The following is a 57,039-nucleotide window of genomic DNA, read 5'->3' as shown; positions in this document are numbered from 1 at the left end:
CCTTGACCTTCTGTCCGGTGCTCCCGGTCCCGGTCTGTACGGACTCACTCATGGGTGACTTCCCCTCGTCGGATGGCGACAGTCGTCCGTTACGCCCCGAGTGGCCCGTTATGTACTTTTGACACACCTATGGGCGGGGCATGTGCGAACCCCCCTGCACATCGCCCCGCCCGTGCCTCACGCCTGCCGGGACTCCGCGGCCGACTCCGCCAGCACCCTGTGCAACGGCTCCGTCGCCCGGCGCCGGTACTCCTGGATCGACCAGCCGTTCCCGTCCGGGTCCTTGAAGTACATGAACGTCGCGCCGTCGTCCGGCGCGTACTGGACCGGCTCGGAGACGTCGAGACCGCGCTCGAGGAGTTCGGCGCGGGCCGCCTTGATGTCGCTGACGCACAGCTGCAGGCCCTGGTACGAGCCGGGGGCCGGGCGCGGGCCCGGGACCATCTCCCAGATGGTGTTGCCCAGGGCGATCGAACAGCCGGAGCCGGGCGGGGTGAGCTGGACGATGCGCATGCCGGGCATGACCTCCTGGTCGATGTCGACGTGGAAGCCGACCTTGTCCCGGTAGAAGTCCCGGGCCCGGTCGATGTCGCTCACCGGCAGGGGGATCACTTCGAGCGTGTAGTCCATCGCGTGACTCCTTCGTCGACGACCGGCTCAGGCGAACCGCCAGCGGGTCTGGCTGAACGGCTCTCCCTTACCGAAGCCGAAAACGGTATGGGGCGCCACCGAATAGACGGCGGCGTGACCGCCACCGTGGCGGAAGTAGCCGTCCCGCACCTCGAAGTGCCAGAAGGCGCCGTACTTCGCCTCCCATCCGGCGGCCAGCTCGCGCAGCCGCGTCTCGTCCGTCACGCGCACGGCCTCGCCCTCGACCACCAGGTCGTAGCCCTCGTCCCAGGTGTTGGTGCCGGTGGTCAGCACGACCGAGGCATTGGCCGCGAGGTTGCGCGCCTTGCGCTCTTCGGGACCGGTGCAGAAGTGCAGCGCACCCTGTGACCAGACCGCGGGCAGCGGGGTCACGTGCGGCCGTCCGTCCGGTCGTACCGTCGAGATCCAGAACAGTCCGGCGCCGGCCAGCCGCGCCTCCACCTCCCGCCAGGGCGGCGCCGTGGCGCCCTCGCTGCTGTACCGGGGGTCCAGCTCGGCCTCGGGTTCCCGCATGGCGGCCACCTCCGCTTCGACGTACGCGCGCAGACCTGCTCGTGCAGTGCAGACCCCGGCCGGCCCCGGAACTCATCGGCGCTTGCCCGAACAGGTCTCCGGGTTAGGCTCAAGGCCGTACGACCTTGATCCGAGGGAGGCCGGGGATGACGGCGGGGCCGGGGCGCAGAAGCAGTACCTTCACGCGACTGCTACGGCACGGCTTCACTGATGCCACCGCCGCCGAACGCCTGCTGGACAGCCCCGAGCTGGCACCGATCCGCACCGACCCGGTGCTGCTCGACGCGCTCGGCGCCACCGCCGACCCCGACCTCGCCCTGCTCGGCCTGGTCCGGCTGCTGGAGGCCCAGCCCGGCCCCACCGCCCGCCGCGAACTGCTCGACACGGTCATCGCGGCCAAGCCGCTGCGCGACCGGCTGCTCGGCGTGCTCGGCGCCTCCGCCGCCCTCGCCGACCACCTCACCCGGCACCCCGGCGACTGGCACGCCCTCGTCATGTACGAGCCGCGGGACCTGCACCCCGGCGTGGAGGAGTTCGAGCGCGGCCTCGCCGAGGTGACGGACCCGGTCTCCCTCCGGGTCGCCTACCGGCGCTGCCTGCTGTCCATCGCCGCCCGTGACGTGTGCGGCACCACCGACGTCGCCCAGACCGCCGCCGAACTCGCCGACCTCGCCACCGCCACCCTGCGCGCCGCCCTCCGGCTCGCACGGGCCGCCGCGCCCGACGACGCGGCGCTGTGCCGGCTGGCCGTGATCGCGATGGGCAAGTGCGGGGGCCACGAGCTGAACTACGTCTCCGACGTGGACGTCATCTTCGTCGGGGAACCGGCGGACGGCGCCGACGAGGGCAAGGCCCTGCGCGCCGCCACCAAGATCGCCTCCCATCTGATGCGGATCTGCTCCGAGACCACCGTCGAGGGCTCGATCTGGCCGGTCGACGCCAACCTGCGCCCCGAGGGCCGCAACGGCCCGCTGGTGCGCACCCTCTCCAGCCACCTCGCCTACTACCAGCGCTGGGCCAAGACCTGGGAGTTCCAGGCCCTGCTCAAGGCCCGGCCGGTGGCCGGCGACGCCGAGCTGGGGGAGGAGTACCTCGCCGCCGTCCAGCCGCTGGTCTGGAAGGCCGCCGAGCGGGAGAACTTCGTCGCCGACGTGCAGAAGATGCGCCGCCGGGTGGTCGAGAACATCCCCGCCGCCGAGATCGACCGGCAGCTCAAACTCGGGCCGGGCGGCCTACGGGACGTGGAGTTCGCCGTCCAGCTGCTCCAGCTGGTGCACGGCCGCACCGACCCGTCGCTGCGCAGCGGCACCACGCTGGACGCGCTGAAGGCCCTCGCGGCGGGCGGCTACGTCGGGCGCGCCGACGCAGCCCAGCTCGACGAGGCGTACCGCTTCCTGCGCTCCATGGAGCACCGCATCCAGCTGTTCCGGCTGCGGCGCACCCACCTCGTGCCCGAGGACGAGGCCGACCTGCGCCGCATCGGGCGGTCCCTGGGGCTGCGCACCGACCCCGTCGCCGACCTCCACCGCGAGTGGAAACGGCACGCCACCGTCGTACGCCGCCTGCACGAGAAGCTGTTCTACCGGCCGCTGCTCGACGCCGTGGCCCAACTCGCCCCCGGCGAGGTCCGGTTGAGCCCGGAGGCGGCGCGTGAGCGGCTGGTCGCCCTCGGGTACGCCGACCCCGCCTCCGCCCTGCGCCACCTGGAGGCGCTGGCCTCCGGGGTGAGCCGCAAGGCCGCCATCCAGCGGACCCTGCTGCCGGTGCTGCTCGGCTGGTTCGCCGACTCCGCCGACCCGGACGCGGGCCTGCTGAACTTCCGCAAGGTGTCGGACGCCCTCGGCAAGACACCCTGGTACCTGCGGCTGCTGCGCGACGAGGGCGCGGCCGCCCAGAACCTCGCCCGGGTGCTGTCGGCCGGCCGGCTCGCCCCCGACCTGCTGATGCGCGCCCCCGAGGCGGTCGCGCTGCTCGGCGACGGCGACGGCGGCGGACTGGAGCCCCGCTCCCGGGCCCACCTCGAACAGGAGATCCTCGCGGCCGTGCGCCGGGCCGACGGCGCCGCCCAGGCGGTCACGGCCGCGCGGGGCGTACGCCGCCGCGAGCTGTTCCGTACGGCCGCCGCCGACATCGTCGGCTCCTACGGCACCGAGGACCGGCCCGCCGAGGCTGACCAGGGCGCGCTGGTGGACCGGGTCGGCCGTGCCGTGTCCGACCTGACGGCGGCGACCCTGGCGGGCACCCTCCGGGCGGTCGTCCGGGAGGGCTGGGGCGACACCCTGCCCACCCGGTTCGCGATCATCGGGATGGGCCGGTTCGGCGGGCACGAGCTGGGCTACGGCTCCGACGCGGACGTGCTGTTCGTGCACGAGCCCCGGGACGGCGTGGACGAACGCGAGGCCGCCGAGGCCGCCAACAAGGTCGTCTCCGAGATGCGCCGCCTGCTGCAGCTCCCCAGCGCCGACCCGCCCCTCCTCATCGACGCGGACCTGCGCCCCGAAGGCAAGTCGGGCCCGCTGGTGCGCACCCTGAAGTCGTACGCGGCCTACTACCGCCGGTGGTCCCTGACCTGGGAGTCGCACGCCCTGCTGCGCGCCGAGCCGGTCGCCGGGGACGAGGACCTGGCCCGGCGCTTCATCGAGCTGATCGACCCGCTGCGCTACCCGGCGGCCGGGCTCGGCGACGACGCCGTACGCGAGATCCGGCGCCTGAAGGCCCGTATGGAGTCGGAGCGGCTGCCGCGCGGCGCCGACCCGAAGCTGCACGCCAAGCTGGGGCCCGGCGGGCTGTCCGACGTGGAGTGGACCGTCCAGCTGCTCCAGCTGCGGCACGGGGCGCGCGAGCCCGGGCTGCGCACCACCCGGACCCGGGAGGCCCTGGCGGCGGCCCGCGAGGCCGGGCTCATCCGCGAGGAGGACGCCGGCATCCTCGACGAGGCCTGGGTCCTGGCGACCCGCGTCCGCAACGCGGTGATGCTGGTGCGCGGCCGCGCGGGCGACACGTTCCCGACCGACACCCGTGATCTGGCGGCGGTCGGCCGCTACCTGGGGTACGGCCCCGGCCACGCGGGCGACCTGCTCGACGCCTACCGCCGCACGACCCGCCGGGCCCGGGCCGTGGTGGAGGAACTGTTCTACGGAGGGTGACTCCGCCCCGGCGCGGCTACGTCCCCGCGGGTTCCAGCCGTTCCCCGGAGGCCCGCTGCGCCACCCGCCGCGGCAGGGCGTACGGCAGGCAGCCGTACCACAGGGCCGCCACCGTGAAGCCGAAGGTCAGGCACAGGACGCCGCCCACCGCGTCCAGCCAGAAGTGGTTGGCGGTGGCGACGATGACGACCAGGGTCGCCACCGGGTAGAGCAGGCCCAGCACCCGCACCCACGGCACGGTCGCCAGCGCGAAGATCGTCAGACCGCACCACACCGACCAGCCGATGTGCATCGAGGGCATCGCGGCGTACTGGTTCGACATGTTCTTCAGGTCGCCGGAGGCCATCGAGCCCCAGGTGTCGTGCACCAGGACCGTGTCGATGAAGTGGCCGCCGTTCATCAGCCGGGGCGGCGCGAGCGGATACAGGTAGTAGCCGACCAGGGCGACACCCGTGGTGGCGAACAGCACCAGCCGCGTCGCCGCGTACCGGCCCGGGTGACTGCGGTACAGCCACACCAGAACACCCAGCGTGACCACGAAGTGCAGGGTCGCGTAGTAGTAGTTCATGCCGACGATCAGCCAAGTCACCGAGTTCACGGCATGGTTGACGGACTGCTCCACGGCGATGCCCAGCTGGTGCTCGGTCTTCCAGATCCAGTCGGCGTTGCGCAGCGCCTCGGCCTTCTGCTCCGGCACGGCGTTGCGGATGAGCGAGTACGTCCAGTAACTCACCGCGATCAGCAGGATCTCGAACCAGAAGCGGGGTCGGCGCGGGGTGCGCAACCGGCGCAGCAGACCCTGCCCCGCCTCTGCCGCGACGGGATGTGGAACAGCCGCCTCCCGGCCCTCCAGTGTCGTCACGGTCGTGTCACCCATAGGCACAGAGTCTGCCAGAAAAGACCTGCTTCCCCGATCATCCTCTCGTCTGGTTCCGGCCGCACCTCGTACGGCGTGAGAAGGCCCCGGCCTCCCACCACGGCACGGCCGCCGGCCGGGAGTTCTCCGCCCTGAGGACGAACGCGGACCAGGGGAGAAATCAGGGACGAGCCCGGTCGCCGGGGGCGGAAGCGGTCGAACCGCGCACCACCAGCTCGGGCATGAACACGAACTCGCTGTGCGGGGCCGGGGTGCCGCCGATCTCCTCCAGCAGCGTGCGCACCGCGGCCTGCCCCATCGCCGGCACCGGCTTGCGGATCGTGGTCAGCGGCGGGTCGGTGAACGCGATCAGCGGGGAGTCGTCGAAACCGACCACCGAGACGTCCTTCGGCACGTCCAGACCGCGCTGCCGCGCCGCCCGTATCGCCCCCAGGGCCATCATGTCGCTGGCGCAGACGACCGCCGTACAGCCGCGCTCCATGAGCGCCGTCGCCGCGGCCTGGCCGCCCTCCAGTGTGTACAGGGAGTGCTGGACGAGCTCGGACTCGATCGTCTCGGCGGTCAGGCCCAGCTGGTCCTGCATCGTGCGCACGAAGCCCTCGATCTTGCGCTGCACGGGCACGAACCGCTTGGGGCCGAGGGCCAGGCCGATGCGGGTGTGGCCGAGCGAGACCAGGTGCGTGACCGCCAGGGTCATCGCCGCGCGGTCGTCGGGGGAGATGAAGGGAGCCTGCACCTTGGGGGAGAAGCCGTCCACCAGCACGTACGGCACGCCCTGCGCCCGCAGCCGCTCGTAGCGCGTCATGTCGGCGGTGGTGTCGGCGTGCAGCCCGGAGACGTAGATGATGCCGGCGACCCCGCGGTCCACGAGCATCTCCGTCAGCTCGTCCTCCGTCGACCCGCCCGGGGTCTGGGTGGCCAGCACCGGGGTGTAGCCCTGCCGGGTCAGCGCCTGGCCGATGACCTGGGCCAGGGCCGGGAAGATCGGGTTCTCCAGCTCCGGGGTGATCAGCCCGACCAGGCCCTCGCTGCGCTGCCGCAGCCGCACGGGACGCTCGTAGCCGAGCACGTCCAGGGCGGCCAGCACGGATTGGCGGGTGGTGGCGGCGACGCCCGGCTTCCCGTTGAGGACGCGGCTGACGGTCGCTTCGCTCACCCCCGCCTGAGCAGCGATGTCGGCAAGCCGTGTGGTCACAGCACTGGACTGTAGCGGCCGTGGCCTCATCGCGGTCCCTCATGTCCTGGTCGGTGTCCGGTTCGCAACGGATGATTCCCCGCTGCCACCGCCTATGGCAAGTGCTTGCAGAGTCTTGCACACCGTCCGCTGCCGTGTGGATCAGCGCAAAGACTGGTCTCTGGGCGGTCGAGGCCAGGTCACGCGCGGATAACCATCGACACCCCTTGCGATTTTTTGCTGCAAGGTCTTTCGCAACGCTTACAAGCGCAGCTACTCTCACCGACGCCCGGCCGCCGCATCGGCGCAGTCGGCACTACGGCGGGGAGTGGCAGACGGGGCCGCCCCCGCACCCCACGGGCTTTCACCCTCAAGGAGAACTCATGCGGCGTGGCATAGCGGCCACCGCGCTGGTGGCGTCCCTCGCCCTCGCGGCGACGGCGTGCGGCTCAGGCGGCGACAGCGGCGACAAGGCCGGTCCGGTCACCCTCACCTGGTGGGACACCTCCAACGCGACGAACGAGGCGCCGACGTACAAGGCCCTGGTCAAGGAGTTCGAGGCCGCCCACAAGGACATCAAGGTCAAGTACGTCAACGTCCCCTTCGACCAGGCGCAGAACAAGTTCGACACCGCCGCCGGCTCCAAGGGCGCCCCGGACATCCTGCGCTCGGAGGTCGGCTGGACCCCCGCCTTCGCCAAGAAGGGCTTCTTCCTCCCGCTGGACGGCACCGAGGCCCTCGCCGAGCAGGACAAGTTCAAGCCCAACCTGATCAAGCAGGCCCAGTACGAGGGCAAGACCTACGGCGTCCCCTTCACCACGGACACCCTCGCCCTGGTCTACAACAAGGACCTGTTCAAGAAGGCCGGCGTCGAGGCCCCCAAGACCTGGGACGAGCTGAAGAAGGCCGCCGCCACCATCAAGGACAAGACCGGCGTCGACGGCTACTGGGGCTCCACCCAGGCCTACTACGCCCAGACCTTCCTCCACGGCGAGGGCACCGACACCGTCGACGTGGCCGCCAAGAAGATCACGGTCACCTCGCCCGCGGCCAAGAAGGCCTACGGCACCTGGCAGAGCCTGTTCAGCGGCAAGGGCCTGCACAAGGCCGACACCACCGCCGACGCCTACGCCCACATCCAGGAGGCGTTCGTCAGCGGCAAGGTCGCCTCGATCATCCAGGGCCCGTGGGAGATCACGAACTTCTACAAGGGCTCGGCCTTCAAGGACAAGAACAACCTCGGCATCGCCACCGTGCCGGCCGGCTCCACCGGCAAGGCGGGCGCCCCGACCGGCGGCCACAACCTCTCCGTGTACGCCGGTTCCGACGAGGCGCACCAGAAGGCCGCGCTGACGTTCGTGAAGTTCATGACCTCGGCGAAGGCCCAGGAGACCATCGCCCTGAAGAACTCCACGCTGCCCACCCGCGACGACGCCTACACCGACCAGGTCAAGGCCGACCCGGGCATCGCCGGCTACCAGGGCGTGCTCTCCGCCGCTCAGCCGCGCCCCGAGCTGCCCGAGTACAGCTCCCTGTGGGGCCCGCTGGACACCGAGCTCAACTCGGTCGCCGGCGGCAAGAAGTCCCTCGACAAGGGCCTGAGCGACGCCGAGGCCGCCATCACCAAGCTGGTGCCGGACTTCGCCAAGTAGCACCGCGTGGCCGCCGGATCCCCCGGCTCACGGGGGAGGGATCCGGCGGCCGCCGGCCCGAGTGCCGTACCCCTTGATCCCGCAGGACTTTCGAGAAGGTTGTCGAACCATGACAGTCGCCATCGACCGCGCGACCGGCAAGCGCCACGATGAGCGCCCCCCGCGGCCCGGGCCGGCCCGGCGCCTGAGGCACGGCTTGCAGAAGTACTGGTACGCCTACGCGATGATCGCCCCGGTGGCGATCGTCCTCGGGGTCATCGTGCTGTACCCGCTGGCCTACGGGTTCTACCTCACGCTCACCGACGCCGACAGCCTCAACTCGGCCCGCACCATCGGCGTCAACGAGATCGCGGCCACCTACAAGTTCATCGGCTTCGACAACTACGCCGACATCCTGTGGGGCCCGACCGCCTACGACCGCTTCTGGTCCCACTTCCTCTGGACGATCGTCTGGACGGTGACCTGCGTCGCCCTGCACTACTGCATCGGTCTCGGCCTCGCCCTGCTGCTCGACCAGAAGCTGCGCGGCCGCACCTTCTACCGGCTCGTGCTGATCCTGCCGTGGGCCGTGCCGACCTTCGTGACCGTCTTCGGCTGGCGGTTCATGCTCGCCGACGGCGGCATCCTCAACTCCGCCCTGCACGCGCTGCACCTGCCGACGCCGGCGTGGCTGGAGGACACCTTCTGGCAGCGGTTCGCCGCGATCATGGTGAACACCTGGTGCGGTGTGCCGTTCATGATGATCTCGCTGCTCGGCGGCCTGCAGTCCATCGACGCCTCGCTCTACGAGGCCGCCGAGATGGACGGCGCGAGCGCCTGGCAGCGGTTCCGCTACGTCACCCTGCCGGGCCTGCGGTCGGTGAGCTCCACCGTGGTCCTGCTCGGCGTGATCTGGACCTTCAACCAGTTCACCGTCATCTTCCTGCTGTTCGGCAACACCGCCCCCGAGGCGGACATCCTCGTGACCTGGGCGTACCTGCTGGGCTTCGGCCAGCAGCCGCGCGAGTTCGCCGAGTCCGCGACCTACGGCATGCTGCTGCTGGCCATCCTGATCGTCTTCACCTCCTTCTACCGCCGCTGGCTGAACCGCACCGAGCAGCAGCTCGCGATCTGAGGCAGGAGTTCTCATGAGCACCACCACCGTTCAGACCGCTGCTGAGGCGGACCGGCCCGCCGCCCCGCCCCGCAGGGTGCGCGGCCGCGGCGAGCGCAGCCTGCCGGCGTCCCTGGCCTCCCACGGCATCCTGGTCCTGGCGAGCGTGATCGCGCTCTTCCCGGTCGCCTGGCTGGTCTTCCTCTCCCTCGGCCCGGACAAGGACGACTATCTGCACCCCGCGGGCATCTGGGACAAGATGACGCTGGACAACTACACGTACGTCCTGCGGGAGACGAGCTTCTTCGACTGGCTGAAGAGCTCGCTGATCGTCTCGCTCGGCACCACCGTCATCGGCGTCCTGGTCGCCGCCACCACCGGCTACGCGGTCTCCCGCATGCGCTTCCCGGGCTACAAGAAGTTCATGTGGGTACTGCTTGTGACCCAGATGTTCCCGGTCGCCGTCCTGATGGTGCCGATGTACCAGATCCTGTCCGAGCTGCGGCTCATCGACAGCTACCTTGGTCTCGTCCTCGTCTACTGCTCGACGGCGGTGCCGTACTGTGCCTGGCTGCTCAAGGGTTACTTCGACACCATCCCGTTCGAGATCGACGAGGCGGGACGCGTCGACGGGCTGACCCCCTTCGGCACGTTCGCGCGGCTGATCCTCCCGCTCGCCAAGCCCGGGCTGGCGGTGGCCGCGTTCTACAGCTTCATCACCGCGTTCGGCGAGGTCGCCTTCGCCACGACGTTCATGCTGGACGACCAGAAGTACACCCTGGCGGTCGGCCTGCAGAGCTTCGTGAGCGAGCACGACGCGCAGCGCAACCTGATGGCCGCCACCGCGGTCCTGATCGCGATCCCGGTGTCCGCCTTCTTCTACCTTGTACAGAAAAACCTGGTGACCGGACTCACCGCGGGCGGCACGAAGGGCTGACCCCTCTTCGTACGCGAGACTCCCGTGCGCCCCGGCGCGCGGGTGGCGGCCGCGGTGCCCATCCGACCCCGCTGTCACCGCGGCCGCCTCGTCCCCCGCCCACCCACGCCTTTTCATGACCCGCTACCGTTCACGCCCCAAGGACGACATGAGCCAGCAGCACTCCGCCGCCCCGGCCCCCGCCCCTTCGACCGACTCGGCTGTCGCCACCGTCACCAAGCGCCGCGACTGGTGGCGGGACGCGGTGATCTACCAGGTCTACCCGCGCAGCTTCGCCGACAGCAACGGCGACGGCATGGGCGACCTGGAGGGAGTCCGCACCCGCCTGCCGTACCTGCGTGACCTCGGCGTGGACGCCGTGTGGCTCAGCCCCTTCTATGCCTCCCCGCAGGCCGACGCCGGCTACGACGTCGCCGACTACCGGGCCGTCGACCCCATGTTCGGCACCCTGCTCGACGCCGACGCGCTCATCCGGGACGCCCACGAGCTGGGCCTGCGCATCATCGTCGACCTGGTGCCCAACCACTCCTCCGACCAGCACGAGTGGTTCCGGCGGGCGGTCGCCGAGGGCCCGGGCTCCCCGCTGCGGGAGCGCTACCACTTCCGCCCCGGCAAGGGGAAGAACGGCGAGCTGCCGCCCAACGACTGGGAGTCCATCTTCGGAGGCCCCGCCTGGACCAGGGTCCCGGACGGTGAGTGGTACCTGCACCTGTTCGCCCCCGAGCAGCCCGACTTCAACTGGAACCACCCGGCCGTCGGCGACGAGTTCCGCTCGATCCTGCGGTTCTGGCTCGACATGGGCGTCGACGGCTTCCGCATCGACGTCGCCCACGGCCTGGTGAAGGCGGACGGCCTGCCGGACCTGGGACACCACGACCAGGTGAAGCTGCTGGGCAACGATGTCATGCCGTTCTTCGACCAGGACGGCGTGCACGAGATCTACCGCCAGTGGCGATTGATCCTCGACGAGTATGCCGGGGAGCGGATCTTCGTCGCCGAGGCCTGGACCCCGACCATCGAGCGCACCGCCAACTACGTGCGCCCGGACGAGCTGCACCAGGCGTTCAACTTCCAGTACCTGAGCACCTACTGGGACGCCGCGGAGCTGCGCGAGGTCATCGACCGCACACTGGAGGCGATGCGCCCGGTCGGCGCCCCCGCCACCTGGGTGCTGTCCAACCACGACGTCACCCGGCACACCACCCGCTTCGCCAACCCGCCCGGCCTCGGCACCCAGATCCGCCTGGCCGGCGACCGCGACCTGGGGCTCAGGAGGGCGCGGGCGGCCACGCTGCTGATGCTGGCACTGCCCGGCTCCGCCTACATCTACCAGGGCGAGGAGCTCGGCCTGCCGGACGTCGTCGACCTGCCCGACGAGGTGCGCCAGGACCCGGCGTACTTCCGGGGCGCCGGCCAGGACGGCTTCCGCGACGGCTGCCGGGTGCCCATCCCGTGGACCCGTACGGGGTCGTCGTACGGCTTCGGCAGCGGGGGCAGCTGGCTGCCGCAGCCGGAGTACTGGGGCGAGCTGAGCGTGGAGGCGCAGACCGGCGTGCCCGGCTCCACGCTGGAGCTGTACCGCAGTGCCCTCGCCGTGCGCCGGGAGCAGCCCGACCTGGGCGCGGGCGACGCGGTGGAGTGGCTGCGGGCGCCCGCGGGCGTGCTGGCGTTCCGGCGCGGGGAGTTCGTGTGCGTGGCGAACACCACCGGCGAGTCGGTGGCGATGCCCGCGTACGGCCGGGTGCTGCTGGCCAGCGGGGAGATCACGGAGGTGGACGGCGAGGCGAAGGTGCCGGCCGACACCACGGTGTGGTGGACGGCCGCCTGAGATTTTTCGTCCAACCCTGTACGGCCCGCTGCCCTTTCGGGCGGCGGGCCTTTACCATCTGCGTCACCGCAAGGTTGCTGAAGCTTTCAGCAAGCGCCTTCAGCGCTGCCTTGCGGCTCCCCACAGTGCCTTCGATGAAGAAGGAACCCCACATGGCACGCAGACGCCTTTCCGCCGCCGTGGCCCTGGCCACCGCTGCGGTTGTCATGACCCCGACGTCCGTACAGGCCTCCCCACCTGGCACCAAGGACGTCACGGCCGTCCTCTTCGAGTGGAACTACGCCTCGGTCGCCCGCGAGTGCACCACCACCCTCGGCCCCGCCGGCTACGGCTACGTCCAGGTCTCCCCGCCCGCCGAGCACATACCGGGCCCGCAGTGGTGGACGTCGTACCAGCCCGTCAGTTACAAGATCGCCGGCCGGCTGGGCGACCGCGCGGCCTTCCAGTCCATGGTGAACACCTGTCACGCGGCGGGTGTGAAGGTGGTCGTCGACGCGGTCGTCAACCACATGGCGGCGGGCAGCGGCACCGGCACCGGCGGCTCCCCGTACACCAAGTACACCTACCCCGGCCTGTACTCGTCGTACGACTTCGACGACTGCACGGCCCAGATCACGGACTACCAGGACCGCTGGAACGTCCAGCACTGCGAACTGGTGGGCCTGGCCGACCTCGACACGGGCGAGGACTACGTCCGCCGCGCCCTGGCCGGCTACCTCAACGACCTGCTCTCGCTCGGCGTGGACGGCTTCCGCGTCGACGCGGCCAAGCACATCCCGGCCGCCGACCTGGCGGCCGTCAAGTCCCGCCTGACGAACCCGTCGGTGTACTGGAAACAGGAGGTCATCCACGGCGCGGGCGAGGCGGTCCAGCCGGCCGAGTACACGGGCAACGGCGACGTGCAGGAGTTCCGCTACGCCTACGACCTCAAGCGGGTCTTCACCAACGAGAACCTCGCCTACCTGAAGAACTACGGCGAGGGCTGGGGCTACCTGAACAGCTCGGTCGCCGGCGTCTTCGTCGACAACCACGACACCGAGCGCAACGGCTCGACCCTCAGCTACAAGGACAACGCGGCCTACACCCTGGCCAACGTCTTCATGCTGGCCTGGCCGTACGGCGCCCCCGACATCCACTCCGGCTACGAGTTCTCCGACCCCGACGCGGGGCCGCCGGGCGGCGGTCAGGTCGGCGCCTGCTGGCAGGACGGCTGGAAGTGCCAGCACAAGTGGCCGGAGATCATCCGCATGGTCGGCTTCCGCAACGCGACCCGGGGCGAGCCGGTCACCGACTGGTGGGACAACGGCGGCGACGCCATCGCCTTCGGCCGCGGCAGCAAGGGGTTCGTGGCCGTCAACCACGAGTCCGGCTCCCTGACCCGCACCTACCAGACGTCCCTCCCGGCCGGGACGTACTGCGACGTCCAGGGCAACAGGACCGTGACGGTGAACTCCAGCGGGCAGCTCACGGCGACTCTGGGCGGCAACACGGCCCTGGCCGTCTACGCGGGCAAGCCGGCCTGCTGAGCCCGCCCCGGCGGCCGGCACTGACATGATCCCCTCATGCCCGCCGTTTCCTCCTTCGCCGAGTGGCCGGTGTCCCTGACCACCGAGCGTCTGACACTGCGGCCCCTGACACCGGCGGACGTGCCGGTCCACATACGCCTGTGGACCGATCCGCGGGTCCGCCGCCACCTCGGCGGGCCCGTCCCGCAGGACGTCGCCCGCGCCCGCGGGCAGCGGTGCGTGGGCGTGCCCGGGCTGCTGAGCGTGGTGCGGGCCGAGGGCGGGGTGGTCGTCGGCTCGGTGCTGGTGGAGCCGGGAGCGCGGGACGGCCGTACGGAAGTGTCGTACCAGCTGCTGCCCGAGCACTGGGGACGCGGCTACGGGCGGGAGGCGGTGCGGGCCGTCGTCGCGTGGTGGCCGCAGGAGGTGGTCGCCGTGACCCAGGAGGCCAACGCGCCGTCCCGCCGGCTGCTGGAGGAACTGGGGGTCGTGCCCGCCGAGCGGTTCGTGGAGTGGGGCGAGCCCCAGGTGCTCTACCGGCTGGCCGGCAACCCGCCCACCGGCCCTGGGGGTTGACGCGCACGGTCCCCCTCGCACGGTCCGTCTCGGCCTCACCCGCCGGCGAGCCCCGCGGTGCCCCCCAGAGCCCGGCCGCGCCCACCGCGGCCGGGCTCTGAAATCTCTTGCCAGGTCTTTCACGACTCTTGCTGTAAGGCTTTCGGCGGCGATACGGTCGCGCGGGGTCGGACCCGAACAGAGCCGCAACAGCAAGGAGTTCCCGCCCGTGATACCGAGATGGCCGGTGCCCGCAGGGCGCCCCGGACGCCGTACCCGGCGGGCCCGAGGCGTCGCCGCCCTCACCGGCGCCGCGCTCGCCGCCGCCCTCGTCCAGCCCCTGGCCGCCCGGGCCGGCACACCGCCCGCGCCGCCGTCGGACGCCAGGCTCGCGCAGGCCGCCGCCCGGCACGACCTGACCCGTGAGCAGTTCTACTTCGTCCTGCCGGATCGTTTCGCCAACGGCAGTACGGCCAACGACCGGGGCGGCCTGACCGGCTCCCGCCTGACCACCGGCTACGACCCCACCGACAAGGGCTTCTACCAGGGCGGCGACCTCAAGGGCCTGACCCGCAAGCTCGACTACATCAAGGGCCTGGGCACCACCGCCATCTGGCTGGCCCCGATCTTCAAGAACCAGCCCGTGCAGGGCACGGGCAGCAACGCCTCGGCCGGCTACCACGGGTACTGGATCACCGACTTCACGCAGGTCGACCCGCACTTCGGCACCGCCGAGGACCTCGAGACCCTCATCGACAAGGCCCACGCCAAGGGCATGAAGGTCTTCTTCGACGTCATCACCAACCACACCGCCGACGTCGTCGACTACGAGGAGAAGTCCTACGGCTACCTCTCCAAGGGCGCCTTCCCCTACCTGACGAAGGACGGCGAGCCCTTCGACGACGCCGACTACGCCCAGGGCGGCAAGGACTTCCCGCCCGTCGACCGCGACTCCTTCCCGCGCACGCCGACCGTGCCCGCCGCCAAGCGGAACCTCAAGGTCCCGGCCTGGCTCAACGACCCGGCGATGTACCACAACCGGGGCGACTCGACGTACGCCGGCGAGTCCACCACGTACGGCGACTTCTCCGGGCTCGACGACTTGTGGACCGAGCGTCCCGAGGTCGTCCGGGGCATGGAGCGCATCTACCAGCGCTGGGTGCGGGACTTCGGCATCGACGGCTTCCGGATCGACACGGTCAAGCACGTCGGCATGGAGTTCTGGACGCAGTGGGCCACCGCCCTCGACGCGTACGCGGCCAAGCGCGGGCGGGACGACTTCTTCATGTTCGGCGAGGTGTACTCCGCCGACACGGACGTCACCGCCCCGTACGTCACGCAGGGCCGCCTCGACGCCACCCTCGACTTCCCCTTCCAGGAGGCGGCCCGCCAGTACGCCTCCCAGGGCGGCAGCGCGCGCACGCTCGCCTCGGTCTTCGGCGACGACTACAAGTACACGACCGGCCGGGCCAACGCGTACGAGCAGGTCACCTTCCTCGGCAACCACGACATGGGCCGCATCGGGTCCTTCCTGAAGCAGGACAACCCCAAGGCCACCGACGCCGAACTCCTCGCCAGGGACCGGCTCGCCAACGAGCTGATGTTCCTCAGCCGCGGCAACCCCGTCGTCTACTACGGCGACGAGCAGGGCTTCACCGGCTCCGGCGGCGACAAGGACGCCCGCCAGAGCATGTTCGCCTCCCGCACGGCCGACTACCTGGACGACGACCGGCTCGGCACCGACCGCACCCACGCCGAGGACGCCTACGACACCGGCGCCCCGCTCTACCGGCACATCAGCACGCTCGGCAAGCTCCGCAAGGCCCACCCGGCCCTCGCCGACGGCGTCCAGCAGGAGCGGTACGCGGCCGACGGCCCGGGCGTCTACGCCTTCTCCCGCACCGACCGCAGGACGGGCGTCGAGTACCTGGTCGCCTTCAACAACGCGGACCAGGCGCGGACGGCGACCTTCCCGACCAACTCGGCGCACATGACCTTCCACGGCCTCTACGGCACGCGAGACTCCGTCCGCTCCGACGGCGACCGGAAGGTCACCGTCACCGTCCCGGCCGGTGCGGCGATCGTGCTGAAGGCGGCCGGCCGGCTCGACCCGCCCGCGACCGAGCCGGCCCTCACCCTCAAGGCCCCGGCCCCCGGCGCCACCGGCACCGTGGAGCTCACCGCCGGCACCGACGGCGGGCAGCTCAACCGGGTCGTCTTCGCCGCCCAGGTCGGCAACGCTCCCTGGCGGATCCTCGGCTCCGCCGACCACGCCCCGTACAAGGTCACCCAGACCCTCGGCGAGGACGTACCGCCCGGCACCGCGCTGCGCTACAAGGCCGTCGTCATCGACGCGGCGGGCCGTACCGCGAGCGCCACGGCCGCCTCCACCACCGGGACCCCGCCCGTCGAGCAGCCGCCGGCCGCGTCCTCGCGGGACTACGCGATCGTCCACTACAAGCGCCCGAACGGCGACTACGCGAACTGGGGTTTGTACGCCTGGGGCGACCTCGCCGACGGCGAGGCGACCACCTGGCCGGACAGCCACCCCTTCACCGGCCGCGACGCCTACGGCGCCTTCGCGTACGTCAAGCTCAAGCCCGGCGCCTCGAACGTCGGCTTCCTCGTCATCGACAAGGACGGCACCAAGGACGTCTCCGCCGACCGCTCCATCGACGTCACCCGGACCGGTGAGGTGTGGATCGAGCAGGGCAAGGCCGAGGTGCGCACCGACCGCCCCGAGTACCCGGAGCAGGACCGGACCAAGGCCGTCCTGCACTACCACCGCGCCGACGGCGACTACGACGGCTGGGGCCTGCACGTGTGGACCGGGGCCGCGCACCCCACCGAGTGGTCGAACCCCCTGAAGCCGGTGAAGACTGACCCCTATGGCGCTGTCTTCGAGGTGCCGCTCACCGAGGGTGCCACCAGCCTCAGCTACATCATCCACAAGGGCGACGAGAAGGACCTGCCCGCCGACCAGTCGCTCGACCTCACGGCCGGCGGCCATGAGGTGTGGCTGTTGAGCGGCCAGGAGAAGTACCTGCTGCCGCAGCCCGCCGGCTCCGCGGCCGCCGTCGACCTGACCACGTCCAAGGCGGTCTGGATCGACCGGGACACCGTCGCCTGGAACGGCTCCGGCGCGGCCGCCTCCACCCAGCTGCGCTTTTCCCGCACCGGCTCCATCAAGGCGGAGAACGGGGTGCTGACCAGCACCGACGAGCGCTGGCTGCGGCTGAGCCGGACGTCCCTCACCGAGGCCCAGAAGGCGAGATTCCCGCACCTGAGGGACTACACCGCCTGGTCCGTCGACCCGCGCGACCGCGACCGGGTCCGCGAGGCCCTGCGCGGCCAGGTCGTCGCCTCCCAGCTGGCCGCGAACGGAGCCGTGCTCGCCGCGACGGGCGTCCAGACCGCCGGGGTCCTCGACGACCTGTACGACGCGACGGACGCCGACCTCGGCCCCACCTTCCACCAGGGCCGCCCCACCCTCGCGGTGTGGGCCCCCACCGCCCAGCGCGTGTCCCTGGAGCTGGACGGGTCCCTGACGCCCATGCGCCGGGACGCCGCCACCGGCGTCTGGTCCGTCACCGGCCCGGCGTCCTGGAAGAACAAGCCGTACCGGTACGTCGTGAAGGTGTGGGCGCCGAGCGTCCGCCGGGTCGTCACCAACAAGGTCACCGACCCCTACTCGGTGGCCCTGACGGCCGACTCCGAGCGCAGCCTCGTCGTGGACCTGGCCGACAAGGCCCTCGAACCCGCCGGCTGGTCGACGTACCGCAAGCCCAGGGCCGTCCCGCTGCGGGACGCCCAGATCCAGGAGCTGCACATCCGGGACTTCTCCGTCGAGGACCGCACGGCGAAGCACCCCGGCACCTACCGGGCCTTCGCCGACCAGGACAGCGCCGGCAGCAGGCACCTGCGCGCGCTGGCGAGGGCCGGCACCTCCCACGTCCATCTCCTCCCGGCCTTCGACATCGCCACGATCCCCGAGCACAAGGCCGACCAGGCCACCGTCGACTGCGACCTGGCCGCCTTCCCGGCCGACTCGCAGCGGCAGCAGGAGTGCGTCACGAAGATCGCCGCGAAGGACGCCTACAACTGGGGCTACGACCCCTTCCACTACACGGTCCCCGAGGGCTCCTACGCCACCGACCCGGACGGCACGGCCCGTACGGTGGAGTTCCGCCAGATGGTCAAGGCGCTGAACGAGGACGGCCTCAGGGTCGTCATGGACGTCGTCTACAACCACACCGCCGCGAGCGGCCAGGCGGACACCTCCGTCCTGGACCGGATCGTGCCCGGCTACTACCAGCGGCTCCTCGCCGACGGGTCGGTGGCGAACAGCACCTGCTGCGCCAACACCGCCACCGAGAACGCCATGATGGGCAAGCTGGTCGTCGACTCCGTGGTCACCTGGGCGAAGCAGTACAAGATCGACGGGTTCCGCTTCGACCTCATGGGCCACCACCCGAAGGCCAACATCCTCGCGGTCCGCAAGGCCCTCGACGCGCTGACCCCGCAGAAGGACGGCGTCGACGGCAGGAAGATCATCCTGTACGGAGAGGGCTGGAACTTCGGCGAGGTCGCCGACGACGCCCGCTTCGAGCAGGCCACCCAGAAGAACATGGCCGGCACCGGCATCGCCACCTTCTCCGACCGGGCCCGTGACGCGGTGCGCGGCGGCGGACCCTTCGACGAGGACCCCCGGGTCCAGGGCTTCGCGTCCGGGCTGTACACCGAGCCCAACTCCTCCAAGGCCAACGGCACTCCGGCCGAGCAGAAAGCCCGCCTGCTGCACTACCAGGACCTGATCAAGGTCGGGCTGAGCGGCAACCTCGCCCGGTACCGGTTCACCGACACCGGCGGCAGGCAGGTCAAGGGCTCCGAGGTCGACTACAACGGCGCCCCCGCCGGATACGCCGACGCGCCCGGCGACGCCCTCGCCTACGCCGACGCCCACGACAACGAGACGCTGTTCGACGCGCTCGCCTTCAAGCTGCCCGCGTCGGTGAGCGCTTCCGACCGGGCCCGCATGCAGGTCCTGGCGATGGCGACGGCCGCCCTCTCGCAGGGCCCGGCCCTCTCCCAGGCGGGCACCGACCTGCTGCGCTCCAAGTCCCTGGACCGCAACTCCTACGACAGCGGCGACTGGTTCAACGCCATCCACTGGGACTGCGCCGACGGCAACGGCTTCGGCCGCGGACTGCCGCCGGCGGCCGACAACCAGGCCAAGTGGCCCTACGCCAAGCCCCTGTTGACGACCGTCCAAGTGGGCTGCCCGCAGATCGAGGGCGCCTCGGCCGCCTACCGGGACCTGCTGAAGATCCGCACCACGGAGCCCGGCTTCTCCCTCGGCACCGCCGAGCGGGTGCAGGCGCGGCTCTCCTTCCCGCTGTCCGGCCCGGACGAGACACCCGGCGTGATCACCATGAAGCTGGGTGACCTCGTCGTCGTGTTCAACGCGACGCCCGGGCGGCAGGAACAGCGGGTGGCGGCGCTCGCCGGGACCGGTTACCGGCTGCACCCCGTGCAGGCGGCGGGCTCCGACCCGGTGGTGAAGACCTCGTCGTACCAGGCCGGAACCGGGCTGTTCAGCGTGCCGGGCCGTACGGTGGCGGTGTTCCGGCAGCTACCGTGATCCCCGCCGTCATCGCTCAGCCGTAGAACAGGAGTGCTCATGCCGCAGATCACCGTCGACTACTCCGCGCCGCTCGCGGACGACTTCGACCGGCCCGGGTTCGCCAAGGCGCTGCACACCGCCGTGGCCGACATCGCGGGCGCCAAGCCGCCGGCGTGCAAGACGCGGTTCCGGCGGACCGAGGACATCGTGGTCGGCCCCGACACCGAGGGACACGCCCTGGTGCACGTGCACATCGCCCTGCTCGCCGGCCGCACCGAGGAGACCAAGGCACGGCTCACCGAGACGGCCCTGGAGCTGCTGCGGCAGTACGTGAAGCCGTCGCAGGGGCTGGCCCTGCACACCTCGGCCGAGGTCCGGGACCTGGACCCCTCCTACCGGAAGTCCGAGGGCTGAAAGGCCAGGACACCTACGAGGCCAGGGCCATGAGCCGGCCGGCCAGGTCGCTGAAGGGACCGTCGGCCGGCTCGTCCTTCAGGATGCGGCGCAGCAGGGCGCCCATCTCCTCGTCGTAGGCGGCGCTGACCGCGGCCAGCGCGGCGAAGTCGTGCACGAGCTGAGCCTCCAGCTCGGCGCGCGGGATGCGCCGCCCGTCCAGCCAGATCAGCGCCGTCGACTCGGCGAGCGAGATCCACGAGCGGACGACCAGTTCCAGCCGCGCGGGCGGATCCGTCACGCCCAGATGCGAAAGGATCTGGACATACGCTGCCTGCCGTACGGAGTCGATGAGCGCGTTGGTGGTGGACGAGCCGACCGCGGGGCCGCCGCGCATCAGGGCCGAGAAACCGGGGCCGTGCTCGTCGACGAAGTCGAAGTAGCGGCTCATCACGCGCAGCAGCCGGGCCCCCAGCGGACCCTCCTGCGGCTCGATGAACCGGGCCGCCAGGTCGTCCGCGGCGCGCTTCAACGCGGCCTCGTACAGGCTGAGTTTGCCGGGGAAGTAGTGGTAGACCAGCGGCCGCGAGATGCCCGCGGCCGTGGCTATCTCGTCGATGGAGACCTCGTCGGGCGAGCGACGGCTGAACAGTTCGAGGGCGACGCCGATCAACTGCTGCCGCCGCTCCTCGACTCCCATCCTGCGGCGAACCCCGGTAGTCATGCGCACACCTTACCGATCGATTCCGGCCTCGAACGGTCCTGAGCGACCACGAATTCACGCCGGTCCGGTCGGTCAGTGCAGCCCGTCGACCTTCCGCCCGTCCTGGAGGGTGCCCTTCAGCTGCGCCTGGGCGCCCCGCTCGGCCCGGACGGCCAGCAGATGGCCCTGGGCGGCGCCGGTGATGCCGCCCGTCGCCCGGACCGAGGCGGTGTCCCGGCTGCCGGCGGCCAGCAGGTACCAGGTGCCGCCGCCCGACTTCCACAACACCCCGGCCAGCACGTGCGGATCACGCGCCCCGCAGGCGGGGACGTCCTGGGCCTTCGCGGCGACCGCCCCGTACTTCCCGCCCGGCGTGTGGAACTGCGCCAGCACCAGGGCGCCGTCGCCGCGCCAGGTCTCGGCCCGGGTGCACATCCACGCGGCCGAACCGGTCGCGTCGGGCAGCGGCTGCTCGGCGAACTCCCAGGCGTTCACGGCCCGCACTCCGGCGCCGCGCACCGCGCCCAGCGAGCAGGCGTACGGAGCCCACTCGCGCAGCGCCCGCGCGCCCGAGGCGTCGCGGGCGGAGCCGGGCCGCCCGGCGGTGAGGCGGGCCGGGACCAGCTCGCCGAGGTCGGTCAGCAGCCGCGTACCGGTGTTGTCGGTCAGCTGCAGGACGTTCCAGGAGGTGCAGGGCCCGGTGCGCAGCGCGGCACTGGCCAGCGGCGAGGTCACCCCGCGGGTGAGGGTCAGCGGCATGGCTCCGGAGCCGGGCTCGACCAGGTCACGCTCGGCCGCCTTGCGCACCCAGGGGGCCGTCAGGTAGCGGACGTTGCCGTCGGCGCGGCCCAGCACCAGCGCGCTCGCCTCGGCCTTGGCCGCGCCGTCCACCCGGGCGAAGTCGAGGGCGGCGCCCTGGGTGCCGTCCTCGGGTTCGGCGTAGCGGACGATGCGCAGACCGTCGTAGAGGATCACCACGCGGGTGTTGTCGACGGCTCCGGCGTACAGCAGCTGGGGCGGGCCGGCGGGGCCGCCGGTCTGGGTGCCGGGGGTCGCGGACACCTTGACGGTCTGGCCGGGGCGGGCCCACACCGCGAGCGCGCGGCGCAGCAGGGCCCGGTCGCCGGTCAGCTCGCCGCGGGCGGGCCACACGGAGAAGTCGGTGCGCGCGGAGGTCCGCCACGCGGTCGGGGCGGCCTTGGTCAGCCTGCCCGGGTCCAGGGCGGCCTCGGCGGCCGGGTTCTGCGCGTACACGGGCGCGGCGGCGCCGTCCGGGCCCCAGCCGCCGCCGGGCAGAGCGAGCAGCGCCCCGCACACCAGCAGGGCCGCCCCGCCGGCCAGCGCCGCCTTCAGGTGCTGGCGGCGCCGCATCAGGTCGGTGGGCCGGGCCTGGAGGGAACAGGGGTCGAACTCGGTGGAGTCGAGCAGCGCGTACCGGGCGGGCACCTGGTCGGCCTCCCGCAGCGCGGCGTCCGCGTCGGACACGCCCGCGGCCGTGAGCACCTTGCGGACGTCACCGTCCGGGAGCCGTTCCAGGCCGCGCAGCACATAGGCCGCCCGGCCCGGGCCGGACAGGGCGGACAGCCGCTGGTCCAGGGCGAGTTCGTCGGCGCCCCCGGAACGCGGGAAGAGGCGCAGCCCCCACACCTGCGGCAGCAGCGGCGGCAGCTGGGACCGCTTCGGCCACGCCCGGCGCCTCAGCGGCAGCCCCGCCTCCAGCGCAGTACGGACCACCTGGAGACGGACCAGGGCGTACCCCGGGTCGCCGTGGCGTCCCTCCCCCGGGCCGTCGGTTGCGCCCGAGCGGGGACCTGCGTGCTGGGCGGGGATCACCGGGGCGGGCATCCGCCCTCGGGGCAGGGCGCGCTGGGTGAGGGCGTGCGCGGTCATCACGCGCCTGCCCCGGCCCAGTCCCGGCGGCAGCACCAGGTAGGCGAGCCGGACGAGCCGCGGGTAGTGCTCGACGAGCGCGGCCTCGGCCTGCGCGACGTCGACGACCGGGCCGGCCGGGGGAGTGGGGAGGGGGCGCTGGGCGACATCCTGTGACTGCACGTTCAGCAGAACGAGCGAATCGGCGGCAGGTCACCTCACCCCCGCGTGTCACGCCTCGGGCTCGACCAGCGCTCGCGCGTAGCGCGTCATCGACCGCTGGTAGCGCGGCAGGTGCCGGGCGAGGGCCCCCAGTACCAGCGACAGGCCCTCACGGTCGCGGCCCAGACTGGACAGGCACAGCGCGAGCGTCGCGCGTACGGCGTCGTCCAGCTCGTCGGAGGGCGCGTCCAGTTCGGGCGTGAGCAGCTTGACGCCCTCCTCGGCCTGCCCGGTGTTCCGCAGTGAACTGGCCAGCTGGATCTTGGTGCGGCGGCGCCGGTACCCGTCGATGCCGCGCGCCAGGGCCTCCCGGTACAGCGGCACCGCCCGGTCGGAACGGCCCGTCGAGTCCCACGCGCAGGCCTGCTCGAACGGGCCGAGCGGGCTGTCCTCGGGCAGTTCGGCGACGAGCGCGTCGATCACGGCCCGGAACGCGGACGCGTCCTGTACGGCACCCGTGTCGAAGGCGGCCCAGGCTGCGGCCACCCGGTCTTCCCAGTCCTGGTTCACCGGCACACTGTCGCACAGGGGTACGCACGCCGCACCGGATTTGAGTACCGGGCGGGCGGTAGCCGTATCGATGGGCGGCACGTGCCTGCTCCACGCCCGGACCGGAGGAACAGATGAGGGTGACCCGACCGATGCTCGCCGTGAGCGCCGCAGTTGCGGCACTGGCGCTCGCCGGCTGCGGCTCCGACCACGGCGGTCACAAGGCCGTACCGCAGACGGCGACCGGCAGCCTCGAGCACCTGGCCGCCGAGGCGAAGTGCGAGCCGAACATGCAGACCGACGCCGACACCATCCGCCAGGCCATCTGCAAGAAGGGCCAGGAGAAGTACATCCTCGCCACCTTCGCCACCGACCGTGGTCAGCGCGAGTGGCTCAACCAGGCCAAGGACTACGGCGGTTACTACCTCGTCGGCCGCAAGTGGGTCGCCGTCGGCGAGGAGCGGACGGTCCAGGCGCTGCGCGGCACCCTCGGCGGGACCCTGGAAGAGGGCTCGGCGCACATGAACCCCGGTGGCAGCCACAACAAGAGCGGCCACCACGGCTGACGCCGACATACCCCGCGGCACACGGAAAGCCGGCGGTGGGATCTCCCACCGCCGGCTTTCCCGTGGTCCGGGACCGGTCCGCGACTACTGGCAGTCCTGGCCGCTGTTGATGCACTGGACCATCTGGTTCATCACGTCCTCGTCGAAGAAGTTGATGAAGTCGTTGTGGTCGGTGATCGCCTTGTGCAGCTGGTCCGGGAAGGAGTCGATCGCGTAGGCGTTGGTGACCTGCCCGTTCTGGATCTGCGGGGCCGGGATGTCATAGACGAGCCGGACCTGCAGCTGCGGGATCGCCTTGAAGCCGTTCGGGCAGCTGCCGTCCGCCTGGACGAACGCCACGTGGGTGCGGTGGTTGGCGCTGTCGATGTTCTGGCCGTCCCAGCAGCTCTGGAAGAACGACGTCCGCACCACCGAGCTGCCCTGCGGGCAGATCGGGTACTTGTCGTTGAGGACCCGGTCCTCGAAGCCGGTGCAGCTCCAGTTGGTGTTGGAGTTCTTGAGGCCGTTGACGAAGGACTTGGCGTCACCGGTGATGATGCGCAGGGCCTTCGGCATCGCCACGACGTCACCGGTCTTGTTGCCGACGAACTTCAGCTGCGCCTGGCTGGGCTCGACGATGCGGCCGACGTTGCCGTCCTGACCGCCACCGGGCTTGTCGGCGTCGATGTCGTTCGTCCCGTCCTGCAGACGGATCACCGGCCAGAAGTACGACGACTTGTCGCCCTGGTTCTGGCAGGAGGTGTCGGCGTTGGCGAGGTCCTCGTCACTGGCGAAGGCGTTGTTGGCCTGGTTGCCGACGTAGTCGTGCTGGTGCTGCGCGCCGTTGCTGACGCCCGGGGCGACGATCACGTTGTCCGAGTTGCGCAGCTCGTTCTTGTTGGTGCCGCAGCTGGTCGTGAAGCTGCCGGTCGAACCGGTGTCCCCGTTCGCGGGGAGGCCGTTGCCGTTCACGCCCTTCGGGCCGCCGTTCGGCTGGACCTGGGTGATGTCCTGGAAGTCGGCCGCCACCGGGCCGTTCCCGCCCTGGCCGCCGTTGCCCTGCTGCTGGCCCTGGTCGCCGCCCTGGTTCTGGCCGTCGCCCTGGTTCTGGTCGCCGCCCTGGTTCTGACCGTCACCCTGGTTCTGGTCCTGGCCACCGCCGCCGGCGTTGGTCTCCGGCTGCTCGGCGGGGACGCCCTTGCAGCCGGCGAGCTGGTCGAGTCCCTGCGGGGCGTTGCCGCCCGCGCGCCGGATGTTGATGCCGATCCGGTCGATGGTGGCCGTCCGCTTGGACTTCAGCGGACCGAGGATGGCGTTGTCGACGAAGCCGGAGTCCCCCGCCTGCGCCTGGCGGGTCTCCGCCAGACGCTTGTAGGCCTCGGTGACCTGCTGGTCGAGCTTCGCCAGCTCCTGGTCGACGCCCGCCCGTGCCTGGTCCGGCACGTCGGTGAGCTGCTGGCCGACGTCCGGGCAGTCGATCGTCGCGATCTGCGCGCCGGCCGCCTTGACCTGGTTCTGCGCCGAGTCATCCTCGTGTGCCGATGCGTAGAAGTTCGCCCAGATCAGCCCGCCCCCACCGAGCGCTAGGGCCGCCGATGCGGCTATGGCCTTGGTGGCCAGCGGCGTACGGCGTTTTCTTGTGTTGCGTCCCATGGAACTCCTCTGACTTCCTTTTTCGGGGGCATCGAGGCGCCCGACAGGAGTGAAGCGGCTCCCTTCCATACGGAGCCCGTCCCAGGGGTGTTCAGCCGCCCCGGAAATTGCCGGGAAGTCCATCAGCCGACCGCGTACTCAACAGGCCCGAAAACACCGGAAGTTGCCGATCCCGGACAGCGGGTGAACGGACGGGGCCGGTCAGGGGGTGGTGCCGGGTACACCCCCGGCGGACGCCAGCACCCTCGCCTCCGCCTCCGGGTCGAGGCCGACGGCCGGGCGGTCCGGGCGGTGCGGGGCCGTGCCGCCGATGCGCGACAGCCACTCCCAGGTGTCGGCCACGGTCTCCTCGACCGGCCGGCAGCGCAGCCCCGCCGCGACCGCCCGGGTCACGTCCGCGCCGTGCAGGGCGTCGTGCAGGTCGCTGCCCGGGGGCACCCACACCGGCAGCCCGGTCCACGGCTCGACTCCCGCCCGAAGGATCACCTCCGGATCGGTCCAGCGCAGGTCGGCGACACCGCCGGTGACCCGCGCGCACGCCTCGAGCAGACCGCCCATGGTGGTGTGGCCCCGCGGGCTCATCAGGTTGTACGGCCCGCTCGCCCCCTGCTGTGCCGCGTGCAGGATCCACTCGGCGAGGTCCCGGACGTCGACGTACTGCAAGGGCAGCTCGCGCGGCCCGGGCGCGAGGGTCGGTCCGCCACGGGCGGTGCGGGCCAGCCACCACGGCAGGCGGCCGATGTTCTCGTACGGCCCGAGGATCAGCCCGGCCCGCACGAGCAAGGAGCGGTCCGGCCCGAAGGCGTCGAGCACGGCCAGCTCGCCGCCCCGCTTGTCCCGCGCGTAGTCGCTCGGCCCGGCGTCGGCCGAGGCGCCCTCCACCAGGGCGGCGTCCTCGGTGTACCCGGCGGGCGGCGCCCAGGCGTACACCGAGCAGCTCGACACGTACACGTACCGCCGGGCCCGGTCCCGCAGCAGCCGCGCCGCGTCCCGCACCGCGCGGGGCGCCGCCGACCAGGTGTCGACGACGAGGTCCCACGCGCCCGGTTCCGCGGCGAGGGCGGCGAGCCCGCCGGGCGCGGTGCGGTCGCCGTGCAGCGACCGCACCCCGGCCGGGGGCCGGTGCCGTCCCCGGTGGAACACCGTCACGTCCCAGCCCCGCCCGGCGGCCGCCTCGGCCACGGCCCGCCCCACGAACTCCGTCCCGCCCAGCATCAGAAGCCTCATGCCGGTGACTCTGCCCGGCGCGGCGGGCGCGCGGAACGGGAATCTGCCGTCGGCAGACGGTCAGCGCCCGGTGGGAGGGACGTACTTGTAGCCGACCCTGCGCACCGTCTGGATGGTGTCGCGGTACTCCGCGCCCAGCTTGCGCCGCAGCCGGGCGATGTGGACGTCGACGGTACGGCCGTCGCCGACGTGGCCGTAGCCCCACACCGTGCCGACCAGCTGGTCGCGGGTGTGCACCCGGTGCGGGTGGGCGACGAGGTGGGCGAGCAGCTCGAACTCCAGGTACGTCAGGTCGAGCGGGCGGCCGGCCACCGCGGCGGTGCGCTGCACGGTGTCGACGCGGACGAGCGGATCGCCGTCGGCCTCACCGGCCGGCGCCGCGGCCGGTGTGTGCCGGTCGGCCGGGACGAGCACCAGGTAGCCGATCATCGGCGGCTGTCCCGGCAGGGCGGGCAGCGTGTGCTGCGGCGCGGGCAGCCAGGTGGCGCCCGGTGGCAGGAAGTCCGGGACGTCGATCACCTCGTCGGGGTCGACGGCGCGCAGCCGCTGCCGGGCGGGGGCGGTGGCGGTGGCGGGAACGGAGGACAGCGGACGAGTGGTCGCCATGAGAGGTCAGCTCTTTCGCGCGAGAGGTTCGTCGGAAGGGACGTACGCCGTTGCGCGCGGGCCGAAGGCCGAGTGGGTGTACGGCTTTCAGAGGGCCGGCGCGTTCGTCGCGCGGCAACACACCCGGTCGAAGTCGTGGTGCTGACGGGAAGGCCAGAAGGGCTCGAGGTCATGGCGACCTGTCGCGGAGTTCTTCTGGAAGCCGGTCATGGGCCCATTGAAGCAGACGAGCCGCGTGTGCAGGAGTCCTCTCTCACTGCTTGGACGCTTTTCCGGGGCAGCGCGCAGGGGCGCCCACCGTCCGGTGGGCGCCCCTGCGTCGGGCTTTGGGCGGGATCAGACCTGACCGGCCTTCTCCAGCGCCGAGCAGCAGGTGTCGACCAGCAGACGCGTCACCACGTACGGGTCGACGTTGGCGTTGGGGCGGCGGTCCTCGATGTAGCCCTTGCCGTCCTTCTCGACCTGCCACGGGATGCGGACCGAGGCACCGCGGTTGGAGACGCCGTAGGAGAACTTGTCCCACGGGGCGGTCTCGTGCAGACCGGTCAGGCGCTCGTCGATGCCCGCGCCGTAGTTCTTGACGTGGTCGAGCGGCTTGGAGCCCTCACCCAGCGCCTCACACGCGGTGATGATCGCGTCGTAGTTCTCGCGCATCGCCTTGGTGGAGAAGTTGGTGTGCGCGCCGGCGCCGTTCCAGTCGCCCTTGACCGGCTTGGGGTCGAGGGTGGCGGCGACGCCGAAGTCCTCGGCGGTGCGGTAGAGCAGCCAGCGGGCCACCCACAGCTGGTCGGAGACCTCCAGCGGGGACAGCGGGCCGACCTGGAACTCCCACTGGCCGGGCATGACCTCGGCGTTGATGCCGGAGATGCCGAGGCCGGCCTTCAGGCAGTTGTCCAGGTGCGCCTCGACCACGTCACGGCCGAAGATCTCGTCGGAGCCGACACCGCAGTAGTAGCCGCCCTGCGGGGCCGGGAAGCCGCCCTTGGGGAAGCCCAGCGGGTAGCCGTCCTTGAAGAAGGTGTACTCCTGCTCGATGCCGAAGATCGGCTCCTGCGCGGCGAACTTCTCCGCGACCTCGGCCAGCGCGGCGCGGGTGTTGCTGGCGTGCGGGGTCATGTCCGTGTTCAGGACCTCGCACAGCACGAGCACGTCGTCGCCGCCGCGGACCGGGTCGGGACAGGTGAAGACCGGCTTCAGCACGCAGTCCGAGGCGTGGCCCTCGGCCTGGTTGGTGGAGGACCCGTCGAAGCCCCAGATCGGCAGCGCGTCCAGACCGGCGGGCGACCCCGCGATGATCTTCGTCTTGGAACGCAGCTTGGCCGTCGGCTCGGTGCCGTCGATCCAGATGTACTCAGCCTTGAAGGTCACGGGCCACATCCTTCGGGGGTGGGTCATAGGCGCGATGTGCGGGTGCGGCGGCGCTGCGGCACTGAAACGCCGTGCTTGTTGCCCGGCAGCCTGTCAACAGGCGATTTCCCGGCCATTGCCCGGATGTGAACCCCGTGTTACCGGGTGGTGCCGACGGGCGGCCCGCCCTGTGCGGGCGGTGCCGCGCGCTGCGGCCCGTACGCACCGGCGTGTCCCGGCCGCGGGGCGCGGGCCGGCGACCGCCCCCTCGTCCGGTCGCCGGCCCACGGGCCTCAAGCCGCCGGGCCTCAGCCCACCTTCTCGATCAGGGCCCGGCGGATGAGGAACTTGCCCGGCTCACGGACCTGCTCGAAGGCCGCGTCGTTCAGCAGGACGCAGCTGCCGGAGACCGAGGTCACCTCCACGGTCGTGGACTTGTTGTTGTCCAGGTTGGTGACCTTCAGCTTCGTCCCGGCCGGGAACTGGTTGCTGGACGCGGCGGGCGCGCCGGCCTCGCCGGAGAGGGTGACCGTGGAGCCCTTGCACACCTGCTGACCCGAGGCGGCCACGCCGCCGCCGGGACTGCCGGTGGCCGGGGCCTGGGGCCTCTGCGGGGCCTGAGGGGAGGCGGTCTGCGCCGGCTGCGCGGTCCGGGAGTCCTGAGCCGACTCCCCGACCACACACCCGGACGCCTCCTGCTTCCGCTTGATCTCGGCGATGACCGCCTCACGGTTGGCGATCCGCGCCTCGGACTGCGCGTCCGGATTGGCCCGCTGACCGTCGATGAACCGCTGGTTGTTGCCGAGCGCGGTGGCGAGCCCCTGGCAGACGGTGGACTCGGCGGCCGACTTCGGCGGCGGGGCGGCGTTCGAGGTGCTCGCCATGACGAAGGCACCACCGCCCGCCACCGTCGCCGCGCTCACCAGCAGGGCGAGCTTCTTCTTCGTGCTGAGGGTTCTCCTGCGCGACATGCGCGCCTCCTGAAGAGGTAGGGGAGCGTACGCCGCTATGTACGAGATACCGAACGAGGTTACTCAGCGGTTACCGCGGTCACTTGAGTGACCTGCGCCACATGTCTGAGCCGGTCATCGTGACATCGCGTCCCGTACGGCGTCCTCGGTGCGGGCCACCACGGCCGTGCCGTCGTCCGCCGTGATGATCGGGCGCTGGATGAGCTTCGGATGCTCGGCGAGCGCCCTGATCCAGCGGTCGCGTGACGCCTCGTCACGGGGCCAGTCCGTCAGGCCCAGTTCCTTCGCCGCGGCCTCCTGGGTCCGCGTGATGTCCCACGGCTCCAGGCCGAGCCGGGCCAGGACGCCGCGGATCTCCTCCTCGCTCGGTACGTCCTCCAGGTAGCGGCGGACGGTGTAGTCGGCGCCCTCGGCGTCGAGCAGGGTCAGGGCGCTGCGGCACTTGGAACAGGCCGGGTTGATCCAGATCTCCATGCCGCCCACGGTATCCCGCAGGGCCGGAAAACCCGTGCGCCACCTGTGTCACCGTACCCCCGAAAGCCCTTGTTACCAGGGGCTTTTGTCAGTGCCGGGCGGTAGAATAGAAGCAGTGTTCGAGGGCATCGCCGGGGTCGCCGACCTCTCCGGGACGGTGCCCTGACCGCGACAGGAGGATGCCTGTGCCCGCTGCCGCACTGACGACCAAGCCGCTGCCCACCCAGTCCACCGCGAAGCGTCCCGTCCTGCTCGACCTGCCGTACGCGCCCGTGGAGAAGCGGCCGCTGCCGCCGGGCCGTCCGCGCGAGTGGTACATCACCCACAACCGCCGCCTGAAGGCCATGCGCCTGGCGATCGCCCTGCTCGACTCCGGCGTCTACCTGCCCCAGCAGGCCCGCAACGAGACCATCCGCGACACCGCCGAGCAGATCGGCGTGCACCCGCCGTCCGACACGACGTGCCACATGGTGCGGGCGCTGATGCGGTACGCGCGCTGAGCCCGGGCGCCGGGTGCCCCGCCCTTGGGGGCACCCGGCGCGTCGTACGGCTACCCGGCCAGCTCCCGCTCCAGCGGTGTGCGGAACCGTGGCGTGAGCCGCGTCGCCCCCACCCACGCCCGCAGCCGCTCCGCCTCCGCGGCGATCGCCGCCTCCGCCTCCCGGCCCACCCCCGCGCCGTCGAGGACCCGCCACACGATTTCCCCGTCACCGCGCTGCGCCCAGCCGCCGATCACCCGTCCGTTCCACCACACCGTCGGCCCGACGTTGCCGCTGCGGTCGAACAGCAGGGGCCGCAGCTCCGGCGCGAGATACCAGTCCCGCTGCTGCCAGCCCATCGCCGTCGGATCGAGCGCGGGCAGCAACGCGGCCCACGGCTCCTCGGGCTCGGCCACCGGCCCGGCGTCACCGTCGGCGACGTACGCCGTGCCCTCGTCCACGGACACCGCCCGCGCCCCGATCGCGGCCAGCGCCCGCCGCACCTCCGTCACCCGCCACCCGGTCCACCACTTCAGGTCGGCCTCGGTCGCCGGCCCGCACACCGCCAGCCAGCGGCGCAGCAGCTCCGCCTGCGCACCGGCGACGTCCAGCTCGGGGTGCTCGGGCGCGAGCGCCCAGCGGAACTGGGACGACGTCCACGAACCGAGCGGCCGGCCGCGCACCACCTTCCCCTCCACGCCCAGCACCCTCAGCAGCCGGGTCGAGACGGTGTGCACGCCCTCGTAGCTCTTCCCGGCCGCGTACACGAACTGTTCCTTCAACCGCGGCTCGTCCTGGGCCAGTTCGGCCGCCGTCGCCTGGCCGCGCCGGGCCAGCGCGGCCAGCGCCGACTCCTCGACCTCCTTCAGCCAGGCCGCGTCCGGCGCCCCGGCCTTGGCCATGTCCTTCACCAGCGCGGCCCGTTCCCGGGCGGCGACCGCCAGGCCCGTCGACGCGTGCACCACGGCGGTCAGCCCGGTCGGGAACACGAACACCGTGTGCCGCATGCCGTGCATCCGGACCAGCCGGCGGTCCTCGTACAGCGCGCGCTCCGTCTCCCTCACCGTGTGCGACGGGTCCGCGAGCCGGGCGCCCACGGCCAGGAACACCGTCGCCGGGTCCGTGCCGTGCAGGGCCACCAGGGAGGAGGCGACCTCCTCGGGACCGCCCGCCCGGGCCGCCCCGGCCAGGCGGTGCCGCACCGCGAGCCGGGCCCGCCGCTCCGCCACACCGATGTACCGCTGCGCGTCACCCATACCGGCCTCCACTCGTGCGTGTCCGCTGACCTCCCCTGCATCATCGCCGACACCACTGACACCGGCCGGACCGCCGTCATTCGGCGGGCCTGCTGTCCATCGGCGGGCCCGTGGTGCACCGGCGGATCTGCCGCTCGACGGCGGAAGGCCGGCACTCGGCGGACCGCCGGCGCGTGGTGGGCTGCCGAGGCTCGGCGCATCGCTGCCAGTCGGCGGACTGGAGGACCACTGGCGACCGGTGGGCCGTTGTCTCTCGGTGGGCTCCTGTCCTTCGGCGGGTCGCCGGGCCTTGGCGGGCTCCTGTCCTTCGGCGCACCGACGACGACCGGCGGGCCGCCGGCAGCCGGCGCACCGCCGCTCAACGACGGCGGACCCGCTGAGAGCCGGCCGCCCGCCCGCTACGCGTACCTCTCCAGCAGCCCGCGCACATACGCCTCCAGCCGTGCGCCCAGGACCTCCGGCGTCAGGTCCGTCCGGCCCAGCTCGCGCCACGGCCCGGCCAGCTTCGCCGCGTCGGGGGAGTAGGCCAGGGCGTCCAGCAGCCGCCAGTACAGATGGTCCGGTCCGTCGGCGAGCCGCCGCCCGCCCCGCGCCTCGTACCGCGCGCGGAAGCCGAGGCCCGTCGCCGGGCCGTGCAGCAGCGCGAGCGCGGTCGAGCAGTGGGCGACGTCCAGGTCGGCGGGCCCCCACGAGGTCTCCACCCAGTCGACGACCCCGCTGACCCGCAGCCGCTCGCCCTCCCCGGTGAACAGCACGTTGCCGGGATGGAAGTCCCGGTGCAGGAAGCACCCCTCGTACGGCGGCGCATCGCGGCGGATGACGTCCACCGCCCGCTGCCACATCCCGCCGCCAGGCGTCACGACCCGCTCGGGCCACGTCCACGCCTGGTAGGTCCGCGGCGGCTCGTCCGGGACGACCGCGTGGATCCGGGCCAGCTGGGCCGCCAGCAGGTCCACCCGCCGGTCCACGTCCGTCTCGTCCACGCGCACCCGGCCCGGCAGCCGGGACATCAGCAGGGTCGGATGGTCACACTGCTCGGCGGTGGCGTCCACCGCGACCAGCTCGGGAGCTGGCACCCCCTCCTGACCGGCGAGCAGGGTGAGCACCGCGGCCTCCCGGGCCAGCAGCCCGGGCGCGTGGTGCCGGAAGAACGGCTTTACGAACGTCCGCCGTACCAGCTCGGTGCCGTCGTCGAGGGTCAGGCACCGCATCTGCGCACTCCAGCCGCCGCTCAGGAACCGTGAGCGGACGACCGTACGGCCCTCGGGAAGCTGCTTGGCCACCCAGGCGCGCGTCGCCGTCCAGCCCCGCTCGCCGAGGCCGGTCAGCACGGCGGTCACGAACGCGGCCAGATCGCCCGGGTGGTCGCGGAACCACTGGCCCAACCGGTGCCCGGCGTCCGGCAGTTCGAGCCGGGTGAACTGGGCCCGCGCGGCCAGCGCGTCCTGCACCGACTCGGTGACGGCCGGCGGGATGACCTCGTCCGTGCCGGGCACCGCGAGCACCGCCCGGCCCTCGAAGCCCCGCAGCACCTCGAGCGCGGGCGAGGTCCGCCAGCTGCCGGGCCGCCGGATGAGGTCGCTGAACCGGCCGTCGCCGGCACCGAACGGCACGTCCCAGGCCTCGTCCGCGTACACCGCTGGTGCGCACAGTCCCAGCGCGGCCACCCGTTCCCCGTAGTGCCGGACCAGATCGGCCACCGTCTGCCCGCTCATGCTGAACCCGACCAGCACCAGCGGCCCGCCGGCCGGGACGTGGGCGTCGATCACGGACACGGCCTGCTCGAAGCGGCGGCGCAGACTCAGCTCCCGCAGCGCGCCCGTGCTCTCGCCGTGCCCGGAGAAGTCGAAGGCGAGGGCCCGGCAGCCCCGGGCGGTGAACTCCGCCAGAAGTGGCCGGTGGTGGTCCATGCGGCCGTTGCCGGCGCCGTGCAGCACCACGGCGGTGGCCCCGAGCCCGGCCGGGTCACCACCCCCGCACACTCCGCCGAGTCGCTCACCGTCATGGACATGCGTGAAAGGGGCCGGCTCGCTCATGCCCCCCATTCACTCACGCACCGCCCGAGCCACGGCCGGAAAATCCGGATGCACGGACCGTGACCGTCTCCCTACGCTGGATGCACCACCCAGCACCCTCACCACAGAAAGGGGCCAGTCATGAGCACGTTCATCGTGGCCGGCACCGTGGTTCTGGTGGTCCTGGGCTTCGGCAACCACGTCTGGTGGCTCGCCGCCGTGGCCCTGCTGTACCTCTACGTCCGGTACGGGCAGGGCGCCTCCTCGGCGGCCTCGGCCGGCGACGCCTCCTCCGAGGGGGCGGCGCCCGCCACCTACCGGGCGTACCGGGCCCGCCGTGACCAGCAGGCCAAGTGGGAGCGCCGCTACCGCCGCGAGCGCCCCCTCGAGGCCCGCCGCCAGGAGCGCGGGGGATAGGCCGGCGCAGCACACCTGACCGCACCGGGGCGGCCCCCGGCCGTCGTCACAGGCCGGGGGCGCCCCACAACGGGAACCAGCGGCCCAGGTCCTGCTCGATCCGCAGGTCACCGGAGAGGGCCGCCCGCACCTGCAACTCCAGCGCGTTGTCGCGCCGCTGCTCCGCTGCGGGCAGCGGCGCGAAGGGGTAGAAGGTGCCGCGCTTGTACAGGTAGACCAGCGCCAGCCGCCGTCCGGAGGCGTCCTCGAACCCGGCGAGCGAGCACAGCAGTTGGGGGCCGAAGCCGTTGACCTCCATCTGGCTGTTCACCGCGTGCAGGTCGTTGACCAGCAGCGGGAGCTGGTCGGGGGAGCGGCGGGAGACCAGCCAGGAGTAGCCGTAGCCGTCCAGGGTCAGCTCCACCGGCGGGCCGTCCCGCTCGGTGTCCGCGTCCAGCAGCGCCTGCACCTCCCGGTGGCTCTGCTCGAAGGCCGCGCCCTCGACGGTGGCGAAGCACACCGCGCCGTGCCCGGTCGGGGTGAAACCGGCCGCCGCCTGGAGGGTGACGGCCGCGCCCGGCAGCGCGAACAGCTGGTCGAGGTCCGGCGCGACCGGCTTCGTACGGCCGAGGAGGATGTCCAGCAGACCCATGCTCAGGTCCCTCCGGGTGCGGCCGCCTCACCCAGCTCGGCGGAGATCCGGCCGAGCTGCTCGAGCCGCTGCTCCAGGCTCGGGTGGGTCGAGAACAGCCGGGCGATGCCGGGCTCACGGCCCAGGGCGGGGGTGAAGTAGAACGCGTTGAAGGCCTGGGCCGTGCGCAGGTCCTTCGCCGGGATACGGGCGATGTCGCCGGAGACCTTGGTCAGCGCGGCGGCCAGCGCCGAGGGACGGCCGGTGAGCAGCGCCGCCGCCCGGTCCGCCGCCAGCTCGCGGTACCGGGACAGGGACCGGATCAGCAGGAAGCTGAGCGCGTACACGGCCGCCGACACGCCCATCACCCCGGCGACGACCACGGCGGTGTTCTGGTCCCTGCGGCCCCCGCCGAACAACCCCGAGTAGAAGGCGAACCGCACGATCAGCCCGGCGATCACCCCGAGGAACGAGGCGACGGTGATCACGGCGACGTCCTTGTGCGCCACGTGCGCCATCTCGTGCGCGAGGACCCCTTCCAGCTCCGCCGGTTCCAGTCGCCGCAGCAGCCCGGTCGTCACACAGACCACCGCGTTGTCGGGGTTCCGCCCGGTCGCGAACGCGTTCGGCATGTCCATGTCGGAGACGGCGACCACCGGCCTGGGCATGTCGGCGAGAGCGCAGAGCCGGTCGACCACGGCGTGCAGCTCCGGGTACTCCTCCCGCCGTACGACCCGGCCGCGCATGGCGTACAGCGCGATCCGGTCGGAGAACCAGTACTGCGCGCCGAGCAGCGCCGCCGCGACCACCACGACCAGCACCCAGGACTTCAGCAGCAGGACCAGCGCGGCGACGAACGCCACGTACACCAGCCCGAGCAGGAACAGCGTGACCCCCATGCGCGTGGTCAACCGCCGGTCGCTCCGGAAGCGGCTGTGCATGATGCATCACCCCGCAGTCAGGCACTCGTCCCGCTGTCCAGTGTGCACCCCGGCAGTGCCATGAACGGGTCGTCGTCAGCCCTAGGGCCAGCAAAGGACGCGCCGGCCGGGACGAGGGTCCGGCCGGCGCGCCACCGGCACCGGGCGGCGGGTCAGCCGAGGTGCCGGGCGAAGAACCGCAGCGTGCTGTCCAGCTCGAGGGCGGGGACGTCGCCGTGCCCGCCGGGGTGGGCGTGCAGCGTCTTCTCGGCCGAGGCCAGAGCGTCGAAGAGCGCCAGGCTCTCCTCCCGGGGGACCCGCTCGTCGTCCCACTGCACCAGGAACTCCACCGGTACGGTGATCCGCCGGGCGGCCTCGGCCAGAGCCGGCGCTCCGCCCAGGCCCAGCACCGCAGCACGGACCCGGGGCTCGGCGGCGACGAACGGAACGCCGAGTCCGCACCCCAGCGACACCCCCCAGTAGCCCACCGGACCGGCCCCGACGTGCTCGATCTCCTGCACCGCGTCCAGGACCGCCCGCCATTCCGGGACGGTCCGGCGCGCCACTAGCGCCTGGAAACCGGCGATGAGCGCGGCCAGGTCCTCCCCGGCCGCCGCGCGCGCCTGGTTGGCGGCGACGATCCGGTCGTACTCCTCCTCCCTCGGCCGGTCGCCGTGGGCGGGGACGTCGACCGCCACCACCGCGAAACCGCACTCGGTCACGAGGCGGTGCGCGAGGGATACGAGGCCTGGGTCCTTCTTGTGCCGGCCGCCGCCGTGTCCCAGCAGGATTAGGGGGCGCGTACCGGTGCCGACGTCCGGGGTCCACAGCACACCGGGGATCTCGCCGAGGGTGAAGAGCTGTTCGCGGACGCCGTCGGACGACGTCGCAGAGGTGAAACGCATGGCGTTTCCGCCTTTCGGGATGCCTTACGCGGGCACTCCCCGGGCCATGCGGAGGAGGGAGTCCCGGCCTGTCACAGCGTTGATCGGACTCACCTCCTCGGTTCGCGACGGCGCACGGCGAACCCGAAGGTAGCAGGAACGCTAGTAGGGCGCGCGGAAGTTGAGGTATCCCAGCAGCACGATCACGGCGGCCACACACCCCAGCACGACGGCCGTCGACACCCACGACGACCGGCGCCGGGACGCCACATGATCGGGGTCGGCCCGGAAGGGCACGGGCCCGGGCGGGTTGTCCTTCCAGCGCGCGGCGAGCATCCGGGCCCGCGCGGACGGCTCCTTGTGCTCCGCGCTCTCCGCCCACTTGAGGTCGAACTCCCGCTCGATGTCGTCCTGTTCGGACATCCCCGTAACCCTTCTCGAACAACAGTGTCAGGCTCATGATTCCGTGCCCGCGCCGGTTCTGTGAAGCGGGTTCCGGGAACACGACCGCGGGGCCGCCCCCTGGTGGGAGCGGCCCCGCGGTGCCGGTGGAACCGGGTCGATCACACGTCGAAGTAGAGCTCGAACTCGTGCGGGTGCGGGCGCAGCTGGAGCGGAGCGATCTCGTTGGTGCGCTTGTAGTCGATCCACGTCTCGATCAGGTCGGACGTGAACACGTCGCCCTGGAGGAGGAACTCGTGGTCGGCCTCGAGGGAGTCGAGGACGGCGCTGAGGGAGGTCGGGACCTGCGGGACGCCGGCGTGCTCCTCGGGAGCCAGCTCGTACAGGTCCTTGTCGATCGGCTCGGCCGGCTCGATCTTGTTCTTGATGCCGTCCAGGCCGGCCAGCAGCAGCGCCGAGAAGGCCAGGTACGGGTTGCCGGAGGAGTCCGGGGCGCGGAACTCGACGCGCTTGGCCTTCGGGTTCGAGCCGGTGATCGGGATACGCATGGCCGCGGAGCGGTTGCGCTGCGAGTACACCAGGTTCACCGGCGCCTCGAAGCCCGGCACCAGACGGTGGTACGAGTTCACCGTCGGGTTGGTGAAGGCCAGCAGCGACGGGGCGTGCTTGAGGATGCCGCCGATGTAGTAGCGGGCGGTGTCCGACAGGCCGGCGTAGCCCTGCTCGTCGTAGAAGAGCGGCTCGCCGCCGCTCCACAGCGACTGGTGGACGTGCATGCCCGAGCCGTTGTCACCGAAGATCGGCTTCGGCATGAAGGTCGCCGTCTTGCCGTTGCGCCAGGCGACGTTCTTCACGATGTACTTGAACAGCTGGAGGTCGTCGGCGGCGGCCAGCAGCGTGTTGAACTTGTAGTTGATCTCGGCCTGGCCGGCGGTGCCCACCTCGTGGTGCTGGCGCTCGACCTTCAGGCCGGCCTTCTCCAGCTCCAGGGTGATCTCGGCGCGCAGGTCGGCGAAGTGGTCGACCGGCGGGACCGGGAAGTAACCGCCCTTGTAGCGCACCTTGTAACCACGGTTGTCCTCGAGGGCGCCGGTGTTCCAGGCACCCGCCTCGGAGTCGATGTGGTAGAAGGACTCGTTCGAGCTGGTCGCGAAGCGGACGCTGTCGAAGACGTAGAACTCGGCCTCGGGACCGAAGTAGGCGGTGTCGGCGATACCGGTGGACGCCAGGTAGGCCTCGGCCTTCTTCGCCACGTTCCGCGGGTCACGGGAGTACTGCTCGCCGGTGATCGGGTCGTGGATGAAGAAGTTGATGTTCAGCGTCTTGTCGCGGCGGAACGGGTCGACCCGGGCGGTCGTCAGGTCCGCGCGCAGCGCCATGTCGGACTCGTGAATGGCCTGGAAGCCGCGGATCGAGGAGCCGTCGAAGGCGAGCTCTTCGTCCGGGTCGAACGCCTCAGCAGGCACCGTGAAGTGCTGCATCACGCCCGGGAGGTCGCAGAAGCGGACGTCGATGAACTTGACGTCCTCGTCCGCGATGTACTTCTTGGCCTCGTCGGCGTTCTGGAACATCCAGCTCCTCCTACTCCCGGCCGTCCCGCCGGGGTGGTAGATCGTTCGTGCGGCCAGTGCGGGTGGCACACGCTGTCCTCGACCCTAGGGACGGGTGATTTCTCTGGCGTGACCCATTTGTTTCGCGCAAGTTAACCGGCTCCCCCTCAACGGTAGCCCCGGCGCACCCCGGCGTCCCCCGGTCATGAAGGGGCGCAGTACCGTGGACGGGTGGACAACAGGCAAGCAATCGGATCATGGCTTTCCGGGCCGCGCGCGGCCATGGAAGACGCCGGTGCCGACTTCGGATACCGGGGCGAACGGCTCGGTCTGCCGAAGGAGGGGCCGGGCTCGATCGCCCGCCCCGGGCGGCGGCTCGGCGCCCTGGCCGTGGACTGGGGCCTGTGCCTGCTGATCGCATACGGTCTCCTCACGCACGGCTACAACCAGGCGACCAGCAACTGGGCGCTGCTGATCTTCTTCGTCCTGAGCGTCCTCACGGTCGGCACCGTCGGCTTCACCCCCGGCAAGCGCCTGTTCGGTCTGCGGGTGCTGGCCCTGGAGACCGGCACGGTCAACCCGCTGCGTGCCCTGCTCCGCTCGGTCCTGCTGTGCCTGGCCATCCCTGCCCTGATCTGGGACCGCGACGGCCGCGGCCTGCACGACCGCCTGGCCGGCACGGTCGAGGTCCGCATCTAGCGGCCACGCCTGGTGCCCAGCGCTGCTGGCCTTTCTTCCTGGCCGCCGGGCAGGGGCCTCCCGCGGCTACGGCCCAGGACCTGTGTCCAGCCCGCCCGCATGCACGCACCGTGCGGCGGCGTCACTCTCAGGCTGTCGTGAAGGGCCGCGTGCCCCGCCGCCGCACGCGACGGTCCTCCGCGCACGGCCGTCCCCGCGCGCTGCCGCTGACCCGGCCCAGCCGCGCCGCGGCACGGCCTCGTCCACGGCCACCCTCCGGCGCCCGCTTCGGCCGCCACCCGCAGGGCCGTCCGCATACGGGTCGCCCTCCCGCGCCGCCGCACACCCGGGTCATTCCGCGGCCACCGCCCACGGCCGCCCAGCCACGCCACCGCAGGCAACCGCCCTGCCACGCCACCGCAGGCCGACTGGCCCCGCGTCCGCGCGAAGCCGGTCGCCACCCCCACCGCCGCACACGGCCACTGAGTGGCCGCCCCGGGCGGCAGCGCCCCTGCCGTGTCACCGCACGCAACCGCCCGAGCTCCCCCGCAGACGGCGAAGGGCGCCCGGAGTGGGATCCGGGCGCCCCTGGCGCGGTCGGTGGAGGCCGGCGGTGTCAGCGCGGGCGCGGGCCGCCCTTCGGCAGTTTCATGCCCTTCGGCATCGGCCCCTTCGGCAGCGGCATGTTGCTCATCAGGTCGCCGAGCGCGCGCAGCCGGTCGTTGGTCGCGGTGACCTGCGGGCCGGTCAGCACGCGCGGCAGCTTCAGCATGGTGGTGCGCAGCTTCTTCAGCTCGACCTGGCCCTCGCCGTTGCCCACGATCAGGTCGTGCACCGGGACGTCCGCGACGATACGGTTCATCTTCTTCTTCTCGGCGGCCAGCAGGGACTTCACGCGGTTCGGGTTGCCCTCGGCGACCAGCACGATGCCGGCCTTGCCGACCGCCCGGTGCACCACGTCCTGGCTGCGGTTCATCGCCACCGCGGGGGTCGTCGTCCAGCCCCGGCCGATGTTGTCGAGCACCGCCGCGGCCGCGCCCGGCTGGCCCTCCATCTGCCCGAAGGCCGCCCGCTCGGCGCGGCGCCCGAAGACGATCGCCGTCGCGATGAGGGCGAGGAAAGCGCCCAGGATGCCGAGATAGATGGGGTGCCCGATCAAGAAGCCGATCGCGAGGAAGACACCGAAGGTGACGATTCCGACAGCCGCGAGTACAAGACCGATCTTCTTGTCGGCCCTGCGGGTCATCTTGTAGGTCAGGGCGATCTGCTTCAGTCGCCCGGGGTTCGCAGCGTCCGCTGCGTTGTCCTTCCTCGCCATGCCCCGCAGTTTACGTGCCCATGGAAGCGGCGGACGACGGCGGTGCCCGGCGGGAGCGCGGAAGCCCTCAGGAGCGGGCGGAGCGGGCGGACAGGGCCTGGTCGAGGACGCGCTGGGCCTCGACCCGGTCCTTGGCGCGACGGCGGTCCTCCAGGACGGAGGTCCAGGCGTTGCGGCGGGCGGTGCGCTGGCCACCGCTCATCAACAGCGACTCGACGGCGCGCAGGGCGGTGGTGAACGACGGAATCGCTGTGGCGCGAACGGGTGCGGCCTGCATCAGTGAGGTCCCCCCTCGGTACGGCTTCGGTACGGGTGCACGTGGTGTGATTTCAGGGTCACTGATTGGTGTTACCAGGGCGTGTCCGACCGGTCAAACGCCCATGAAGCCTTGCCACGCCGGGATGAAACGTTCGACGCGGCCCCGGCAACGCCCTCATCTGCGAGGACGGCCGGGACCGCGTCTTCTCGGCCGCTACCGGCGAGTAGGTTCTTGTGCGGGAATTCACACGCTTGTCGGAGTCCAGTCGGGGGAAGGGGTGATGACTCCCTGTCAGACGGCCTGCACGGCGACGTGGGCACCGCCCTGCTGCGGAGCGGCCGAATGACGCTGTTCGATCGCCATCTGGTACAGCCGCCCGGCACGGTACGAGGAGCGCACCAGCGGGCCGGACATCACACCGGAGAAGCCGATCTGCTCGGCCTCCTCCTTCAGCTCCACGAACTCCTGCGGCTTCACCCAGCGCTCCACCGGGTGGTGCCGCACCGACGGCCGCAGGTACTGGGTGATGGTCACCAGCTCGCAGCCCGCGTCGTGCAGCTGCTTCAGCGCCTCGCTGACCTCCTCGCGGGTCTCGCCCATGCCGAGGATCAGGTTGGACTTGGTGACCAGGCCGTAGTCGCGGGCCAGCGTGATGACCTTCAGGGAGCGCTCGTAGCGGAAGCCCGGGCGGATGCGCTTGAAGATCCGCGGGACCGTCTCCACGTTGTGCGCGAAGACCTCGGGGCGGGAGGAGAAGACCTCCTCCAGCTGCTCGGGGACCGCGTTGAAGTCGGGGGCCAGCAGCTCCACCTTGGTCCGGCCGCCCTCGCGGTGCGCGGTCTGCTGGTGGATCTGGCGCACGGTCTCCGCGTACAGCCAGGCGCCGCCGTCCGGAAGGTCGTCGCGGGCGACGCCGGTGATGGTGGCGTAGTTCAGGTCCATGGTGACCACGGACTCACCCACCCGGCGCGGCTCGTCGCGGTCGAGCGCCTCGGGCTTGCCGGTGTCGATCTGGCAGAAGTCGCAGCGCCGGGTGCACTGGTCGCCGCCGATGAGGAAGGTCGCCTCGCGGTCCTCCCAGCACTCGTAGATGTTGGGACAGCCGGCTTCCTGGCAGACGGTGTGCAGCCCCTCGCTCTTCACGAGGTTCTGCATCTTCGTGTACTCGGGGCCCATTTTCGCCCGGGTCTTGATCCACTCGGGCTTGCGCTCGATGGGGGTCTGGCTGTTGCGGACCTCCAGGCGCAGCAACTTGCGTCCGTCGGGTGCGACTGCGGACACGTCGGCTCCCTAGCTTCGATTCTTCGGCGTACACCAGGGTACGCCCGTGCGGTTCTCGCTCTCCGGGGTGGGCAACCTTCGGGTCTCGGGCCCGCATTCCCGGGCGGCGGCACCGGTCAGGCCGTCGCGCGCTCGATCTCCCGGGGCTTGAGCTCGGCGTTCTCCAGGACGTCCCGCAGGTGCCGCTCCACCACCGGCAGCACCTCGGCGATCGTGACCTCCCGGCCCAGCTCCGCCGAGAGCGACGTCACGCCGGCGTCCCGGATGCCGCAGGGGATGATCCGGTCGAACCACTTCATGTCCGGGTTCACGTTGAACGAGAAGCCGTGCATGGTGACGCCCTTGGCGACCCGGATGCCGATCTGCGCGATCTTGCGGTCCTCGCGCCGCTGGCCGGCGTTGGACGGGGCGTACTCCGGGCCGTTCAGGCGCGGGTCGAACTCCTCGTCGTGCAGCCGCGGGTCGAAGTCCAGGGAGAGCCCGCCGAACGAGGGGCGCTCCTCGACGGGGTCGCCGAGCACCCACACGCCGCTGCGGCCCTCGATCCGGGTGGTCTCCAGGCCGAAGTCGGCGCAGGTGCGGATCAGGGCCTCCTCCAGGCGCCGCACATGGGCCACGACGTCCACCGGGCGCGGCAGCTTCTGGATCGGGTAGCCCACCAGCTGGCCCGGGCCGTGCCAGGTGATCTTGCCGCCGCGGTCCACGTCGATGACCGGGGTGCCGTCCAGGGGGCGCTCGCTGTCCTCCGTGCGCCGGCCCGCCGTGTAGACCGGGGGGTGCTCCACCAGCAGCACCGTGTCCGGGATCTCGTCGGCGAAGCGCGCGGCGTGCACCCGGCGCTGCTCGTCCCACGCCTGCTGGTACTCGACGGCCTCCGCGCCGAAGCCCAAGCGGACGAACCGCAACTCGTTCACGGCAAGCGCCTCCTCGAAGTCGTCAGGCATGAAACGCGCCGACGCCACTGTACGACTGCCGGCCGCGCGTCAGCCCTGGGGGCAATCGTCACACGATCGGATGAATGCAGGTGGACGCATGCGATCAGGCGCTTACTCTCCGTTATATTCGCGCCGTTCAGAAGGCCATACGGGCTGCTCACAGGCAATCCGGGCACGTCACCACACCGGAAGGCAGGAGACCGCACCGCAGATGACGGAACGACCCGCGCAGCGCACCCCCAACCGACAGCTCGCCGCGCTCATCGCAGAAGCGGGGTTCTCCAACGCGGGACTCGCCCGTCGGGTGGACCAGCTCGGTCTGGAACACGGGCTCGACCTGAGATACGACAAGACCTCGGTCACACGGTGGCTGCGCGGCCAGCAGCCCCGCGGCACCACGCCCGCGCTCATCGCCGAGGTGTTCACCCGGCGCCTCGGCCGCCGCCTGACCGCCCAGGACCTCGGCCTGGACGCCTGTGCCCCCGTCTACGCGGGGCTGGAGTTCGCCGCTACCCCGGAGGAGGCCGTCGACATCGTCAGCGGCCTGTGGCGCAAGGACTCCGGCAGCCATGCCGAGCTGCGCAAGATCGCCTTCACCCCGGCGGGGCTCGTGGTGCCCAGCCGGGACTGGCTGATCGGCCGCCCCGACGAGAAGGTCGCCCGGGGCGAGGCACCCGCCGTCCGGGTCCCGGCCCAGGGCCGGCCGGCCGTCACGCCCCTGGCCCCGTCCGGCGGGACCCGCGCCCCGTCCCGCCGGCGCACCCCCGCCGAACGCTGCCCCGGCCAGAAGGTCACCGCCGGGGACATCGCCGCCCTGCGCTCGGTCGGCGAGCTGTTCCGCACCCTCGACGACGCCTACGGCGGCGGCCACGCCCGCCAGGCCCTGGTGCGCTACCTGGAGCACGAGTGCGAACCGATGCTGCGCGGCAGCTACGGCGAGCAGACCGGCCGCCGCCTGTTCGCCGCCGCGGCCGACCTGACCCGGCTCGCGGGCTGGACCTCGTACGACATCGCCGCGCACGGCCTCGCCCAGCGTTACTTCGTGCAGGCCCTGCGGCTCGCGCAGGCCGCCGGCGACCGGGCGTACGGCGCGTACGTGCTGGTCACCATGAGCCGCCAGGCCGTGTACCTCGGGCACGGGCGCGAGGCCGTGCAGCTCGCCCGGGTGGCGCAGCAGGGCGTGGGGACCTCCGTACCGCCGGTGGTGCAGGCGCTGCTGCACGCGGCCGAGGCGCGGGCGCACGGTGTGCTCGGCGAGGTCAGGGCCTGCACCGCCGCGCTGGTGCGCGCCGAGCGCGCCCTGGAGTCGGCGCGCCCCGGGGACGAGGTCCCGCACTGGGCCCGCTTCTTCGACGAGGCACAGCTCGCCGACGAGTTCGGGCACTGCCACCGCGACCTCCAGCAGTTCCGCGCCGCAGCCCAGCACGCGGAACGCTCCCTCCAGCTGCGCGCGCCCTCCTACGCCCGCAGCCGACTGTTCTGCCGGGTCGTCCTCGCCACCGCCCGCCTCGGCCTGGGCGAACTCGACCAGGCCTGCCAGCTGGCGGCGGAGGCGGCCGGGCAGGCGGCGGAGATGCGCTCGGTCCGGGCGGTGGAGTACGTCCGTGACTTCGAGCGACGCCTGGAGCCGTACAAGGACGCGGCCCCGGTCCGCACCTACCGGGACAAGGTCGCGGCCGCCCTGAACTGAAGCGGACCGGGCCGCAGGGGGAGCGGACTCCTCGTGCCGCCCGGTCCGGTACGGCCGTCAGGCCGCCCTGGGCTCCGCCGCCCGGGGTGCCGTGGGCAGGGCCTCGGAGACGTGCAGCGAGCCGTTCGCGCCCAGGTCCGCCAGGATCGCCGCGGAGGCGCGCCGGCCGGAGTGCAGGGCGCCCTGCACGGTGCTGGTGTCCCGGTGGTCCCCGCACACGTACAGGCCCGCCAGCAGCCGCACCGGGCGCCGCAGGTCGTGCGGCGGCCGCATGGCGGGCACGGCGTCGGCGGTGTGGTGGACGGCGAGGGTCTCCCAGCGTGCCGTGGAGGTGCCGTACAGGCGGGACAGATGCCTGCGTACGGCCGTGTCCACGTCGCCGGGCGGCGGGCCGAGGACCGTGGAGGAGACGAGGGTCCGGCCCGCCGGGGCGCGGGACGGGTCGACGCGGCTGACCACCGCCGTGTGCGCGACCGGGCCGCCGCGGTCGGCGTCCAGCAGCAGCGACGCGCCGGTCGCGGGCGGCACGTCCGTGGTGTGGTGGACGACCGTCACCGGGTGGAAGTCCGGTACCCGCAGCCCGGGCAGCAGCTCGGCAGCGGCCCGGGCGCCCGTCGCCAGCAGCACCGCCCGGCAGCGGATCTCGCCGTGCTCCGCCGTGGTCACCGAGGTCGTGGAGATGGAGGTCACCCGCACCCCGGTGTGCACGGTGCCTGGCGGCAGCGTGCCCGCCAGCAGCTGTGGCACCGCCTCCGCGCCGCCCTCCGGCAGGCACAGCCGCCCGCTGGCGAAGGCGTGCAGCGCGAGATCGGCGCAGCGGCTGGACGTGGTCAGCTCCGGGTCGCACAGCAGGGCGGCGAGCAGCGGGCGCAGGAAGCCGTCGACGGTCCGGGCGGGCAGGCCGCGCGCGGCCAGGGCCTGTCCGGCGGGCAGCTCCGGGCGGGCCAGCAGCCGCTCCACCGGTGTCCCCGCCAGGCGCGTCAGCGCGGCGCCGAGGCGGGCCTGGTCGAGGCCGGTGCCCAGCGGGGCACCCGTCCGGCTCCGGGGGACGGACACCGGCCGCCCGGGCACGGCCACCGGCCTCCTGGGCGCCCTGGACCCGGACGACGGCCTCGGGGCGCTCGCCAGGGCGCGCACTGCGTGCAGCGCACCCCGTGCGCCCCCGGCGCCCGTCCGGGCGCCCGCGCGGTGGTGCCGGCCGTCGCTGTGCAGCAGGACACCGGGCGCGAACGGGCGCAGCACCAGGTGGCCGAGACCCGGTGTGTGCCGTAGATCGGGATACGCGGTCGAGAGCAGCTGCCCCATCCTGTCGAGCCGGAAGCCGTCCACCTTGTCGGTCGCCATCCGGCCCCCCACGCCGTGGGCGGCCTCCAGCACCACCGTCGTCACTCCTGCGCTGGCCAGCCGGTGCGCCGCCGAGAGTCCGGCGACCCCGGCCCCCACGACGACGACGTCGGCCTGATACGCGGGCTCAAGCACGTGCCCCTCCTCGAGGTTGCGCGGGCGCTGGAATCGTGATGCCCTCAACCGGCTCCAGGGATACCCGAGTTCTGGTCGAGCGTAGGGCCGTGATCGGTCAGGGGGAGTCGCGCATCGACAGGGCACGGTCGCACAGCGGTCGCATACGGTCCCTCGGTTGTCGCGGCGGCGCACGCATCGCTCAGGACGCCGTTCAGTCCAGGGCCGCGCGGATCGCCGCGTCGATGTCCGGGAACGCGAACCGGAAGCCCGACTCCAGCAGCCGGGTGGGCAGCACCCGCGCACTGCCGAGCACGTCCCCGGCCAGCTCGCCGAGCGCGGCCCGCAGCACCGGCGCCGGGACACCGAACAGTGCCGGGCGGTGCAGCACCCGGGCCATCGCCGCGGTGATCTCACGGTTCGTCAGCGGCTGCGGGGCGGTCAGGTTGAACGGCCCGGACAGGTCGTCGCGGTCCAGCAGGTGCCGGATCGCGGCGACCTCGTCGTGCAGCGCGATGAACGACCAGTACTGCCGGCCGTCCCCCAGCCGTCCGCCCACCCCGGCCCGGAACAGCGGGAACAGCCGCCCCCAGGCTCCGCCCCGGCGGGAGACCACCAGGCCGGTCCGGGTGAACACCGTCCGCACGCCCGCCTCCTGGGCCGGTGCCGCCGCGGCCTCCCACTCGACGCACAACGACGGCAGGAACCCCTCGCCCGGGGGCGCGCTCTCGTCCACGGCGCGGTCGCCGGTCTCGCCGTAGTAGCCGATCGCGCTGCCGTTGACGAAGACCCGCGGCCGTTCGCCCTCGGCGAGGGAGGCGACGGCCTCGGCGAGCGCCGCGGTGCCGTCCACCCGGCTGGCCCGGATCCGCGCCTTGTACGCCGCCGTCCAGCGACGGTTGCCGACGCCGGCGCCCGCCAGGTTCACCACGGCGTGACACCCGGCGAGCCCGGCCGCGTCGACGTGCCTGCCCTCCGGGTCCCAGCGGACCTGGTCCGCCGAGCGGGGCGCGCCGCGTACCAGGCGCACCACCTCGTGCCCGTCCGCGGTCAGGGACCGCACCAGGGCGCTGCCGATCAGACCGGACGCGCCGGCCACCGCGATGCGTGAACGTTCCATGGGCCCATCCTGCCGGGTCACCCGAAATTGCCCGGTGGGCGCGCGGGTACCGCACGTAGGCTGCCGCCATGCCGGTTCCCCACATACGTCACGCCCGACTCGACGACGACGAGGCGCTGGGGCGGCTCGACCGCGCCACCTGGTCCCCGCTGCACTCGGTCCAGCCCCGCCCCGAGCCCCCGTACGGGCCCTTCTTCACCGAGCGGTCCGTGCCGCGCGACCACCTCGTCGCCGAGCTCGCCGGGACCGTCGTCGGCTACCTCACGCTGGGCTGCCCCACACCGCTGGCCTCCAACGCGCACGTCCGCCAGATCCAGGGCCTCGCCGTCGCCGAGGAGGCGCGCGGCGCGGGCGTCGGGCGGGTGCTGCTGCGGGCGGCGCGCGAGGAGGCCCGGCGGCAGGGGGCGCGGCGGCTGACCCTGCGCGTCCTCGGCCACAACACCCCGGCGCGCAGGCTGTACGAGTCCGAGGGCTTCGCGGTGGAGGGTGTGCTGCCGGAGGAGTTCTTCGTCGGCGGGGCGTACGTCGACGACGTGTTCATGGGAATGTTCCTGTGACCGGAGTCAGGACGTGACCAGGTCCCCGGTGTCCACCGGCGCCGTCGCGTCCGCCGCGCGGTCGGCGTCGGAGGCGACCTCGGCCGCCGTGAGGACGTAGCCGGTCTCGGCGTCCGAGGTGGAGCGGGCGAAGACCACGCCGTACACGCGGCCGTCGGTGGTCAGCAGCGGGCCGCCGGAGTTGCCGGGGCGCACGGTGGAGCGGATCGAGTAGATCTCGCGGGTCACCGTGTCGTCGTTGTAGATGTTCTGGCCGGTCGCCCGCACCCGGTTGGCGACCGTCGCCGCCTGGAGGTTGAGGTCGCCGTCCTCCGGATAGCCCGCCACGACCGCCGAGTCGCCCCGCTCGGCGTCGTCGTCGAACCGCAGGACCGGTGCCCTCAGGCCGGGCACGTACAGCACGGCCACGTCCTTCTGCGGGTCGAAGAGCACCACCCGCGCCTCGTAGGTGCGCCCGACGCCGCCGATCTGCACGGTCGGCTCGTCGATCCCGGCCACCACGTGCGCGTTGGTCATCACGCGCTCCCGCGCGTAGACGAACCCGCTGCCCTCGCGGCCCTGGGTGCCCGCGACGCCCTCGACCTTGACCGTGCTGAGCTTGGCGGCGTTGGTGGCGGCCGCCGTGACGCTGTCGCCGGAGGGGCGGGCGACCTCGGCGGTCGACTCGTTCTCGAAGGGGTTGAACACCTGCGGGAAGCCCGCCTGGGTCAGCGCGGTGGTGGCCCGGGAGAACCACGCCGGGGTGGTGTCCGGCATCGCCTGCTGCACGGCGCCGAGCAGCCGCGAGTCCCGTATCGCGCTCGTCACCAGCGGGGAGGAGGAGGCGCCCAGGACGCTCGCGGCCACCCACGCCACGATCAGCACGGCCGCCGCGTTGGCGACGGCCCCGCCGATCCCGTCCGCCACCCTGAGCGGCCCGCGGTCCAGCTCCCGGCGCAGCCGCAGCGCCAGCCGGCCCGCCAGCTCGTGGCCGACCACGGCCGGGAGCAGCACCGTGAACACGGCGGTCACCGTCGCCGCCGTCGTCCCCGGCTCGACCGGCCTCATCACCCACGGCAGGACCCACACGCCGACGACCGCGCCGCCCACGAACCCGGCGAGCGAGACGCAGCCGGCCACCAGGCCGCGGCGGTAGCCGGACGCCGCGTAGGCCAGGATGACCAGCAACAGCAGGATGTCGAGCAGGTCCACGCAAGCCGCCTTTCTCCTCGGACCCCTTAGTACGTGGGGGACGGGCCCGGTGATCAGCACGCGCGCGCGTGATCGCCGGGAACCGGTCACCCACGCGCGCCTGCACTCGAAAAAACGTCGCGGACCCGGACGATGGTTCCACCGGGTGGCACAGCACACATCGCGGACGGACCGGAACCGGCCGACAGTGGGACCATGCGTGTCTTCCGCAGACCGCGGGGGGTGCGGCGCCGCCGCGCCACCCGAGTACCTGGCATACCCGGCGCAACCGGCGGTATACGCCCCACAGCCGCGGCACCGGGCAACGCCGACGCACACGACACCCAGGGCGCGTGCGCCCCGGGCGGGGGGCGCGGCGCGGACGACACGTGCGCCCCGCACGGGGCGGGGAGTGCCGTGAAACTCGACGGGAGCGCTCCCGACGGCCCGCCCGGCGGCCCGGTCGGGAGCGGTTCCGGTGGCTCGTGCGGCGGCCCGGGCGGGGGCAGTTCGCCCGGCTTGGGCGGTGGCCCGGGCGGGGGCAGTTCGCCCGGCTTGGGCGGTGGCCCGGGCGGGGGCAGCTCCCCCGGCTTGGGCGGCGGCGCGGGCGGGGGCGGTTCCGGGGGTTCGGGCGGTGGCCCGGGCCGGAGGGGGTGGGGCGGTGGCCCGGGCCGGAGGGGGTGGGGCGGATTGCGCGTGGTGCTCCGGCGGCTGCCGGGGCTGGCGGCCGGCGCCGCTTTGGTGGTGTGCTGCCACGGGGCCGAGCGGCCCGCCCCACCCCCGGCCCGGCCGGCCACGGACCGGGCCGTCAGGCCGTACACCGCGCCCGAGCCGCGCATCCTGCCGAGGTCGGTGTGGCTGGGCGGGGCCGCCCGGGGGCAGCCGCCGCCGCGCTACGACGACAAGGTCGTGGCCGTCTTCGTCCACCACACCGACTCGCCCAACGACTACGACTGCGCGGACACACCGCGCATCATCCGGCACCTGTACGCCGACCAGACCGGCGGCCGCGACTGGGACGACATCGGCTACAACTTCCTCGTCGACCGCTGCGGCACCCTGTACGAGGGCCGCGCCGGCGGTGTCGGCCGCCCGGTCACCGGCGCCCACACCCAGGGCTTCAACCACCGCACGGCGGGCATCGCCGCCATCGGCACCTTCAGCGCGGGAGCGCCCGTACCTCCCGCGATGACCCGCGCCATCGCCGCGCTGGCCGCCTGGAAGCTCGGCCTGTCCGGCACCGACCCCCGCGCGCGGGTCCGCCTGGTCTCCAGCAACAGCCGCAGCCGCTACGCCGCCGGCACCACGGCCACCCTGCCCGCCCTCGCGGGACACAACGAGGCCTTCATGACCAGCTGCCCGGGCGCCGCCCTGCACGCCCGCCTGCCGGAGATCAGGGCGCTGGCGGCCCGGCTGCAGGGCCGGCTGAACCGGCTCAGGCCCTGAACCGCTCCCACAGCCGGGGATAGCGCTCGGCGAGCTGCCGCCCGTTCTCCAGGTCGATCGGGGTCCCCGCCGGTTCCTCGGGCGCGGGCGGGATGTCCAGGTCGGGGGCGACCATGCCGGTGAGCTGCTCGTACGCCTCGTCGGCCGCGTAGCCGAGGTCCTCGCCGTCGCCGTCGATGTCCTCGTCGAAGTCGTCCAGGAGGTCGGCCAGCGAGTCCGGGTCGTGCAGGGCGCCCTCGAAGACCTCGCGGCCCTGGCCGATCAGCCAGCAGCGGAAGTAGTCGAAGGCGTCGTCGCTCGCCCCGTCGAGCAGCACCCAGGCCGCTCCCCACAGCTCCCAGGTGTAGGCCCGGTTGTACCGGGACTCGAAGTGACGGGCGAAGTCGAGGACCGACTCGGGATCCAGTTCCACGAGCCGCGCCACGAGCAGGTCGGCCTGCTCCTCGGGGTCGCCCTCGGCGGCCTCGCGGGTGTCGTCCACCAGCTCCCAGAACTCCGTCTCGTCCATCACGGGTTCCAGCATCGGCCCTGGGGCAGGGGGTCGCACCCCGGAGTGCGGGGGATTGTCCTCCGCCGCCCTCCGCCAAGTCACCCGCCGTACAGCTCGCCCAGCCGCCGCGCGTCCGAGGCGAACCGTGCCCGCAGGCTCTCCGGTGCCAGCACCTCGACCTCCGGCCCGAGCATCGACAGCTGCTCGTGGGCCACCTCCTCCGACTCCACGGGGAGGGTCAGCGTCACCCAGCCGTCCGGGTCCGCTTCGCCCGCGGCGGCCAGCGCCTCCCGGGCGGACAGCGGATCGACGGCGTACGGCAGTCTGCGCGCGCCCGCCACCGACAGCCGCACCACGACCTGAGCGCGCAGCAGGGACCGCGCGAACTGCTCGGCCCGCTCCTCCCAGAAGGCGGGCAGGTCGAACTCCGGGTCCCGTGCGAAGCGTTCCTCCCCGGGCTCCACCGCCGTGAACCGGTCGATGCGGTACACCCGGAACGACGCCCGCCCCCCGCCCCGCGCGCACAGGTACCAGACGCCCGCCTTGAGCACCAGCCCGTACGGCTCCAGCTCCCGGACCACCTCCCGCTCCCTGCGCCGGTAGCGCGCGGTGATCCGCCGGTCGTCCCACACCGCGTCCGCGACGGCCGGCAGCAGCTCGGGCGTCTTCGGCTCCCGGAACCAGTTCGGCGCGTCGAGGTGGAACCGCTGCCCCGCCGTACGGGAGGCGTCCCGCAGGGACGGCAGCAGCGCCGCCGACACCTTCAGCCGGGCCGCCGAGGCCGCGTCCTCCAGCCCCATCTCCCGCAGCGCCCCCGGCACCCCGGAGAGGAACAACGCCTCCGCCTCACTGCGGTGCAGCCCCGTCAGCCGCGTACGGTACCCGCCGACCAGCCGGTACCCGCCGGCCCGCCCCCGGTCCGCGTACACCGGCACCCCGGCCTCCGACAGCGCCTGCGCGTCCCGTGTCACGGTCCGCTCCGACACCTCCAGCTCCCGCGCCAGCTCGGCGGCGGTCATGGAGGGCCGCGACTGGAGCAACAGCACCATCTTGATCAGCCGGGCAGCGCGCATACGGCCATCATGCCGGGCCCCACCGACAGCGAAGGGGCACGGCGACCGCCGTACCCCTTCACCCCGCCCCGGGCCGTTGCTACAGCCCGTACTTCTCGCGCGCTTCCTTCACCGCGGTCGCCTGGACCTCGCCCCGCCGGGCGAGCTGGGCCAGGGCCGCCACGACGATCGACTCGGCGTCGACCCCGAAGTGGCGGCGGGCCGCCTCGCGGGTGTCGGACAGGCCGAAGCCGTCGGCGCCCAGCGAGGACCAGTCCTGCTCGACCCACTGCGCGATCTGGTCCGGGACCTGGCGCATGTAGTCGGAGACCGCCAGCACCGGGCCCTCGGCGCCCTGCAGCGCCTGACGGACGTACGGCTCCCGCTCCTCGCCGCGCAGCAGCGCCGCGTCGGCCTCCAGCGCGTCCCGGCGCAGCTCGCTCCAGGAGGTCGCCGACCACACGTCGGCCGCCACGCCCCACTCCTCGGCGAGCATCCGCTGCGCCTTGAGCGCCCAGTGGATCGCCGTGCCGGAGCCCAGCAGCTGGATGCGCGGGGCGTTCGCCGGGACGGCCACCCCCGCCGACTCCGCCGTGTTGAAGCGGTACAGGCCCTTGACGATGCCCTCGTCGATGCCGAGGCCCTGCGGCTTGGCGGGCTGCGGCAGCGGCTCGTTGTAGACGGTCAGGTAGTAGAAGACGTCCGGGTCCTCGCCCGGGGCCGCCTCGCCGTACATGCGGCGCAGACCGTCCTTGACGATGACCGCGATCTCGTACGCGAACGCCGGGTCGTACGTCAGCGCCGCCGGGTTGGTCGCGGCGATGACGGGGGAGTGGCCGTCGGCGTGCTGCAGGCCCTCACCGGTCAGCGTCGTACGGCCGGCCGTGGCGCCGATGAGGAAGCCGCGGCCGAGCTGGTCGCCGAGCTGCCACATCTGGTCGGCCGTGCGCTGCCAGCCGAACATCGAGTAGAAGATGTAGAACGGGATCATCGGCTCGCCGTGCGTCGCGTACGACGTGGCGGCGGCGATGAAGTCGGCCATCGAACCGGCCTCGGTGATCCCCTCGTTGAGGATCTGGCCGTTCCTGGCCTCCTTGTAGTACATCAGCTGGTCGCGGTCGACCGGCTCGTACGTCTGGCCCTTGGGCGAGTAGATGCCGAGGGACGGGAACAGCGACTCCATGCCGAAGGTGCGCGCCTCGTCGGGGACGATCGGCACCCAGCGCTTGCCGGTCTCCTTGTCGCGGACCAGGTCCTTGACCAGGCGGACGAAGGCCATGGTGGTGGCCACGTTCTGCGAGCCGGAGCCCTTGTCGAAGGCGGTGAAGGCCTTCTCGGCGGGCGCGGGCAGCGGCGCCACCGGGTGCACCCGGCGGGCCGGGGCCGGACCGCCGAGGGCGGCGCGGCGCTCCTGCAGGTAGCGGACCTCGGGGGAGTCGGCGCCCGGGTGGCCGTAGGGGACCACACCGTCGACGAAGTCGCTGTCCTTGATCGGCAGGCCGAGCAGGTCGCGCATCGCCTTGAACTCGTCCACCGTCAGCTTCTTCATCTGGTGGTTGGCGTTCTTGGAGGCGAAGCCCTCACCGAGGGTGTGGCCCTTGACCGTCTGCGCCAGGATCACGGTCGGCGCGCCCTTGTGCTCCAGGGCCGCCTTGTACGCCGCGTACACCTTGCGCGGCTCGTGGCCGCCACGCGAGACGTGGAAACACTCCAGGATCTTGTCGTCGCTCAGCAGCTTCGCCATCTCCGCCAGCGCCGGGTCGGCGCCGAAGAAGTCCTGGCGGATGTAGGCCGCGTCGCGCGTCTGGTACGTCTGGATCTGCGCGTCGGGCACCTGGCGCAGACGGCGTACGAGCGCGCCCGTGGTGTCGAGCTGGAACAGCTCGTCCCAGGCCGAGCCCCACAGCGTCTTGATGACGTTCCAGCCGGCGCCGCGGAACTGGGCCTCCAGCTCCTGCACGATCTTGAAGTTGGCGCGGACGGGGCCGTCCAGGCGCTGCAGGTTGCAGTTGATGACGAAGGTGAGGTTGTCCAGCTCCTCGCGGGCGGCCAGCGCCAGGGCCGCGGTCGACTCGGGCTCGTCCATCTCGCCGTCGCCGAGGAAGGCCCACACGTGCGAGCCGGAGGTGTCCTTGATGCCGCGGTTGGTGAGGTAGCGGTTGAAGCGCGCCTGGTAGATGGCGGAGAGCGGGCCGAGGCCCATCGACACCGTCGGGAACTCCCACAGCCAGGGCAGGCGGCGCGGGTGCGGGTAGGACGGCAGGCCGCTGCCGCCCGCCTCCCGGCGGAAGTTGTCCAGGTGCTGCTCGGTCAGCCGCCCGTCGAGGAAGGCGCGGGCGTAGATGCCGGGGGAGGCATGGCCCTGGATGTAGAGCTGGTCGCCCGAGCCGTCGGCCTCCTTGCCCTTGAAGAAGTGGTTGAAGCCGGTCTCGTACAGCCAGGCGGCGGAGGCGAAGGTGGCGATGTGGCCGCCGACGCCGTATTTCGCGCCGCGGGTCACCATCGCGGCCGCGTTCCAGCGGTTCCACGCGGTGATCCGCTGCTCCATCTCCTCGTCACCGGGCACGACCGGCTCGGCGGCGGTGGGGATGGTGTTGACGTAGTCGGTCTCGAGGAGCTTCGGCAGCGGAACGCCGGTCCCCTCGGCGCGCTCCAGCGTGCGGCGCATCAGGTACGCGGCACGGTGCGGCCCGGCCGCCTTGGCGACGGCGTCCAGGGAGGCCTGCCACTCGGCGGTCTCCTCCGGGTCGCGGTCCGGGAGCTGGTCGAGCTCGCTCGGCCGGATGGCGTTGGGGTCGGTCATGTCGCCGCCTTCCTCAGTCGAAGGGGGTTCCCTCATCGGTAAGGGTTCGGGGGTGCCCTTGGTCTTTGGCAGGACAGGGCTGGGGCTTCGGTGGAAGCCCGTCGGCGACTGTAACTCTCTGATCGATGATCGATCAAAGGGTTGAGGGGCAAAACCTCTTGATCACGAGAAAGTCGGCACGCGGTGCCTCCGGCAGTGGCACGGGGTGACGCTCCCGTGCGGGTGTTTGTGCAGGTGAGCGCGGTGCTGCTCCCCTGTCCCGCGGGGTCGTCAGGGCCCTTCTTCAGGGCCCCTCCGCGCGGTGTCAGGCCCTCGGCGCGCAGCCCAGCACGTGGGCCTTCACCAGGTCGGCGATACGGGGGTCGCGGCGCTTGAAGGCGGCGACCAGCTCCTCGTGCTCCTCCGCGTACGACTGCTGGACCGTGCCCAGCCAGCGGATCGACAGGGCCGTGAACACCTCGATGCCCAGGCCCTCCCAGGTGTGCAGCAGCACCGAGTTGCCGGCCGCGCGCACCAGTTCGCGGTGGAAGCCGACCGTGTGGCGGACCTGGGCGGTGCCGTCCGACCGGCGGTCGGCTTCGTACAGGGCGCTGACGTGCGGTTCGAGGGCCGAGCAGTCCTCCGCCAGCCGGTCCGCCGCCAGTTCCGCCGCGATGGCCTCCAGGCCGGCCCGCACCGGGTAGCTCTCCTCCAGGTCGGCGGCCGTCAGGTTCCGCACCCGTACGCCCTTGTTCGGCGCGGACTCGATCAGCCGCAGCGACTCCAGCTCGCGCAGGGCCTCACGGACCGGGGTCTGGCTGACCTCCAGCTCGGTGGCGATGCGCCGCTCCACGATGCGCTCGCCCGGCTGCCAGCGCCCGCTGATGATCCCTTCCAGGATGTGCTCGCGGATCTGTTCGCGCAGCGAGTGGATGACGGGGGCGGTCATGGGAGCTCCTTTGGGCGCGTCGACGTTTAGACGATACGGCCGGTTCGCTGCCCGGGGAGGGCGTGTGCGGGGGCTTTCATGCAGGTGAGACAAGTTGCACACGGGGGTTTCGGCGCCGGGGAGTTCGGTGCCGCGCCCCCGGAAGAAGGCGGTGCCCCCACCCGGCGTCTTCGGGTGGGGGCACCTGTGTGTCCGGCTGAGGGCGGCGGTTACAGGCCGAGTTCGACCTCGAACTCGCCCGCCTCCAGGATCGCCTTGACCGCCGTCAGGTAGCGGGCGGCGTCCGCGCCGTCCACCAGGCGGTGGTCGTAGGAGAGGGTCAGGTAGGTCATGTCGCGGACGGCGATGACCGTGCCCTCCTCCGTCTCCAGGACGGCCGGGCGCTTGACCGTCGCGCCGATGCCGAGGATCGCGACCTGGCCCGGCGGCACGATGATCGTGTCGAACAGGGCGCCGCGCGAACCGGTGTTGGAGATGGTGAAGGTCGCGCCGGACAGCTCGTCCGGGGTGATCTTGTTGGCGCGGACCTTGCCGGCCAGCTCCGCCGTGGCCTTGGCGATACCGGCGATGTTGAGGTCACCGGCGTTCTTGATGACCGGGGTCATCAGGCCCTTCTCGGAGTCCACCGCGATACCGATGTGCTCGGTGTCGAAGTAGGTGATGGTCCCCTCGGCCTCGTTGATCTTGGCGTTGATGACCGGGTGGGCCTTCAGCGCCTGGGCGGCGGCCTTGACGAAGAACGGCATCGGGGAGAGCTTGACGCCCTCACGCGCCTGGAAGGACGCCTTGGCCCGCTCGCGCAGCCGCATCAGCTTGGTGACGTCGACCTCGACGACCGAGGACAGCTGGGCCTGCTCGTGCAGGGCCTTGACCATGTTGTCGCCGATGACCTTGCGGATCCGCGGCATCTTGATGGTCTGGCCGCGCAGCGGGGAGGCCTCCAGCGCCGGGGCCTTCTTCGCCGCGGCCGGAGCGGCCGCGGCCGGGGCCGGGGCAGCGGCGGCGGCCTTGGCGGCCTCGGCGGCCGCCATGACGTCCTGCTTGCGGATACGGCCGCCGACGCCGGTGCCCTTGACGGAGGACAGGTCGACGCCGTGCTCGGCGGCGAGCTTGCGCACCAGGGGGGTGACGTAGGCGCCCTCGTCGGCCGGCTGGCCGGCGGCCGGAGCGGCCGGGGCCGGGGTGACCGGGGCGGGTGCGGCGGGCGCGGGCGCCGGAGCCGCGGGCTGGGCCGGTGCGGCGGCGGCCGGGGCGGGCGCGGCGGCGGG

49 protein-coding genes (1 of these 49 only partly in view) are annotated in these 57,039 nt (G+C 72.3%); 16 read left to right on the top strand and 33 right to left on the bottom strand.

Annotation, left to right across the window (positions count from 1 at the left end; genetic code table 11):
• The 3 genes from AB0K80_RS26195 to AB0K80_RS26185 all read right to left on the bottom strand — a co-directional run.
• On the bottom strand, positions 1-52 hold the 5' portion of the coding sequence (locus AB0K80_RS26195; protein WP_365673655.1) for a hypothetical protein. It extends 638 nt beyond the left edge of the window; only the first 52 of its 690 coding nucleotides appear in the window; the start codon lies at positions 50-52; its stop codon lies off the left edge, out of view.
• 125 nt (positions 53-177) lie between these two features.
• Entirely contained in the window at positions 178-630 is a 453-nt protein-coding gene (locus AB0K80_RS26190; protein WP_365673653.1) for a VOC family protein, read from the bottom strand.
• Between the two features lie 27 nt (positions 631-657).
• Positions 658-1,164, bottom strand: coding sequence for a pyridoxamine 5'-phosphate oxidase family protein (locus AB0K80_RS26185; protein WP_365673651.1), 507 nt, complete (start codon positions 1,162-1,164; stop codon positions 658-660).
• A gap of 146 nt (positions 1,165-1,310) precedes the next feature.
• Here AB0K80_RS26185 and AB0K80_RS26180 point away from each other — a divergent pair, with 146 nt between their 5' ends.
• Complete coding sequence (locus tag AB0K80_RS26180; RefSeq protein WP_365673649.1) at positions 1,311-4,310, top strand: bifunctional [glutamine synthetase] adenylyltransferase/[glutamine synthetase]-adenylyl-L-tyrosine phosphorylase; 3,000 nt, start codon at positions 1,311-1,313, stop codon at positions 4,308-4,310.
• A 16-nt stretch (positions 4,311-4,326) separates the two neighbouring features.
• Here AB0K80_RS26180 and AB0K80_RS26175 read toward each other — a convergent pair whose 3' ends face one another.
• Positions 4,327-5,187 (bottom strand): phosphatase PAP2 family protein, encoded by an 861-nt coding sequence (locus AB0K80_RS26175; protein ID WP_365673647.1) that lies wholly within the window; start codon positions 5,185-5,187, stop codon positions 4,327-4,329.
• 160 nt (positions 5,188-5,347) lie between these two features.
• The gene (locus AB0K80_RS26170; RefSeq protein ID WP_365673645.1) at positions 5,348-6,382 is read right to left on the bottom strand and encodes a LacI family DNA-binding transcriptional regulator; all 1,035 of its coding nucleotides are present in this window, start codon (positions 6,380-6,382) and stop codon (positions 5,348-5,350) included.
• Between the two features lie 362 nt (positions 6,383-6,744).
• On the opposite strand from AB0K80_RS26170, the gene AB0K80_RS26165 reads away from it, so the two are divergent.
• The 8 genes from AB0K80_RS26165 to AB0K80_RS26130 all read left to right on the top strand — a co-directional run bounded on the left by AB0K80_RS26165 (position 6,745) and on the right by AB0K80_RS26130 (position 19,968).
• Entirely contained in the window at positions 6,745-8,013 is a 1,269-nt protein-coding gene (locus AB0K80_RS26165; protein ID WP_365673643.1) for an extracellular solute-binding protein, read from the top strand.
• Between the two features lie 109 nt (positions 8,014-8,122).
• Entirely contained in the window at positions 8,123-9,127 is a 1,005-nt protein-coding gene (locus AB0K80_RS26160; protein ID WP_365673641.1) for a sugar ABC transporter permease, read from the top strand.
• A 13-nt stretch (positions 9,128-9,140) separates the two neighbouring features.
• Positions 9,141-10,043: a sugar ABC transporter permease gene (locus AB0K80_RS26155; protein WP_365673639.1), complete on the top strand. Its 903-nt coding sequence runs from the start codon at positions 9,141-9,143 to the stop codon at positions 10,041-10,043.
• Between the two features lie 148 nt (positions 10,044-10,191).
• A complete protein-coding gene (locus tag AB0K80_RS26150; RefSeq protein ID WP_365673637.1) occupies positions 10,192-11,871 on the top strand; it encodes a glycoside hydrolase family 13 protein in 1,680 nt (559 codons plus the stop codon).
• Positions 11,872-12,023: 152 nt separating this feature from the next.
• Entirely contained in the window at positions 12,024-13,397 is a 1,374-nt protein-coding gene (locus AB0K80_RS26145) for an alpha-amylase family protein (protein ID WP_365673635.1), read from the top strand.
• Positions 13,398-13,433: 36 nt separating this feature from the next.
• Positions 13,434-13,952 carry a GNAT family N-acetyltransferase gene (locus tag AB0K80_RS26140; RefSeq protein ID WP_365673633.1) on the top strand — a complete coding sequence of 173 codons (519 nt, stop codon included), beginning with the start codon at positions 13,434-13,436 and terminating at the stop codon, positions 13,950-13,952.
• A gap of 208 nt (positions 13,953-14,160) precedes the next feature.
• The gene (gene pulA, locus AB0K80_RS26135) at positions 14,161-19,572 is read left to right on the top strand and encodes a pullulanase-type alpha-1,6-glucosidase (RefSeq protein WP_365673631.1); all 5,412 of its coding nucleotides are present in this window, start codon (positions 14,161-14,163) and stop codon (positions 19,570-19,572) included.
• Between the two features lie 39 nt (positions 19,573-19,611).
• Positions 19,612-19,968, top strand: a complete 357-nt coding sequence (locus AB0K80_RS26130; protein ID WP_365673629.1) for a 5-carboxymethyl-2-hydroxymuconate Delta-isomerase — start codon at positions 19,612-19,614, stop codon at positions 19,966-19,968.
• Positions 19,969-19,981: 13 nt separating this feature from the next.
• Here AB0K80_RS26130 and AB0K80_RS26125 read toward each other — a convergent pair whose 3' ends face one another.
• From AB0K80_RS26125 to AB0K80_RS26115, 3 genes are all read right to left on the bottom strand, one after another.
• The gene (locus tag AB0K80_RS26125) at positions 19,982-20,671 is read right to left on the bottom strand and encodes a TetR/AcrR family transcriptional regulator (RefSeq protein WP_365673627.1); all 690 of its coding nucleotides are present in this window, start codon (positions 20,669-20,671) and stop codon (positions 19,982-19,984) included.
• Between the two features lie 72 nt (positions 20,672-20,743).
• Entirely contained in the window at positions 20,744-22,702 is a 1,959-nt protein-coding gene (locus AB0K80_RS26120) for a hypothetical protein (protein WP_365673625.1), read from the bottom strand.
• A 48-nt stretch (positions 22,703-22,750) separates the two neighbouring features.
• The gene (locus AB0K80_RS26115) at positions 22,751-23,251 is read right to left on the bottom strand and encodes a tetratricopeptide repeat protein (protein WP_365673623.1); all 501 of its coding nucleotides are present in this window, start codon (positions 23,249-23,251) and stop codon (positions 22,751-22,753) included.
• Positions 23,252-23,364: 113 nt separating this feature from the next.
• On the opposite strand from AB0K80_RS26115, the gene AB0K80_RS26110 reads away from it, so the two are divergent.
• Positions 23,365-23,796 (top strand): hypothetical protein, encoded by a 432-nt coding sequence (locus AB0K80_RS26110; RefSeq protein ID WP_365673621.1) that lies wholly within the window; start codon positions 23,365-23,367, stop codon positions 23,794-23,796.
• Positions 23,797-23,880: 84 nt separating this feature from the next.
• On the opposite strand, the gene AB0K80_RS26105 is transcribed toward AB0K80_RS26110, so the two are convergent.
• From AB0K80_RS26105 to AB0K80_RS26080, 6 genes are all read right to left on the bottom strand, one after another.
• A complete protein-coding gene (locus AB0K80_RS26105) occupies positions 23,881-25,428 on the bottom strand; it encodes a DUF1996 domain-containing protein (RefSeq protein WP_365673619.1) in 1,548 nt (515 codons plus the stop codon).
• A 201-nt stretch (positions 25,429-25,629) separates the two neighbouring features.
• Positions 25,630-26,655 carry an NAD-dependent epimerase/dehydratase family protein gene (locus AB0K80_RS26100; RefSeq protein ID WP_365673617.1) on the bottom strand — a complete coding sequence of 342 codons (1,026 nt, stop codon included), beginning with the start codon at positions 26,653-26,655 and terminating at the stop codon, positions 25,630-25,632.
• A 60-nt stretch (positions 26,656-26,715) separates the two neighbouring features.
• A complete protein-coding gene (locus AB0K80_RS26095; RefSeq protein ID WP_365673615.1) occupies positions 26,716-27,261 on the bottom strand; it encodes a winged helix-turn-helix domain-containing protein in 546 nt (181 codons plus the stop codon).
• 336 nt (positions 27,262-27,597) lie between these two features.
• The gene (gene glnII / locus AB0K80_RS26090) at positions 27,598-28,629 is read right to left on the bottom strand and encodes a glutamine synthetase (protein WP_365673613.1); all 1,032 of its coding nucleotides are present in this window, start codon (positions 28,627-28,629) and stop codon (positions 27,598-27,600) included.
• 287 nt (positions 28,630-28,916) lie between these two features.
• Positions 28,917-29,579 (bottom strand): hypothetical protein, encoded by a 663-nt coding sequence (locus tag AB0K80_RS26085; protein ID WP_365673612.1) that lies wholly within the window; start codon positions 29,577-29,579, stop codon positions 28,917-28,919.
• Positions 29,580-29,693: 114 nt separating this feature from the next.
• The gene (locus AB0K80_RS26080) at positions 29,694-30,053 is read right to left on the bottom strand and encodes an arsenate reductase family protein (protein ID WP_365673610.1); all 360 of its coding nucleotides are present in this window, start codon (positions 30,051-30,053) and stop codon (positions 29,694-29,696) included.
• Positions 30,054-30,238: 185 nt separating this feature from the next.
• Here AB0K80_RS26080 and AB0K80_RS26075 point away from each other — a divergent pair, with 185 nt between their 5' ends.
• Positions 30,239-30,553: a hypothetical protein gene (locus tag AB0K80_RS26075; protein ID WP_365673607.1), complete on the top strand. Its 315-nt coding sequence runs from the start codon at positions 30,239-30,241 to the stop codon at positions 30,551-30,553.
• A 50-nt stretch (positions 30,554-30,603) separates the two neighbouring features.
• On the opposite strand, the gene AB0K80_RS26070 is transcribed toward AB0K80_RS26075, so the two are convergent.
• Positions 30,604-31,788: a winged helix DNA-binding domain-containing protein gene (locus tag AB0K80_RS26070; RefSeq protein WP_365673605.1), complete on the bottom strand. Its 1,185-nt coding sequence runs from the start codon at positions 31,786-31,788 to the stop codon at positions 30,604-30,606.
• 398 nt (positions 31,789-32,186) lie between these two features.
• Positions 32,187-33,833, bottom strand: coding sequence for an alpha/beta fold hydrolase (locus AB0K80_RS26065; protein WP_365673604.1), 1,647 nt, complete (start codon positions 33,831-33,833; stop codon positions 32,187-32,189).
• Positions 33,834-33,944: 111 nt separating this feature from the next.
• On the opposite strand from AB0K80_RS26065, the gene AB0K80_RS26060 reads away from it, so the two are divergent.
• Positions 33,945-34,220 (top strand): hypothetical protein, encoded by a 276-nt coding sequence (locus AB0K80_RS26060; RefSeq protein ID WP_365673602.1) that lies wholly within the window; start codon positions 33,945-33,947, stop codon positions 34,218-34,220.
• Between the two features lie 46 nt (positions 34,221-34,266).
• Here AB0K80_RS26060 and AB0K80_RS26055 read toward each other — a convergent pair whose 3' ends face one another.
• From AB0K80_RS26055 to glnA, 5 genes are all read right to left on the bottom strand, one after another.
• A complete protein-coding gene (locus AB0K80_RS26055) occupies positions 34,267-34,851 on the bottom strand; it encodes a hypothetical protein (RefSeq protein WP_365673601.1) in 585 nt (194 codons plus the stop codon).
• A gap of 2 nt (positions 34,852-34,853) precedes the next feature.
• The gene (gene htpX / locus AB0K80_RS26050) at positions 34,854-35,771 is read right to left on the bottom strand and encodes a zinc metalloprotease HtpX (RefSeq protein ID WP_365673599.1); all 918 of its coding nucleotides are present in this window, start codon (positions 35,769-35,771) and stop codon (positions 34,854-34,856) included.
• Between the two features lie 152 nt (positions 35,772-35,923).
• A complete protein-coding gene (locus AB0K80_RS26045; protein WP_365673597.1) occupies positions 35,924-36,655 on the bottom strand; it encodes an alpha/beta hydrolase in 732 nt (243 codons plus the stop codon).
• A 141-nt stretch (positions 36,656-36,796) separates the two neighbouring features.
• Positions 36,797-37,057, bottom strand: a complete 261-nt coding sequence (locus AB0K80_RS26040) for a hypothetical protein (RefSeq protein ID WP_365673595.1) — start codon at positions 37,055-37,057, stop codon at positions 36,797-36,799.
• A 140-nt stretch (positions 37,058-37,197) separates the two neighbouring features.
• On the bottom strand, positions 37,198-38,607 hold the full coding sequence (glnA, locus tag AB0K80_RS26035; RefSeq protein ID WP_365673593.1) for a type I glutamate--ammonia ligase: 1,410 nt from the start codon (positions 38,605-38,607) through the stop codon (positions 37,198-37,200).
• Positions 38,608-38,817: 210 nt separating this feature from the next.
• Here glnA and AB0K80_RS26030 point away from each other — a divergent pair, with 210 nt between their 5' ends.
• Entirely contained in the window at positions 38,818-39,285 is a 468-nt protein-coding gene (locus tag AB0K80_RS26030; RefSeq protein WP_365673591.1) for an RDD family protein, read from the top strand.
• Between the two features lie 595 nt (positions 39,286-39,880).
• On the opposite strand, the gene AB0K80_RS26025 is transcribed toward AB0K80_RS26030, so the two are convergent.
• The 4 genes from AB0K80_RS26025 to lipB form a co-directional block, all read right to left on the bottom strand.
• Complete coding sequence (locus AB0K80_RS26025) at positions 39,881-40,582, bottom strand: DUF4191 domain-containing protein (protein WP_365673589.1); 702 nt, start codon at positions 40,580-40,582, stop codon at positions 39,881-39,883.
• Positions 40,583-40,649: 67 nt separating this feature from the next.
• Complete coding sequence (locus AB0K80_RS26020) at positions 40,650-40,859, bottom strand: hypothetical protein (protein ID WP_365673588.1); 210 nt, start codon at positions 40,857-40,859, stop codon at positions 40,650-40,652.
• Between the two features lie 273 nt (positions 40,860-41,132).
• Positions 41,133-42,122 carry a lipoyl synthase gene (gene lipA / locus AB0K80_RS26015; protein ID WP_365673586.1) on the bottom strand — a complete coding sequence of 330 codons (990 nt, stop codon included), beginning with the start codon at positions 42,120-42,122 and terminating at the stop codon, positions 41,133-41,135.
• 116 nt (positions 42,123-42,238) lie between these two features.
• Positions 42,239-43,036 carry a lipoyl(octanoyl) transferase LipB gene (lipB, locus tag AB0K80_RS26010; protein ID WP_365673873.1) on the bottom strand — a complete coding sequence of 266 codons (798 nt, stop codon included), beginning with the start codon at positions 43,034-43,036 and terminating at the stop codon, positions 42,239-42,241.
• A 232-nt stretch (positions 43,037-43,268) separates the two neighbouring features.
• On the opposite strand from lipB, the gene AB0K80_RS26005 reads away from it, so the two are divergent.
• Positions 43,269-44,747 carry a regulator gene (locus AB0K80_RS26005; protein WP_365673584.1) on the top strand — a complete coding sequence of 493 codons (1,479 nt, stop codon included), beginning with the start codon at positions 43,269-43,271 and terminating at the stop codon, positions 44,745-44,747.
• Positions 44,748-44,804: 57 nt separating this feature from the next.
• Here the strand turns inward: AB0K80_RS26005 and AB0K80_RS26000 are convergent, their stop codons facing one another.
• Together AB0K80_RS26000 and AB0K80_RS25995 are read right to left on the bottom strand one after the other, a co-directional pair.
• Positions 44,805-46,226 (bottom strand): NAD(P)/FAD-dependent oxidoreductase, encoded by a 1,422-nt coding sequence (locus tag AB0K80_RS26000; RefSeq protein ID WP_365673582.1) that lies wholly within the window; start codon positions 46,224-46,226, stop codon positions 44,805-44,807.
• A gap of 193 nt (positions 46,227-46,419) precedes the next feature.
• Entirely contained in the window at positions 46,420-47,325 is a 906-nt protein-coding gene (locus AB0K80_RS25995; protein ID WP_365673581.1) for a TIGR01777 family oxidoreductase, read from the bottom strand.
• A gap of 68 nt (positions 47,326-47,393) precedes the next feature.
• Between AB0K80_RS25995 and AB0K80_RS25990 the strand changes: the two genes are divergently transcribed.
• The gene (locus tag AB0K80_RS25990) at positions 47,394-47,882 is read left to right on the top strand and encodes a GNAT family N-acetyltransferase (protein WP_365673579.1); all 489 of its coding nucleotides are present in this window, start codon (positions 47,394-47,396) and stop codon (positions 47,880-47,882) included.
• 6 nt (positions 47,883-47,888) lie between these two features.
• Here AB0K80_RS25990 and AB0K80_RS25985 read toward each other — a convergent pair whose 3' ends face one another.
• Positions 47,889-49,073, bottom strand: a complete 1,185-nt coding sequence (locus tag AB0K80_RS25985) for a MarP family serine protease (RefSeq protein ID WP_365673577.1) — start codon at positions 49,071-49,073, stop codon at positions 47,889-47,891.
• Between the two features lie 675 nt (positions 49,074-49,748).
• Here AB0K80_RS25985 and AB0K80_RS25980 point away from each other — a divergent pair.
• Positions 49,749-50,498: a peptidoglycan recognition protein gene (locus AB0K80_RS25980; protein ID WP_365673871.1), complete on the top strand. Its 750-nt coding sequence runs from the start codon at positions 49,749-49,751 to the stop codon at positions 50,496-50,498.
• Here the strand turns inward: AB0K80_RS25980 and AB0K80_RS25975 are convergent.
• The 5 genes from AB0K80_RS25975 to sucB form a co-directional block, all read right to left on the bottom strand.
• Positions 50,488-51,006 carry a DUF4240 domain-containing protein gene (locus tag AB0K80_RS25975; RefSeq protein WP_365673869.1) on the bottom strand — a complete coding sequence of 173 codons (519 nt, stop codon included), beginning with the start codon at positions 51,004-51,006 and terminating at the stop codon, positions 50,488-50,490. The two genes, AB0K80_RS25980 and AB0K80_RS25975, sit on opposite strands and share 11 nt — an antisense overlap.
• A gap of 80 nt (positions 51,007-51,086) precedes the next feature.
• Entirely contained in the window at positions 51,087-52,061 is a 975-nt protein-coding gene (locus AB0K80_RS25970) for a WYL domain-containing protein (protein ID WP_365673575.1), read from the bottom strand.
• 79 nt (positions 52,062-52,140) lie between these two features.
• A complete protein-coding gene (gene aceE, locus AB0K80_RS25965; RefSeq protein WP_365673574.1) occupies positions 52,141-54,843 on the bottom strand; it encodes a pyruvate dehydrogenase (acetyl-transferring), homodimeric type in 2,703 nt (900 codons plus the stop codon).
• Positions 54,844-55,147: 304 nt separating this feature from the next.
• Positions 55,148-55,771 carry a GntR family transcriptional regulator gene (locus tag AB0K80_RS25960; RefSeq protein WP_365673571.1) on the bottom strand — a complete coding sequence of 208 codons (624 nt, stop codon included), beginning with the start codon at positions 55,769-55,771 and terminating at the stop codon, positions 55,148-55,150.
• 209 nt (positions 55,772-55,980) lie between these two features.
• Positions 55,981-57,039: 2-oxoglutarate dehydrogenase, E2 component, dihydrolipoamide succinyltransferase (sucB, locus tag AB0K80_RS25955; protein ID WP_365673569.1), on the bottom strand; the 1,059-nt coding region annotated here is incomplete at its 5' end.

The organism is Streptomyces sp. NPDC052682, assembly GCF_040678435.1.
In the GTDB taxonomy this organism is placed as follows: domain Bacteria; phylum Actinomycetota; class Actinomycetes; order Streptomycetales; family Streptomycetaceae; genus Streptomyces.
The sequence above is the reverse complement of the archived record's forward strand: the minus strand, read 5'-3'. Positions and strand labels throughout refer to the sequence as shown.

Excerpts from the sequence above, each read along its gene's own strand:
- AB0K80_RS26190 (WP_365673653.1), bottom strand. The coding sequence starts at position 630 with ATGGACTACACGCTCGAAGTGATCCCCCTGCCGGTGAGCGACATCGAC.
- AB0K80_RS26185 (WP_365673651.1), bottom strand. The coding sequence starts at position 1,164 with ATGCGGGAACCCGAGGCCGAGCTGGACCCCCGGTACAGCAGCGAGGGC.
- AB0K80_RS26180 (WP_365673649.1), top strand. The coding sequence starts at position 1,311 with ATGACGGCGGGGCCGGGGCGCAGAAGCAGTACCTTCACGCGACTGCTA.
- AB0K80_RS26175 (WP_365673647.1), bottom strand. The coding sequence starts at position 5,187 with ATGGGTGACACGACCGTGACGACACTGGAGGGCCGGGAGGCGGCTGTT.
- AB0K80_RS26165 (WP_365673643.1), top strand. The coding sequence starts at position 6,745 with ATGCGGCGTGGCATAGCGGCCACCGCGCTGGTGGCGTCCCTCGCCCTC.
- AB0K80_RS26160 (WP_365673641.1), top strand. The coding sequence starts at position 8,123 with ATGACAGTCGCCATCGACCGCGCGACCGGCAAGCGCCACGATGAGCGC.
- AB0K80_RS26155 (WP_365673639.1), top strand. The coding sequence starts at position 9,141 with ATGAGCACCACCACCGTTCAGACCGCTGCTGAGGCGGACCGGCCCGCC.
- AB0K80_RS26150 (WP_365673637.1), top strand. The coding sequence starts at position 10,192 with ATGAGCCAGCAGCACTCCGCCGCCCCGGCCCCCGCCCCTTCGACCGAC.
- AB0K80_RS26145 (WP_365673635.1), top strand. The coding sequence starts at position 12,024 with ATGGCACGCAGACGCCTTTCCGCCGCCGTGGCCCTGGCCACCGCTGCG.
- AB0K80_RS26140 (WP_365673633.1), top strand. The coding sequence starts at position 13,434 with ATGCCCGCCGTTTCCTCCTTCGCCGAGTGGCCGGTGTCCCTGACCACC.
- AB0K80_RS26130 (WP_365673629.1), top strand. The coding sequence starts at position 19,612 with ATGCCGCAGATCACCGTCGACTACTCCGCGCCGCTCGCGGACGACTTC.
- AB0K80_RS26125 (WP_365673627.1), bottom strand. The coding sequence starts at position 20,671 with ATGACTACCGGGGTTCGCCGCAGGATGGGAGTCGAGGAGCGGCGGCAG.
- AB0K80_RS26110 (WP_365673621.1), top strand. The coding sequence starts at position 23,365 with ATGAGGGTGACCCGACCGATGCTCGCCGTGAGCGCCGCAGTTGCGGCA.
- AB0K80_RS26105 (WP_365673619.1), bottom strand. The coding sequence starts at position 25,428 with ATGGGACGCAACACAAGAAAACGCCGTACGCCGCTGGCCACCAAGGCC.
- AB0K80_RS26100 (WP_365673617.1), bottom strand. The coding sequence starts at position 26,655 with ATGAGGCTTCTGATGCTGGGCGGGACGGAGTTCGTGGGGCGGGCCGTG.
- AB0K80_RS26095 (WP_365673615.1), bottom strand. The coding sequence starts at position 27,261 with ATGGCGACCACTCGTCCGCTGTCCTCCGTTCCCGCCACCGCCACCGCC.
- AB0K80_RS26085 (WP_365673612.1), bottom strand. The coding sequence starts at position 29,579 with ATGTCGCGCAGGAGAACCCTCAGCACGAAGAAGAAGCTCGCCCTGCTG.
- AB0K80_RS26080 (WP_365673610.1), bottom strand. The coding sequence starts at position 30,053 with ATGGAGATCTGGATCAACCCGGCCTGTTCCAAGTGCCGCAGCGCCCTG.
- AB0K80_RS26070 (WP_365673605.1), bottom strand. The coding sequence starts at position 31,788 with ATGGGTGACGCGCAGCGGTACATCGGTGTGGCGGAGCGGCGGGCCCGG.
- AB0K80_RS26065 (WP_365673604.1), bottom strand. The coding sequence starts at position 33,833 with ATGGGGGGCATGAGCGAGCCGGCCCCTTTCACGCATGTCCATGACGGT.
- AB0K80_RS26060 (WP_365673602.1), top strand. The coding sequence starts at position 33,945 with ATGAGCACGTTCATCGTGGCCGGCACCGTGGTTCTGGTGGTCCTGGGC.
- AB0K80_RS26055 (WP_365673601.1), bottom strand. The coding sequence starts at position 34,851 with ATGGGTCTGCTGGACATCCTCCTCGGCCGTACGAAGCCGGTCGCGCCG.
- htpX (WP_365673599.1), bottom strand. The coding sequence starts at position 35,771 with ATGCACAGCCGCTTCCGGAGCGACCGGCGGTTGACCACGCGCATGGGG.
- AB0K80_RS26045 (WP_365673597.1), bottom strand. The coding sequence starts at position 36,655 with ATGCGTTTCACCTCTGCGACGTCGTCCGACGGCGTCCGCGAACAGCTC.
- AB0K80_RS26040 (WP_365673595.1), bottom strand. The coding sequence starts at position 37,057 with ATGTCCGAACAGGACGACATCGAGCGGGAGTTCGACCTCAAGTGGGCG.
- glnA (WP_365673593.1), bottom strand. The coding sequence starts at position 38,607 with ATGTTCCAGAACGCCGACGAGGCCAAGAAGTACATCGCGGACGAGGAC.
- AB0K80_RS26025 (WP_365673589.1), bottom strand. The coding sequence starts at position 40,582 with ATGGCGAGGAAGGACAACGCAGCGGACGCTGCGAACCCCGGGCGACTG.
- AB0K80_RS26020 (WP_365673588.1), bottom strand. The coding sequence starts at position 40,859 with ATGCAGGCCGCACCCGTTCGCGCCACAGCGATTCCGTCGTTCACCACC.
- AB0K80_RS26005 (WP_365673584.1), top strand. The coding sequence starts at position 43,269 with ATGACGGAACGACCCGCGCAGCGCACCCCCAACCGACAGCTCGCCGCG.
- AB0K80_RS25995 (WP_365673581.1), bottom strand. The coding sequence starts at position 47,325 with ATGGAACGTTCACGCATCGCGGTGGCCGGCGCGTCCGGTCTGATCGGC.
- AB0K80_RS25990 (WP_365673579.1), top strand. The coding sequence starts at position 47,394 with ATGCCGGTTCCCCACATACGTCACGCCCGACTCGACGACGACGAGGCG.
- AB0K80_RS25975 (WP_365673869.1), bottom strand. The coding sequence starts at position 51,006 with ATGGACGAGACGGAGTTCTGGGAGCTGGTGGACGACACCCGCGAGGCC.
- AB0K80_RS25970 (WP_365673575.1), bottom strand. The coding sequence starts at position 52,061 with ATGCGCGCTGCCCGGCTGATCAAGATGGTGCTGTTGCTCCAGTCGCGG.
- aceE (WP_365673574.1), bottom strand. The coding sequence starts at position 54,843 with ATGACCGACCCCAACGCCATCCGGCCGAGCGAGCTCGACCAGCTCCCG.
- AB0K80_RS25960 (WP_365673571.1), bottom strand. The coding sequence starts at position 55,771 with ATGACCGCCCCCGTCATCCACTCGCTGCGCGAACAGATCCGCGAGCAC.